Annotated in this window: 48 protein-coding genes (1 of these 48 only partly in view); 16 read left to right on the forward strand and 32 right to left on the reverse strand. The window is 71.6% G+C overall.

Annotation, left to right across the window (positions count from 1 at the left end; genetic code table 11):
- The 4 genes from ACGFU6_RS00005 to ACGFU6_RS00020 all read right to left on the reverse strand — a co-directional run.
- Positions 1-1,841: condensation domain-containing protein (locus ACGFU6_RS00005; RefSeq protein ID WP_393607007.1), on the reverse strand; the 1,841-nt coding region annotated here is incomplete at its 3' end.
- Between the two features lie 90 nt (positions 1,842-1,931).
- The gene (locus tag ACGFU6_RS00010) at positions 1,932-8,666 is read right to left on the reverse strand and encodes an amino acid adenylation domain-containing protein (RefSeq protein WP_393607009.1); all 6,735 of its coding nucleotides are present in this window, start codon (positions 8,664-8,666) and stop codon (positions 1,932-1,934) included.
- A gap of 201 nt (positions 8,667-8,867) precedes the next feature.
- The gene (locus ACGFU6_RS00015) at positions 8,868-10,172 is read right to left on the reverse strand and encodes an MFS transporter (RefSeq protein WP_393607011.1); all 1,305 of its coding nucleotides are present in this window, start codon (positions 10,170-10,172) and stop codon (positions 8,868-8,870) included.
- Between the two features lie 103 nt (positions 10,173-10,275).
- Positions 10,276-10,890 carry a helix-turn-helix domain-containing protein gene (locus ACGFU6_RS00020; protein ID WP_393607013.1) on the reverse strand — a complete coding sequence of 205 codons (615 nt, stop codon included), beginning with the start codon at positions 10,888-10,890 and terminating at the stop codon, positions 10,276-10,278.
- A 152-nt stretch (positions 10,891-11,042) separates the two neighbouring features.
- Between ACGFU6_RS00020 and ACGFU6_RS00025 the strand changes: the two genes are divergently transcribed.
- Entirely contained in the window at positions 11,043-11,327 is a 285-nt protein-coding gene (locus ACGFU6_RS00025; protein ID WP_123528567.1) for a type II toxin-antitoxin system Phd/YefM family antitoxin, read from the forward strand.
- A 63-nt stretch (positions 11,328-11,390) separates the two neighbouring features.
- Here the strand turns inward: ACGFU6_RS00025 and ACGFU6_RS00030 are convergent, their stop codons facing one another.
- A complete protein-coding gene (locus tag ACGFU6_RS00030) occupies positions 11,391-12,380 on the reverse strand; it encodes an ABC transporter permease (protein WP_393607015.1) in 990 nt (329 codons plus the stop codon).
- Positions 12,381-12,494: 114 nt separating this feature from the next.
- Between ACGFU6_RS00030 and ACGFU6_RS00035 the strand changes: the two genes are divergently transcribed.
- From ACGFU6_RS00035 to ACGFU6_RS00065, 7 genes are all read left to right on the forward strand, one after another.
- Entirely contained in the window at positions 12,495-13,124 is a 630-nt protein-coding gene (locus ACGFU6_RS00035) for a TetR/AcrR family transcriptional regulator (RefSeq protein WP_393607017.1), read from the forward strand.
- Positions 13,125-13,262: 138 nt separating this feature from the next.
- Positions 13,263-13,565 (forward strand): urease subunit gamma, encoded by a 303-nt coding sequence (locus tag ACGFU6_RS00040; RefSeq protein ID WP_123467820.1) that lies wholly within the window; start codon positions 13,263-13,265, stop codon positions 13,563-13,565.
- Positions 13,566-13,575: 10 nt separating this feature from the next.
- Positions 13,576-13,887: an urease subunit beta gene (locus ACGFU6_RS00045; RefSeq protein WP_073736202.1), complete on the forward strand. Its 312-nt coding sequence runs from the start codon at positions 13,576-13,578 to the stop codon at positions 13,885-13,887.
- Complete coding sequence (locus ACGFU6_RS00050; RefSeq protein WP_393607018.1) at positions 13,880-15,601, forward strand: urease subunit alpha; 1,722 nt, start codon at positions 13,880-13,882, stop codon at positions 15,599-15,601. The genes ACGFU6_RS00045 and ACGFU6_RS00050 overlap by 8 nt, the downstream gene beginning before the upstream one ends.
- Positions 15,602-15,623: 22 nt before the next feature.
- A complete protein-coding gene (locus ACGFU6_RS00055; protein WP_393607019.1) occupies positions 15,624-16,286 on the forward strand; it encodes an urease accessory protein UreF in 663 nt (220 codons plus the stop codon).
- A gap of 50 nt (positions 16,287-16,336) precedes the next feature.
- A complete protein-coding gene (ureG, locus tag ACGFU6_RS00060; protein ID WP_393607021.1) occupies positions 16,337-17,014 on the forward strand; it encodes an urease accessory protein UreG in 678 nt (225 codons plus the stop codon).
- Positions 17,011-17,784, forward strand: coding sequence for an urease accessory protein UreD (locus ACGFU6_RS00065; RefSeq protein WP_393607023.1), 774 nt, complete (start codon positions 17,011-17,013; stop codon positions 17,782-17,784). The genes ureG and ACGFU6_RS00065 overlap by 4 nt, the downstream gene beginning before the upstream one ends.
- Positions 17,785-17,796: 12 nt before the next feature.
- On the opposite strand, the gene ACGFU6_RS00070 is transcribed toward ACGFU6_RS00065, so the two are convergent.
- From ACGFU6_RS00070 to ACGFU6_RS00080, 3 genes are all read right to left on the reverse strand, one after another.
- The gene (locus ACGFU6_RS00070; RefSeq protein ID WP_393607025.1) at positions 17,797-18,846 is read right to left on the reverse strand and encodes an NAD-dependent epimerase/dehydratase family protein; all 1,050 of its coding nucleotides are present in this window, start codon (positions 18,844-18,846) and stop codon (positions 17,797-17,799) included.
- A 64-nt stretch (positions 18,847-18,910) separates the two neighbouring features.
- The gene (locus ACGFU6_RS00075; protein ID WP_393607027.1) at positions 18,911-19,624 is read right to left on the reverse strand and encodes a lysophospholipid acyltransferase family protein; all 714 of its coding nucleotides are present in this window, start codon (positions 19,622-19,624) and stop codon (positions 18,911-18,913) included.
- A 205-nt stretch (positions 19,625-19,829) separates the two neighbouring features.
- Positions 19,830-21,956: a glycoside hydrolase family 6 protein gene (locus ACGFU6_RS00080; protein WP_393607029.1), complete on the reverse strand. Its 2,127-nt coding sequence runs from the start codon at positions 21,954-21,956 to the stop codon at positions 19,830-19,832.
- A 1,038-nt stretch (positions 21,957-22,994) separates the two neighbouring features.
- On the opposite strand from ACGFU6_RS00080, the gene ACGFU6_RS00085 reads away from it, so the two are divergent.
- Positions 22,995-23,405 carry an SSI family serine proteinase inhibitor gene (locus ACGFU6_RS00085; protein WP_393607031.1) on the forward strand — a complete coding sequence of 137 codons (411 nt, stop codon included), beginning with the start codon at positions 22,995-22,997 and terminating at the stop codon, positions 23,403-23,405.
- Positions 23,406-23,439: 34 nt separating this feature from the next.
- Here the strand turns inward: ACGFU6_RS00085 and ACGFU6_RS00090 are convergent, their stop codons facing one another.
- From ACGFU6_RS00090 to ACGFU6_RS00135, 10 genes are all read right to left on the reverse strand, one after another.
- Positions 23,440-23,598 (reverse strand): hypothetical protein, encoded by a 159-nt coding sequence (locus ACGFU6_RS00090; protein ID WP_037778359.1) that lies wholly within the window; start codon positions 23,596-23,598, stop codon positions 23,440-23,442.
- A 66-nt stretch (positions 23,599-23,664) separates the two neighbouring features.
- A complete protein-coding gene (locus ACGFU6_RS00095; RefSeq protein WP_393607033.1) occupies positions 23,665-24,615 on the reverse strand; it encodes a cytochrome c oxidase assembly protein in 951 nt (316 codons plus the stop codon).
- A gap of 119 nt (positions 24,616-24,734) precedes the next feature.
- A complete protein-coding gene (locus tag ACGFU6_RS00100) occupies positions 24,735-25,760 on the reverse strand; it encodes a 6-phosphofructokinase (protein ID WP_123528581.1) in 1,026 nt (341 codons plus the stop codon).
- 143 nt (positions 25,761-25,903) lie between these two features.
- Positions 25,904-26,632, reverse strand: coding sequence for a type 1 glutamine amidotransferase (locus ACGFU6_RS00105; RefSeq protein WP_024493336.1), 729 nt, complete (start codon positions 26,630-26,632; stop codon positions 25,904-25,906).
- A gap of 34 nt (positions 26,633-26,666) precedes the next feature.
- Entirely contained in the window at positions 26,667-27,905 is a 1,239-nt protein-coding gene (locus ACGFU6_RS00110) for a MurT ligase domain-containing protein (RefSeq protein ID WP_024493337.1), read from the reverse strand.
- 366 nt (positions 27,906-28,271) lie between these two features.
- On the reverse strand, positions 28,272-29,267 hold the full coding sequence (gene sbnA, locus ACGFU6_RS00115) for a 2,3-diaminopropionate biosynthesis protein SbnA (RefSeq protein WP_393607036.1): 996 nt from the start codon (positions 29,265-29,267) through the stop codon (positions 28,272-28,274).
- A gap of 52 nt (positions 29,268-29,319) precedes the next feature.
- Complete coding sequence (sbnB, locus tag ACGFU6_RS00120; protein WP_393607038.1) at positions 29,320-30,390, reverse strand: 2,3-diaminopropionate biosynthesis protein SbnB; 1,071 nt, start codon at positions 30,388-30,390, stop codon at positions 29,320-29,322.
- A complete protein-coding gene (locus ACGFU6_RS00125; protein WP_393607040.1) occupies positions 30,387-31,421 on the reverse strand; it encodes a TauD/TfdA family dioxygenase in 1,035 nt (344 codons plus the stop codon). The genes sbnB and ACGFU6_RS00125 overlap by 4 nt, the downstream gene beginning before the upstream one ends.
- Before the next feature lie 27 nt (positions 31,422-31,448).
- Positions 31,449-33,968, reverse strand: a complete 2,520-nt coding sequence (locus ACGFU6_RS00130) for an amino acid adenylation domain-containing protein (protein ID WP_393607042.1) — start codon at positions 33,966-33,968, stop codon at positions 31,449-31,451.
- A complete protein-coding gene (locus ACGFU6_RS00135) occupies positions 33,965-36,538 on the reverse strand; it encodes a Pls/PosA family non-ribosomal peptide synthetase (protein WP_393607044.1) in 2,574 nt (857 codons plus the stop codon). The genes ACGFU6_RS00130 and ACGFU6_RS00135 overlap by 4 nt, the downstream gene beginning before the upstream one ends.
- 246 nt (positions 36,539-36,784) lie before the next feature.
- Between ACGFU6_RS00135 and def the strand changes: the two genes are divergently transcribed.
- Positions 36,785-37,339 carry a peptide deformylase gene (gene def / locus ACGFU6_RS00140; RefSeq protein WP_393607046.1) on the forward strand — a complete coding sequence of 185 codons (555 nt, stop codon included), beginning with the start codon at positions 36,785-36,787 and terminating at the stop codon, positions 37,337-37,339.
- A 22-nt stretch (positions 37,340-37,361) separates the two neighbouring features.
- Here the strand turns inward: def and ACGFU6_RS00145 are convergent, their stop codons facing one another.
- On the reverse strand, positions 37,362-38,012 hold the full coding sequence (locus ACGFU6_RS00145; protein WP_393607048.1) for a TetR family transcriptional regulator: 651 nt from the start codon (positions 38,010-38,012) through the stop codon (positions 37,362-37,364).
- 172 nt (positions 38,013-38,184) lie between these two features.
- Here ACGFU6_RS00145 and ACGFU6_RS00150 point away from each other — a divergent pair, with 172 nt between their 5' ends.
- Together ACGFU6_RS00150 and ACGFU6_RS00155 are read left to right on the forward strand one after the other, a co-directional pair.
- Complete coding sequence (locus ACGFU6_RS00150; protein WP_393607050.1) at positions 38,185-39,414, forward strand: acyl-CoA dehydrogenase family protein; 1,230 nt, start codon at positions 38,185-38,187, stop codon at positions 39,412-39,414.
- A 154-nt stretch (positions 39,415-39,568) separates the two neighbouring features.
- The gene (locus tag ACGFU6_RS00155; RefSeq protein WP_393607052.1) at positions 39,569-39,967 is read left to right on the forward strand and encodes a hypothetical protein; all 399 of its coding nucleotides are present in this window, start codon (positions 39,569-39,571) and stop codon (positions 39,965-39,967) included.
- A gap of 119 nt (positions 39,968-40,086) precedes the next feature.
- Here ACGFU6_RS00155 and ACGFU6_RS00160 read toward each other — a convergent pair whose 3' ends face one another.
- Both ACGFU6_RS00160 and ACGFU6_RS00165 read right to left on the reverse strand, forming a co-directional pair.
- On the reverse strand, positions 40,087-40,575 hold the full coding sequence (locus ACGFU6_RS00160; protein WP_393607054.1) for a glutathione peroxidase: 489 nt from the start codon (positions 40,573-40,575) through the stop codon (positions 40,087-40,089).
- A gap of 69 nt (positions 40,576-40,644) precedes the next feature.
- Complete coding sequence (locus ACGFU6_RS00165) at positions 40,645-41,658, reverse strand: Lrp/AsnC family transcriptional regulator (RefSeq protein ID WP_393607056.1); 1,014 nt, start codon at positions 41,656-41,658, stop codon at positions 40,645-40,647.
- A 151-nt stretch (positions 41,659-41,809) separates the two neighbouring features.
- On the opposite strand from ACGFU6_RS00165, the gene ACGFU6_RS00170 reads away from it, so the two are divergent.
- The 3 genes from ACGFU6_RS00170 to ACGFU6_RS00180 all read left to right on the forward strand — a co-directional run bounded on the left by ACGFU6_RS00170 (position 41,810) and on the right by ACGFU6_RS00180 (position 46,223).
- Positions 41,810-43,369: an amidase gene (locus ACGFU6_RS00170; RefSeq protein ID WP_393607058.1), complete on the forward strand. Its 1,560-nt coding sequence runs from the start codon at positions 41,810-41,812 to the stop codon at positions 43,367-43,369.
- Positions 43,370-43,499: 130 nt separating this feature from the next.
- Positions 43,500-44,930: an MFS transporter gene (locus tag ACGFU6_RS00175; RefSeq protein WP_393607060.1), complete on the forward strand. Its 1,431-nt coding sequence runs from the start codon at positions 43,500-43,502 to the stop codon at positions 44,928-44,930.
- A 45-nt stretch (positions 44,931-44,975) separates the two neighbouring features.
- Positions 44,976-46,223 carry an amidohydrolase family protein gene (locus tag ACGFU6_RS00180; RefSeq protein WP_393607062.1) on the forward strand — a complete coding sequence of 416 codons (1,248 nt, stop codon included), beginning with the start codon at positions 44,976-44,978 and terminating at the stop codon, positions 46,221-46,223.
- On the opposite strand, the gene ACGFU6_RS00185 is transcribed toward ACGFU6_RS00180, so the two are convergent.
- The 4 genes from ACGFU6_RS00185 to ACGFU6_RS00200 all read right to left on the reverse strand — a co-directional run bounded on the left by ACGFU6_RS00185 (position 46,193) and on the right by ACGFU6_RS00200 (position 50,038).
- Entirely contained in the window at positions 46,193-46,771 is a 579-nt protein-coding gene (locus ACGFU6_RS00185; RefSeq protein WP_393607064.1) for a GNAT family N-acetyltransferase, read from the reverse strand. The genes ACGFU6_RS00180 and ACGFU6_RS00185 overlap by 31 nt on opposite strands.
- Before the next feature lie 13 nt (positions 46,772-46,784).
- On the reverse strand, positions 46,785-47,366 hold the full coding sequence (locus ACGFU6_RS00190) for a helix-turn-helix domain-containing protein (protein ID WP_393607066.1): 582 nt from the start codon (positions 47,364-47,366) through the stop codon (positions 46,785-46,787).
- Between the two features lie 34 nt (positions 47,367-47,400).
- The gene (locus ACGFU6_RS00195) at positions 47,401-49,161 is read right to left on the reverse strand and encodes a cation:proton antiporter (RefSeq protein ID WP_393607068.1); all 1,761 of its coding nucleotides are present in this window, start codon (positions 49,159-49,161) and stop codon (positions 47,401-47,403) included.
- Between the two features lie 178 nt (positions 49,162-49,339).
- Positions 49,340-50,038, reverse strand: a complete 699-nt coding sequence (locus ACGFU6_RS00200; protein WP_393607070.1) for a hypothetical protein — start codon at positions 50,036-50,038, stop codon at positions 49,340-49,342.
- 67 nt (positions 50,039-50,105) lie between these two features.
- Here ACGFU6_RS00200 and ACGFU6_RS00205 point away from each other — a divergent pair, with 67 nt between their 5' ends.
- Positions 50,106-50,336, forward strand: a complete 231-nt coding sequence (locus ACGFU6_RS00205) for a DUF6011 domain-containing protein (protein ID WP_393607072.1) — start codon at positions 50,106-50,108, stop codon at positions 50,334-50,336.
- A 34-nt stretch (positions 50,337-50,370) separates the two neighbouring features.
- Here ACGFU6_RS00205 and ACGFU6_RS00210 read toward each other — a convergent pair whose 3' ends face one another.
- The 7 genes from ACGFU6_RS00210 to ACGFU6_RS00240 all read right to left on the reverse strand — a co-directional run.
- Entirely contained in the window at positions 50,371-51,192 is an 822-nt protein-coding gene (locus ACGFU6_RS00210) for an APH(3'') family aminoglycoside O-phosphotransferase (RefSeq protein ID WP_393607074.1), read from the reverse strand.
- A gap of 82 nt (positions 51,193-51,274) precedes the next feature.
- Positions 51,275-51,889 (reverse strand): NPCBM/NEW2 domain-containing protein, encoded by a 615-nt coding sequence (locus ACGFU6_RS00215; protein WP_393607076.1) that lies wholly within the window; start codon positions 51,887-51,889, stop codon positions 51,275-51,277.
- Positions 51,890-52,349: 460 nt separating this feature from the next.
- Positions 52,350-52,799, reverse strand: a complete 450-nt coding sequence (locus ACGFU6_RS00220) for a PPOX class F420-dependent oxidoreductase (RefSeq protein ID WP_393607078.1) — start codon at positions 52,797-52,799, stop codon at positions 52,350-52,352.
- Positions 52,796-53,434 carry a VC0807 family protein gene (locus tag ACGFU6_RS00225; protein WP_393607080.1) on the reverse strand — a complete coding sequence of 213 codons (639 nt, stop codon included), beginning with the start codon at positions 53,432-53,434 and terminating at the stop codon, positions 52,796-52,798. The genes ACGFU6_RS00220 and ACGFU6_RS00225 overlap by 4 nt, the downstream gene beginning before the upstream one ends.
- Before the next feature lie 47 nt (positions 53,435-53,481).
- Positions 53,482-54,027 (reverse strand): TetR/AcrR family transcriptional regulator, encoded by a 546-nt coding sequence (locus tag ACGFU6_RS00230; RefSeq protein WP_393607082.1) that lies wholly within the window; start codon positions 54,025-54,027, stop codon positions 53,482-53,484.
- Between the two features lie 344 nt (positions 54,028-54,371).
- Positions 54,372-55,238 carry an acyl-CoA thioesterase gene (locus ACGFU6_RS00235; RefSeq protein WP_393607084.1) on the reverse strand — a complete coding sequence of 289 codons (867 nt, stop codon included), beginning with the start codon at positions 55,236-55,238 and terminating at the stop codon, positions 54,372-54,374.
- 46 nt (positions 55,239-55,284) lie between these two features.
- Positions 55,285-57,201, reverse strand: partial view of a DEAD/DEAH box helicase gene (locus ACGFU6_RS00240; protein ID WP_393607086.1) — the 3' portion only. The gene runs 597 nt beyond the window's last position; only the last 1,917 of its 2,514 coding nucleotides appear in the window; its start codon lies off the right edge, out of view; the stop codon is at positions 55,285-55,287.

A 57,201-nucleotide genomic window follows, 5' to 3' on the forward strand; every position in this document is an offset into this window, starting at 1 on the left:
AGGAGGATCGGGATGTCCGCAGGCAGCCGGTCGGTGTGGTTCGTGCTGGTGATGATGAGTGGTGCTTGGGCGTCTTCGACCATGTAGGTGATGCGGTCGGTGGGGTATTCGGGGTCCAGTGGTACGAAGGCGGCGCCGGCTTTGAGGATGCCGAGGAGTGTGGCGATGAGTTCCGGTGAGCGGTCGAGGCAGACGGCGATCAGGGTGTCGGGGGTGATGCCCGTATCGCGTAGGTGGTGGGCGAGCTGGTTGGCGTGCGCGTTGAGCTGCGCGTACGTCCACTGCTCGGCCCCATGCGTCAGCGCGATGGAATTCGGATCCGTTGCGACGCGGTCTTCGATGAGCTGGTGGATGGTCGCGGTGTCCGGGTAGGGGCCGGTGGTTCCGTTCCAGTCGACCAGGATCTGCCGGCGCTCGGCCTCCGTCAGCATGTTCAGCTCGGACAGGCGGGCGTCAGGCGTGGCGGCGACGGAGGCGGCGAGGGTGGCCAGGTGGCCGGCCATCCGCTCGATCCGCGCCCGGTCGAACAGATCCGTCCGGTACTCCAACACGGCCCGGAGACCGTCCGACGACTCGACCGCGGTCAGCGTCAGGTCGAACTTGGCCACACCCCGTTCGATATCGACCGGCTCGACGTCCGCGCCCGCCAGGTCCCACGCCTCACCGTCCGCGCTGCCCGGCGCCTGAAGGACGAACATGGTCTGGAACAGCGGGTTGCGCGACAGATCCCGTTCCGGCGCCAGCTCCTCCACCAGCCGCTCGAACGGCAGGTCCTGGTGGTCGTACGCGCCCAGGGCCGTGTCCTTGACCCGGTCGATCAGCTCGCCGAAGGTCGGGTCCCCGGACAGGTCGGTCCGCATCACCAGTGTGTTGACGAAGAAGCCGACGACATTCTCGATCTCGGCCCGGTTGCGGCCCGCGATCGGCGTCCCCACCGCGATGTCGTCCTGGCGGCCGTAGCGGGCCAGCACGACCTGGAACAACGACAGCAGCGCCATGAACAGGCTGCCGCCTCGCCGCCCCGCCGCCTCCCGCAGCCGCTCCGCCACCTCGGCCGGTATCTCGAAGGTGACCACGTCGCCGGCGCCGCTCGCGTGCGCCGGACGCTGACGGTCCGTCGGGAGCTCCAGCGGGGTGGCGCGGGCCAGGCGTTCGCGCCAGTACCCGAGCTGCCGCTCCAGTGCCGCCCCCGTGAGCCGGTCGCGCTGCCAGACCGCGAAGTCCGCGTACCGTAGCGGCAGTTCGGGGAGCGATGTCTCGCGCCCGGACAGGGCCGCCGCGTACAGCTCGCGGAGTTCGCGCGCCAGGATGCCGGAGGACCAGCCGTCCGACACGATGTGATGTGCCGTCAGGAGTAGGTAGTGGTCGTCGTCGGCGAGGCGTACGACGTCGGCCCGCAGCGGCCGGCCCGCCGTGAGGTCGAAGGGTCGCTTCGCCTCGGTGCGCAGCACCTCGCGGCCTCGCGCCTCGGCGTCCGCGCCGTCCCCGCTCCGCAGGTCGTGCACCGAAACGGCCACCGGCCAGGGCGCGTTGATCTCCTGCTGCGGCGTACCGTCGTCACCCGCCGCGAATGTCGTCCGCAGCACCTCGTGCCGGGCCACCAGGCCGGACAGCGCCTTCTCCAGCGCTGTGACGTCGAGGGAACCCCGTACCCGCAGTGCCGTGGGCACCAGGTAGTCGGCGCTGTCCGGGGTCAGACGGTCCAGGAACCAGAGCCGCTGCTGTGCGAACGACAGCGGCAGCGGTCCGGTGGCGCCTGCGTCGGCACGTACGATCCGGTCCGCGTCCGCACGGCGGCGCATCCGGGACAGTAGCCGTGCCTCGATCGAGTTCTCGCCCATGATGGTGTCTGTCCTCTGCTATTCGGGTGGGCAACGGGTCTCTGCGCGGGGACAACGGGTCCCTGTGTGAGGGGCATGGGGCCGCTGGAGTCAGGACGCCTGTTCCTGTGCGTCGAACAATTCGATGAGCTGGTCCTTGACGCCGCTGACCGTCGGCGCCTGGAAGAGTCGGCGCAGACCGATTCGGACCCCGGTCACCGCCTCGACGCGATTGACGAGCTGGATGGCGAGGAGGGAATGCCCGCCGATGTCGAAGAAGCGGTCGTGGATTCCGACCCTCTCGCGGCCGAGCACCCCGGCCATGATGTCGGCGAGCTCCGCCTCGATGTCGTCGCGGGGCGCCACGAACTCCGCCTTGGTGTCGGCCTCCTCCGGGGCCGGCAGAGCGGCGTGGTCGACCTTGCCGTTCCGGTTGAGGGGGAGCTCCGGCAGTTCCACGAACGCGGACGGCATCATGGCCCGGGGCAGTCGCTCGGCCGCCCACGCGCGCAGCGTCCCGGCGTCCGTGTCCGCCGTGCCGGAGCCCGGCGGGGGTACGTGATAGGCGACGAGGCGTTTGTCGCCCGGGGTGTCCTCGCGGACGGTCACCGCGCACACCCCGACCGCGTCATGGGCGAGCAGGGCCGCCTCGATCTCGCCCAGCTCGACCCGCACACCGCGCAGTTTCACCTGCCGGTCGAGGCGGCCGAGCAGGTCCAGTTCGCCGTCGGGGGTGAAGCGGCCGACGTCACCGGTGCGGTACATGCGGCCGCCGGTGAACGGGTCCGGTACGAAGCGTTGCGCGGTGAGTCCGGGTCGCTCGTGGTAGCCGCGCCCCACGCTGTCGCCGCCGAGGTACACCTCGCCCAGTACCCCGGCCGGTACGGGCCGGCGGTCCGGGTCGAGCACGTACACGCTCTGGTTCACCATGGGCCGGCCCGCGAGCACCTGGCCCCGGGGGTCGGTGCGCGAGGCCCGCCAGTACGTGGTGTCGACGGAGACCTCCGTCGCCCCGTACAGGTTGATCAGGTCGCCGCCGGGGAAGCGGTCGAGGAAGCGGGCCACCAAGGTCGGCTGGAGGGGTTCGCCGCTCGCGAAGGCGTAACGCAACTGCGCGCAGTCCTCCGGCGCCGCCTGTGCGACGAACATGTCCAGCAGGCTCGGCACGAAGTGCAGGCCGACCACCCGGTGGGTGCGCATCAGGCGGGACACCTCGGCCATGTCCAGCCGGTCGGAGCCGGGTACCAGGACGACCTTCGCGCCCTGCCACAGCGGCCAGAAGATCTCGTACGCCGACACGTCGAAGGACAGGGGCGTCGCCTGGAGGAAACCCTCGCCCGGCGAGATCGGGAACGCGTCCTGCATCCCGGCCAGGTAGTTGACGACCCCCCGGTGCTCGATGCGGACCCCCTTCGGCCGCCCGGTCGAGCCGCTGGTGTAGATCAGGTAGGACAGATCGCCCGGTCCCGCGACGGGTTCGGGCGCGGTGACCGGGAGCGAGTCCGGCAGGTCCGGGGCGCGGTCGACGGCCAGCAGGACCGGGCCCCCGGACAGCAGGCCGGCATGCGCGGTGTCGGTCACGACCAGGGGCGCGCCGGAGTCCTCCACCAGGTAGGCCAGCCGCTCCGCCGGATGCTCCGGGTCGAGCGGAACGTAGGCGGCGCCGGCCTTCAGGATGCCGAGCAGCGTCCACACCAGGGCGGGTGAGCGCTCCAGGCAGACGCCGACCGGGACGTCCGGTCCGATCCCCGGCTCGGCGCGCAGCCGGTGCGCCAACTGGTTGGCGCGTTCGTCGAGTTCGCGGTACGTCAGCTCATCGGCGCCGCATACGACGGCGACGGCGTCCGGGGTGAGCGCCGCGCGGGTCTCGAACAGTCCGTGCAGGGTGGCCTCGGCCGGGACGGGCGCCGAGGTGGCGTTCCACTCGGACAGGATCCGGTGGCGCTCGTCCGTACCGAGCATCTCCAGTTCGGAGAGCGCGCTGCGCGGAGTCGCCGTCGCCGCTTCCAACAGGTGGGTGAAGTGGTCCACGAGACCTCGCGCCGTGGCCTCGGTGAAGAGGTCACCGGCGTAGACGACGGCGCCGTCCAGGGTGCCGTCGGCCGCCTCGGCGAGGTACATAGACAGGTCGAACTTCGCGTCGCGGACCGGTGATTCCATGGGCTCCGCCGTCAGACCGGGCAGGCTCCACGCGTCCGCTCCGGGAGTGTTCTGGAGCGCGAACAGCGTCTGGAACAACGGATTGCGGGACAGGTCACGGTCGGGGGCCAGCTCCTCGACGAGGCGCTCGAAGGGCAGGTCCTGGTGGTCGTACGCGCCCAGCGCCGTGTCCTTGACGCGGGCCAGCAGCTCGGTGAACGCCGGATCGCCGGAGAGGTCGGTCCGCAGGACGAGCGTGTTGACGAAGAAGCCGATCAGGTCCTCGGTCTCGGCCCTGTTGCGGCCGGCGATGGGGGTACCCACCGCGATGTCCCGCTGTCCGCTGTAGCGGGCCAGCAGCAGTTGGAACACCGACAGCAGGGTCATGAACAGGCTCGCGCCGCCGTCGGCGGCCACCGCCCTGGCCCGTGCGGCGACATCGGCGGGCACCGAGAACCGGACGACCTCGCCCTTGCCCGTCCGCTGCGCGGGACGCGCGTAGTCCGTCGGCAGCTCCAGCGGCTCCAGGCCCGCCAGGCTGTCCCGCCAGTAACCGAGCTGGCGTTCCAGCGGTGCGCCGGTCAGCCAGCCACGCTGCCACAGCGCGTAGTCGGCGTACTGCACCGGCTGCGGCGGCGGGACCGGACCCTCACCCAGGGCCGCGGCGTACAGCGCCGACAGGTCACGCACCAGCACGCCCACCGACCAGCCGTCGAAGGCGATGTGGTGCACGGTGATCGCCAGGACCGACTCCTCGTCGGCCAGCCGGACCAGCACCGCGCGCAGCATCGGGCTGGCGGTGAGGTCCACCGGGCGCAGCGCTTCCTCGGCCAGGACAGCCGCGCAGGCGTCCTCCCGGGCCCGGTCGCCGGTGACGGCGCGCAGATCCCGTAGCAGCACGGTCACCGGCCCCTCGGGGGAGATCGACTGGACCGGGGAGCCCGCATCGTCCGTGCCGAACCGGGTGCGCAGGATCTCGTGGCGGGCAACCAGCGCGGTCAAGGCGGTGTCGAGGGCGGCCACATCGATCGGACCGTGGACGCGGAAGGCGAACGGCAGCAGGTACTCGGCCCGGTCCGGCTCCAACTGGTCCAGGAACCAGAGGCGTTGCTGAGCGAAGCTCAGCGGTAGCGGGGCGCCGTCGCGCGGCACTGCGGGGATGCGGGAGACCCCGACGTCATCGAGGTCCGCCACCGCGGCGGCCAGCAGCGCCGGGGTCGGCGCGCTGAACAGGGCCCGTACGGGGACGTCCACACCCAGCCGCCGGCGCAGCCGCGACACGACCCGCGTCGCCAGCAGCGAGTGGCCGCCCAGCGCGAAGAAGTCGTCGTCCATGCCGACGGTGTCGATGCCCAGCACCTCCGCCCACACCTCGGCCACCGTCCGCTCGGTCCCGGTGCGCGGGGCGGTGTACGCGGCGCCGAGCTCGGGACGGTCGGAGGCGGGCGCGGGCAGCGCGCGGCGGTCCGTCTTGCCGTTCGGGGTGAGCGGGATGCGGTCCAGGGGCACGAACGCGGCGGGGATCATGTAGTCCGGCAGGTCGCGACGGAGGTGGGCGCGCAGCGCGTCCGTCCCGACGGGCGGGTCCGCGACGACGTACGCCACCAGGCGCGGGTCGCCCGGCAGGTCCTCGCGCAGCACAACGGTGGCGAGCGCGACCGACGGGTGGGTGAGCAGCGCCGCCTCGATCTCACCGGGCTCGATGCGGTAGCCGCGCAGCTTGACCTGGTTGTCGCCCCGGCCGACGAACTCCAGGTGCCCGTCCGGATGCCACTTCGCCAGGTCACCGGTGCGGTACACGCGTCGCGGTGTGCCGTCCAGCGTGACGACCGTGAACTTCTCGGCGGTCAGCTCGGGCCTGCCCAGATACCCCCGGGCCAGGCCGGGGCAGCTGATCCACATCTCGCCCGGGACGCCCACCGGGACGGGCCGGCCGTGGCGGTCCACCACGAAGACCTTCGCGTTGGCGACCGGGCGCCCGATCGGCACATGGTCGCCGGGGCCGGTGATCCGCGCCGTCGCCGCCTCCTGCGCCGCCTCCGTCGGCCCGTAACCGTTGACCAGCGGCACCGAGGTGTGGCGGAACCACTGGCGTACCTGCTCGCGCGGGAGTGCCTCGCCGCCGAGCCGCACCAGCCGCAGCTCCGGTCCGAGGGAGGCGGGCCCGTCGAGCTGGGCGGCGAGCGCACCGAACGCCGACGGGGTCAGCCAGGCCACCGTCACCTCGTTGGTGCGCAGCGCCTGCCCCAGCATCCCCGGGTCCCACGCGTCGTCGCGCAGTACCAGGGAGGCGCCCGCGGTGAGCGGCGCGAACAACTGCCCCACCGAGGAGTCGAAGGAGATCGACGCGAACTGCAGCACCCGGTCCTCACAGGTGAGGTCGAGCCGGCGCCGGGTCTCCCGCATCCGTGCGCGCAGGGCGCCGTGGGTGATCTGGACGCCCTTCGGGCGGCCCGTCGAGCCGCTGGTGTAGATGACGTACGCGAGATCGTCCGGCCCTGCCCCGGGGGCGGTGGCGTCACCGGGGCGGGCGGGTTCCGGCGGCCAGGAGTCCTCCAGCAGCAGGAGCGGTGTGGCGGTGGGGAGCCGCTCGGCGTGCGAGGACCGGGTGACGATCAGCGGGGCCCCGCTGTCCTCGACCATGTAGGCGAGCCGCTCGCTCGGATACGTCGGGTCCAACGGCACATACGCGGCACCCGATTTGAGGATGCCGAGCAGCGCGCTCACCATGTCGGTGCCCCGGTCGAGGCAGACGGCGACCAGCGTCCCGGGACCGGCACCGCGCTCACGCAGCAGGGCGGCGATCCACTCGGCCCGCTCGTCCAGCTCGCGGTAGGTCAGATGCTCCGAACCGCAGCTGACCGCGGGGGAGTCCGGGCGTTCGGCGGCCCGGTCCTCGAAGAGCCGGTGCACGGTGACGGCGTCGGGGGCGTCGATGTCCGCCCCGTTCCACGCGGTGAGGATCTGCCGCCGCTCCGGGGCCGTGAGCATCTCCAGGGCGGACAGCCGGGCGGAGGGATCGTGGGCGGCCGCACCGAGCAGGGTCTCGAAGTGGCCGGCGAGCCGCACCATCGTGGCCTCGTCGAAGAGGTCGGTGGAGTAGACGATGGTGCCGTCAAGACCGCCGTCCTCGGCCTCCGCCGCGTAGAACGTGAAGTCGAACTTGGATTCCTGCGCGGACACGTCCAGCTGGCGGATGCTGAGGCCGGGCAACTCCCAGGAGCGGTTGGCGGGGGTGTTCTGGAGGACGAACATGGTCTGGAACAGCGGGTTCCTGGAGAGGTCCCGCTGTGGCGCCAGCTCCTCCACCAGCCGCTCGAAGGGCAGGTCCTGGTGGTCGTAGGCGCCGAGTGCGGTGTCCTTGACGCGGTCGACGAGTTCGGTGAACGTCGGGTCGCCCGACAGGTCGGTGCGCATGACCAGCGTGTTGACGAAGAAGCCGACCATGTCCTCGATCTCGGCCCGGTTGCGGCCCGCGATCGGCGTTCCCACCGCGATGTCCTCCTGGCCGCTGTAGCGGGACAGGACGGCCTGGAACACCGAGAGCAGTGTCATGAACAGGCTCGCGCCCGTGTCGTGCGCCAGTCGGCGCGCCCCGTCGGCGGTCGCGGCGGGGATGCTGAAGGTGAGCATCGCCCCGTTGCCGCTGCGCCGCGCCGGGCGCCTGCGGTCGGTGGGCAGCTCCAGCGGTGCACTGCCCGCCAACGCATCACGCCAGTAGCCGAGTTGCGAGGACAGCTCGTCGCCGGTGAGCCATTGGCGCTGCCAGACCGCGAAATCGGCGTACTGCAGCGGAGGTTCGGGAAGGCCGGCGGCGATGCCCGTGACCCGCGCCGTGTACAGGGTGGTGAGCTCTCGCGAGACGACCCCCACCGACCAGCCGTCGAAAGCTATGTGGTGGATAGTCAGGTTGAGTAGGTGTTCCTCCTCGTCCAGCCGGATCAGCAGGGCGCGGACCATCGGACCGGTGGCGAGATCCACCGGACGGAAGCCCTCGGTGTCCACGAGCGCGACGGCGGCCTCTTCCCGGGCCCCGGCACCCGCGACGGAGCGCAGGTCGTGTACGTCCAGCGGCAGCGCCCGGGGTGCGTCGATGATCTGGCCGGGGGTGCCGTCCCCGTCGGTGACGAAGCGGGTCCGTAACACCTCGTGCCGCGCCACCAGTTCCGACAGCGACGCCTCCAGAGCCGGCACGTCCAGCGGGCCGCTGATGCGCAGCCCCATCGGGATGAGGTATTCGGCCCGGCCCGGCTCCAGCTGATCCAGGAACCAGAGGCGGCGTTGCGCGAACGACAGCGGCAGCGGCCGGCCGTCACGGGCGGCGGCGGGGATCGCGGCGGCGTCCTCGGGGTCGGACGGTGCGGCCAGGGCGCCCTCGGCCGTGCCCTCGTCGATGGATTCGAACAGCCGAAGGGCCCGCTGCATGGCCTCATCGGCGAGGAACGATGCCACGCTCCCTACGGTCAGGAGAGCCGGAGCCGAAGGGGCCCGGAACTCCGAGCCGAACTCCACCGCCACCCGGCGGGCCATCTCCGCAGCCTGTTCCCCGGTGCCGCCCAGCAGGAAGAAATCGGACTCCGCCGTCTCCACCTCGGTGCCGAGAACGGACCGCCACACGGCGGCGACACGGGACTCGGCGGGCGAGAACGCACGCCCCGCGTCCCGGCCGGGGGCCGACATCGGCGGCACCATCGGATTCGTAGTCATGCGTCCACCAGTTCCTCGTCGTCGACCCGTAACGGAAGGCCCTCGGATGCTCAGCCGAATTCGATGCTCGCAGAGCGATCTTGACGAGATAACTGGTTACTTCTGCCCGCAGTACGTGGCCACTTCTGCCCGTACGCGCTGTGGCCGCCGGGGCGCAGTGCTCCGGCGGCCGCGCTCGTGCCCTGCCGTTTCCGGGCCGGTTCAGGCCCTGGCCGGGACCGGGGTCTCCTCCTGCGGCACGGTCTGCGCGGGCGCGCTCGCGGGGGCCGCCCCGATGACGTCTTCCGGGGCATCGGCGCCGGCGTGTTCGGCCTCCGTCCGCTTGCGCATTCCGTTCCATTCCCGGCTCATGCCGGGCACGGCGATGGCGACCAGGTACAGCCCGCCCACGATCCACAGCGCCGTCGACGTGCCGGTCAGGGTCACGAGACCCGCCCCCAGCAGTCCGCCGAAGGGGATGCCCGCCCAGGTGACCGCCTGTGCCAGCGTCTTGACCCGGCCCAGCAGCGGGGTCGGGATCAGTTCGTACGTCACCGCGCCCACGATCGGGTTGACGAAGCCCGAGCCCAGGCCGCCCACCGCGAGCACCGCCAGCACCAGCCACAGCGGAGCCCCCGTCGCCATCGCGGCGAACCTGGGCAGGCCGCCAAGCGAGAAGCCGATCAGGTAGACGGTGCGGCGCGGCAGTCGCTCGGCCACCCCGGCGGCCACCAGTGCGGCGATGATCGAGGTCGCGGCGAAGACGCTCACCACCAGGCCGATGGCCTCCGCGCCGTTCCCCGACTCCTTCGCCCACACCGGCAGCAGCACCGACATGAACGCCTGGTCCAGGAGGTTCGTCACCGCCAGCATGCCCACGATGGACCGCAGCAGCTTCGCGTCCCGCAGGAAGGTGGCGCCCTGGCGCAGTTGCGAGAGGTAGCCGCCGTCCTCCTCGACCGGGGTCTCGTGGGGCTCGGGCACCGGGTCGGTGAGGGTCGTCGAGACGACCAGCGCCGAGACCGCGAACAGTGCGGCGGTGATCCACAGCGCGTACAGGCTGCCGAACGCGGTGACGACCACGCCCGCGAGGGCCGGTCCGACGGTGGTCGCGGTCCGTTCGACGGCCGCCGAGAGGCCGGTGCCCCGCTCGATGGGCACGCGGGCGGCGCGGGTGGCCGAGGGCACGAAGAGCCCCTTGGCGCCGTTGGCCGGCCCGTCGGCCGCGCCGACGACAGCGAGCAGGCCCAGCAGCAGGCCGAAGGGCAGGCTGCCCGTCAGGTAGAGCAACGGGGCGGTGGCCATCGCGACAGTGGACAGGAGGTCGCCCGCCACACTGATCCGCTTGGGGCCGATGCGGTCGATGAGCGGGCCCGCCAGTGCCTGCGAGATCACGTACGGGACGATCTGGCAGAAGGCCACCAGACCGGTCTTGCCCACGCTGCCCGTGGTCGTCAGGACGAACCAGGGCAGGGCGATCGACAGCACGCGGTTCGCCGACAGCGCCGCCGCGTTGGCCGACAGCATGCCGACCAGGCCGCGCAGGACCCTGGGGCCCGGGTCCGGCGCCGGTATGCATAAGCCGTTGTCCGCCGCCGTCCCGGCGGCTGTGTGCTGAGTGGACATCGCTCTACTCCATGTCTGTGCGCTGGGTGACGTGCCGGTCCTCGCTGGTCGGGAACAACTGGAACTGGAAGGTGACCCGCGCCGCGTCCTGCGGCGCGTCCGCCTCGGCGGCCGCTGCGGCCGCCGTACGCCGGCGGAGCAGGGCGTGGATCTCCGCCGTCAGCTCCTTGGCGTCGGCGGGGGTGAGGGCAAGCGCGTAGTCACCGAAGTCCTGCGCGTCGTGCCACTCGGGCGTGAGGGAAGGGGTCGCCTCGATCGCGGCCGTCAGGGCGTCCGACCAGACCCGGCCGAGGGCCTGGAGGTAGGCGATGCCGAGCCCCTCGCTGCCGTCCAGCGCCTCGCTGTCGGGCGCGACGGTGTTCGCGTGCGCCGCCTGCCACCAGCGCTCACGCCGCCCGCCCTGTGACGGTGCCTCCGTGATGAAGCCGTACTCCGCGAGCTGGCGCAGGTGGTAGCTGGTCGCCCCGGTGTTCAGATTGAGCCGGCGGGCCACCGTGGTGGCCGTGGCCGGGCCCTCTGTCCGCAGGCTGGTGAGGATCTGGACCCGTAGCGGGTGGGCGATGCCACGCAGGTTACGGGCGGTCAGATGTACCTGGGAGGGCTGCTGCGGAAGTTCCATGCACTCAAGGTAGACCACACAGGAGTCTGTGCATAGAAAGTTGTGCACAGGAGTCTGTGCAATCCGGATCGGACCTGGGGGCCGCCGGGTCCGAACAATCACTGCCGCCACGGACCGTCACGGAGGGATGGACCTTGCATAGGCTGGGGAACATGGCCTACGAGATTCCGGTGACTCAAGCCCGAGCTGAGCTCGCCGAACTGATCAACCGCGTCGTCTACGGCGGTGAGCGAGTGGTCGTGACGCGGCACGGCAAGCCGCTCGTGGCGTTCGTGTCGGCCGCTGATCTGGAGAGACTCGAGGGCGAGGAGGCGGCGGAGCGTGAGCAGGTGATCAGCTCGGTCTCCTCGATCGGCTCCTCCCCGTCAGCTCCCGCGGAACGGCACCGCTTCGGGATCGCGGCGGAACACCGGGGGCAGCAGGGCCCCGGGAACTGATACGGGCATGCCGTGCACCCCTGCCCGCGGGGGCATGGGACGCACGGCATCGCGCGGGACGTGTCAGCCGACCGGTGCGGGCTCGCGCTCGGGTGCGGCGGCGGACTCGGCGGTTCCGGCCCCGCGGCGGCTGCCGGCCAGTACCGCGATCAGTCCCAGTACGGCCCACAGGCTGAGGGCCAGGAGCGGTCCGGCCGCCGCGTTGCCGTCGAAGAACGCGACGGACCGCAGCAGCGATCCGCCTGCGCCCGGCGCCAGCCACTGACCGATCGCGCCGACCGGCCGGGGCAGCAGTTCCGGTGCGCTGGTGACACCCGAGAAGGGGTTGCCCACCAGCACCATCACCAGGGATCCGAGGCCGATGCCCGCCGTGCCGATCAGCGCGGCGAGTCCGGCCACCGTCGCGCCGATCGCGAGCACGGTGAGCCCGAACGCGCCCGCCTCGCTCCACCAGTCGCCGGTCAGGACCCCGAGCCAGCTGTCCGTGAGCGCGGCGGCCACGATCCCCACCAGGGCGGCGACCCCGAGCAGCGCCCCGGCCGCCCGGCGGCCGCGCAGCCCCAGCAGGGTCACCACGGCGCCCGTGGCCACGCCCGCGATGGCCAGGGGCAGGATGCTCGACCCGAGGACGCTGCCGCGCGGATCCGCGGCCGGGGCCGCCACCACGTCCGTGACCCGGACCTCGGCGCCGTCCGGGGCCTGGGCGGCGACCGCGTCGTGCAGCAGCTGGGCCACCACCGGGCCCGCCGCGGTCGCGGTCAGCAGCTCGGGGCCCTTCGCGGTGACCGTGATCGCCCCGTATACGGTCCGGTGCTCGATGGCGGTGCGGGCGGCGGTCCCGGAGTTGTAGCGGTGGATCTCGAAGGCGCCGTCGCGTGCCTCCAGCTGTTCCTGGAGCCGGTCGGCGGCGGGCCCCGTGCCGACGACGCCGACGGGCAGGTCGCGCGGGGCCATCCGGGCGGCCGGCCAGGCGAAGGCCCACAGGACCAGGGCCACCACGAAGGGGATCAGGAGAACGACCGCCACCAGGCGGCGGTTGGGGGCAGCGGACATGACGCGCACCTCGATTCACATCAAAGAGAATGATCGTTCGTTTTATCTGGTGGGGTCACTGTCCCGCCGTCGCCGGACCTTGTCAAGAAGGAACGTTCGTTTTAAAGTGGGGGCATGGCTCGTGTATCCCAGGAACACCTCGATGCCCGCCGCCGGCAGATCCTCGACGGCGCCGCGCGCTGCTTCGCCCGCGACGGCTTCCACGGCACCTCGATGCAGGACGTGCTCAAGGAGGTCGGGCTGTCGGCCGGAGCCGTCTACCGCTACTTCACCGGCAAGGACGATCTGATCGCGGCCATCGCGGGGGAGGCGGTCGGTGGCGTCGTGCAGGCGTTCGAGCGGGCATCCCAGGTCGAGCCCCCGCCCACGCCCGACGTCCTGATCGGCCGCGTGGTGCGCACCCTGTTCGCGGAAGGGGTGGACGGAGGGCGCGGGCTGGAACGGCGGGCGTACGCCGGGCTGATCGTGCAGGTGTGGTCCGAGGCCCTGCGCAGCGACCGGCTGGCGGCCACGCTCGTCGAGGCCTACGAGGGGCTGCGGACGTCCTGGTCCGAGTTGGTCAGGGTGTACCGGGAGCGGGGCGTGCTCACCGCGGACGTGCCGGACGAGCGGGTTGCCCGCACGCTGATCGCCGCCGCCCAGGGATTCATCATCCAGATGGCCATGTTCGGCGACCCCGGGCCGGAGACCATGGAGGACGGCCTTCGCGGGCTCATGTCCATGGATGTGCAAAAGATCAGTTAACGCGCTGGAAAAACTTGGGCTCTAACGTGCAATACCTCGCCGCGCGGCACCGGTTCGGCATTCAACAGTCTGTTGATGAGGGCTAGTGTCACGCTGCGCCCAGGGCCGGTACTGGGCGGACGACTGTGAGGTGGACACGTGCAGCTGACCCCGCACGAGCAGGAACGTCTGCTCATTCACGTAGCCGCGGATGTGGCGGAGAAGCGCCGCGCCCGCGGACTGCGGCTCAACCACCCCGAGGCGGTGGCCCTCATCACCTCCCACCTGATGGAGGGCGCCCGCGACGGCCGTACGGTCACCGAACTGATGGCGTCCGGGCGCAAGGTGCTCAGCCGCGACGACGTCATGGACGGCATCGCCGAGATGATCCACGACGTGCAGGTCGAGGCGACCTTCCCGGACGGCACCAAGCTCGTCACCGTCCACGATCCGATCGTCTGACGGGCCGCCGATGATTCCGGGCGAGATTCTCTACGCCGACGGACCCGTGCCGCTCAACGCGGGCCGGACCGTCACCCGTCTCACTGTCCTCAACGCCGCCGACCGGCCGGTCCAGGTCGGCTCGCACTACCACTTCTCCGAGGCCAACCCAGGTCTGGAGTTCGACCGGGCGGCAGCCCGCGGTCTGCGGCTGAACATCGCCGCCGGAACCGCTGTCCGCTTCGAGCCCGGCATACCCGTCGACATCGAACTCGTCCCCCTGGCCGGACGGCGGATCGTCCCCGGCCTGCGCGGCGAGACCGGAGGTGCTCTCGATGGCTGAACTCCATCGCGCCGTGTACGCGGACCTGTTCGGTCCCACCACCGGCGACCGGATCCGCCTCGCGGACACCGATCTGCTCGTCGAGATCGAGGAGGACCGCTGCGGCGGACCCGGACTCGCCGGCGACGAGGCGGTGTTCGGCGGCGGCAAGGTGATCCGCGAGTCCATGGGGCAGGCGCGCACCACCCGCGCCGAGGGCGCCCCCGACACGGTCGTCACCGGCGCCGTCATCATCGACCACTGGGGCATCGTCAAGGCGGACATCGGCATCCGCGACGGCCGGATCACCGGTATCGGCAAGGCCGGCAACCCGGACACCATGGACGGCGTCCATCCCGAGCTGGTCATCGGCCCGGAGACCGAGATCATCGCGGGCAACGGGAAGTTCATCACGGCCGGCGCCATCGACGCGCACGTGCACTTCATCTCGCCCACCCTCATGGACCAGGCGCTCTCCAGCGGCATCACGACGCTCGTGGGCGGCGGCACCGGACCGGCCGAGGGCAGCAAGGCCACCACCATCACCCCCGGCCCCTGGCACCTCGCCCGGATGTTCGCGGCGCTGGAGGCCTACCCCGTCAACATCGGGCTGCTCGGCAAGGGCAACACGATGTCCCGCGACGCCATGCACTCACAGCTGCGGGCCGGAGCACTCGGGTTCAAGATCCACGAGGACTGGGGGGCGACCCCGGCCGTCATCGACGCCTGCCTGGGAGTCTGCGAGGAGACCGGCGCCCAGCTGGCCATCCACACGGACACCCTCAACGAGGCCGGGTTCGTCGCCGACACCCTGGCCGCCATCGCCGGGCGCTCCATCCACGCCTACCACACCGAGGGGGCGGGCGGCGGGCACGCACCCGACATCATCAGCGTCGTCTCGGAGCCGTACGTCCTGCCCAGCTCCACCAACCCGACCCGGCCGCACACCGTCAACACCATCGACGAACACCTCGACATGCTGATGGTCTGCCACCACCTCAACCCGACGGTGCCGGAGGACCTGGCCTTCGCGGAATCGCGGATCCGGCCCTCCACCATCGCGGCGGAGGACATCCTCCACGACCTCGGCGCCATCTCGATCATCTCCTCCGACTCCCAGGCCATGGGCCGCATCGGCGAGGTCGTCCTGCGCACCTGGCAGACCGCGCACGTGATGAAGAGGCGCCGCGGCGCGCTGCCGGGCGACGGGCGCGCCGACAACCGCCGAGTCCGTCGCTATGTCGCCAAATACACCATCAACCCGGCGGTCGCCCAGGGCCTCGCCCAGGAGATCGGCTCCGTCGAGAGCGGCAAACTCGCCGATCTGGTGCTCTGGGAACCGGCGTTCTTCGGAGTGAAACCGCAGACCGTCATCAAGGGCGGCCAGATCGCGTACGCGCAGATGGGGGACGCCAACGCCTCCATCCCCACCCCGCAGCCCGTGCTGCCCCGGCCCATGTTCGGCGCCGTCGGCCGGGCCCCGTCCGCCAACTCCTTCAACTTCGTGGCCCAGGCAGCGATCGAGGACGGGCTCCCCGAGCGGCTCGCACTCGGGAAGCGGTTCGTCCCGATCACCAGCACCCGGGGGGTCGGCAAGGCCGACATGCGGGAGAACGACGCGATGCCACGGGTCGACGTCGACCCGGACAGCTTCGCCGTCACCATCGACGGCGAACCGGTCGAACCGGCACCCGCCGCCGAACTCCCCATGGCACAGCGCTACTTCCTCTTCTGACTCTTCTGAGAGCGGTCCATCGATGAGCCGTGCAGCCCTGCTCGTACTGGCCGACGGACGGTTCCCCGCCGGCGGCCACGCCCACTCCGGCGGCGCCGAGCCGGCCGTCGAGGCAGGGCGCATCCGCGACGCGGCGGACCTCGCGGCGTTCTGCCGAGGCCGCCTCCACACCACCGGGCTGACCGCCGCGGCACTCGCCGCGGCGGCCGCCCACGGGCACGACCCGCTCGCCCTCGACGAGGCCGCCGACGCGCGCACCCCCTCGCCCGCGCTGCGCGCGGTTGCCCGCAGGCTCGGCCGCCAGCTGATGCGGGCGGCGCGCGCCACCTGGCCCGGCGACGAACTCGAAGCGCTCGCACGGGCCAGGCCGCGCGGCGCCCATCAGCCCGTCGTACTGGGGCTCACCGCCCGCGCGGCAGGGCTGGGGCCCGAGGACGCCGCGTACTGCGTCGCCTACGAAGCGGTGAGCGGACCGGCCACGGCAGTGGTCCGGCTGCTCTCCCTCAACCCCTTCGACGCCACCGCCGTCCTCGCCCGGCTCGCCCCCGAACTCGACCACGTCGCCGGGCTGGCGGCCGCCGCCGCTCGCGGGAGCATCGACGAGCTGCCCGCCACGTCGGCCCCGCTGCTCGACATCGCCGCCGAGGCCCACGCCGCCCGGCCGGTCCGGCTGTTCGCCTCGTAACCCCGCCCGCACACCCGCTCGCCGCACCGAAACAGCACAGGAGCCGCACCATGCACCTCGACCACTCCCACTCCGGACCGGCCGCCGTCGGCGCCGACGCCGCACGCCCCGACGGCACCCGGCGGGCCCTGCGCATCGGTCTCGGCGGACCCGTCGGCTCCGGCAAGACGGCGACCGTGGCCGCGCTCTGCCGTACGCTGCGCGACCAGCTGTCCCTCGCGGTCGTCACCAACGACATCTACACCCGCGAGGACGCCGCGTTCCTGCTGCGCAACGCGGTACTGCCGCCCGAGCGGATCCAGGCCGTCGAGACCGGCGCCTGCCCGCACACCGCGATCCGCGACGACATCTCCGCCAACCTCGAAGCCGTCGAGGACCTGGAGGACGCGGTGGGACCGCTCGACCTGATCCTCGTCGAATCCGGTGGCGACAACCTCACCGCCACCTTCTCCAAGGGGCTCGTCGACGCCCAGATCTTCATCATCGACGTGGCGGGCGGCGACGACATCCCGCGCAAGGGCGGACCCGGCGTCACCACCTCCGACCTGCTCGTGATCAACAAGACCGACCTGGCACCCTACGTCGGCTCCGACCTCGACCGGATGGCCCGCGACGCCGCCGAGCAGCGGGGCGAACTCCCCGTCCTGCTCACCTCGCTCACCTCCGGCGAAGGCGTCGGGCCGGTGGCCGACTGGGTGCGGGGGCTGCTCGCCTCCTGGAACGCATGAGCGTCCGGGCCACCGCCCGCGTCACCGCCGTACGCGACGGACGCGGCGGCACCTCGCTGCCCGTCCTGGAGAGCGAGGGGCCCCTCGCCCCGCGGCGGACCAGGTCCCTGACGCCCGGATCGGCCCGCGTCACCGTCGTCGGCGCGATGAGCGGGCCGCTCGGCGGTGACCGGCTCGCCATCGAGGTCAGGGCCGAGCCGGGAGCCCGGCTCACCGTCGACTCGGCCGCGGCCACCGTCGCCCTGCCCGGTCCGGGGCCCGGCGACGTACCCGCCCACTACGAGGTACGGCTCACGGCGGGGGAGGAGGCCGCCATCGACTGGCTGCCGGAACAGCTCATCTGCGCCTACGGCAGCGAACTGGTCATGCGTACCACCGCCGAACTCGCCCCCACCGCGCGCCTGGTGCTGCGTGAGGAACAGATACTCGGCCGCCACGGCGAGACCACCGGCACCCTGTTCAGCAGGCTCACCGTGCGCCGCGCCGGGCGACCGCTCCTCGACCAGCAGACGGCCCACGGCCCCGGGGCCCCCGGCGGCTGGGACGGTCCGGCCGTGCTCGGCGGCCACCGCGCCGTCGGACAACTGCTCGTCGTGGATCCGTCGTTCGAGGACCGGGGACCGGGGAGCAGACTGCTGGGACCGACCGCCGTGCTCACCCGGCTCGCCGGCCCAGCCGTGCTGGTGACCGCGGTGGCCGCCGACGCGAGGGCACTGCGTGCCGTGCTGGACCGGGCGCGGGAGGAGCTGAAGACCGGCGAACCCGCCTGACTCACGGACCGTTCACCGCGTACGGTCGTACCGCTCCAGCCAGGCGTCCTCCGCCGCGTAGTCGAAGAGCCCCGTCCCGTAGGACCGAACCATGGCGGGGTAGGCCTCCGTCCAGTCGCGCCCGTCCAGCTGAGCGGTGATCCACTCGACGGTCTCCGGAAGCGACTCGGCATAGCCCGTCACCGGCCGGTAGCCGAGCTCCTGTTCGGCGGCCGTCATGTCGTACACGACGGGGTGCGGGGCGCCCCAGGGCGAATCGCCGACACCGTCGGGCGGGGCGGCGCCCGCAATCAGCACGGTCTCGGTCTCCCGCCCCAGCACCGCGTCGACCGCCTCGCCGATCTCCGCGACCGTCGGCGCCTGCGGGTCGGCGGCGTTGAGCACCCGGGAACCGGGCCGCAGGGCGGCCAGCCGGATCAGCTCGGCGGCGTTGGATGCGTGCAACGGGTGGAAGCGCGAGCTTCCGCCGTACGCCAGCACGCGCCGGGCGCGTCCGTCCAGAGCGCGCTTCACGAAGTAGAGCTCGCGCGGCGAGCGGCAGTACGGACCGTGCACCGCGCCCGCCCGCAGGAGTGTGACGGGCAGCGCGTCCCCCGCCGCGAGGAGATCCCGCTCCAGCCGGATCTTGCGGGTCCCGTACGTGGTCTTGCCCGGTGCGACGGTGGGCTGCGACTCGGGGATCGGCACCGGGTAGCACGGCGATCCGTCGGGTTCGCCCTGGGTGTCGAAACTGCGGCCGCGCTCGTCCTCGTACACCGCGCCGCTGGAGACGACGACGGCCGAACCGATCCGGCCCGCGAGGTCCGTCAGCTGCCGGGCGTGCTGCCCGCCGTACGCGACCATGTCGACCAGTACGTCGCAGCCGTCACCGAGCGCCGCGGCGAGCGCGCCCTCCTCCTCGCGGTCGAGCGCGACCGTGCGCACCCCCGCGTCCCAGCGGTCGTCACGGCCGCCGCCGCGCGAGGCCGCCGTCACCGTCCAGCCGTCCTCGACGAGCGAGCGCACCGCCGCCCGCCCGATCTGGCCCGTCGCTCCAAGCACCCATGCGTGTCCGTTGGTCATGCACCGCACGCTACGAGGGGTGCGCGGCCCTGACCAGCGGGGTTCACCGACCGCGAATCCGCCGTCAGCGTCGGATTTTCGGGAACTTTCCCGGGCGTTCCGCCTGCTCGGCGGCCTTCACCTTGGCCGCGTACTCGTCGACGTACTCCTGCCCCGAGAGGCCGAGGATCGCGTACATGATCTCGTCGGTGACCGCCCGGATCGCCGCCTTCTCGTCCTCGAGGCCGGCGTAACGGGAGAAGTCCAGCGGCTCGCCGAAGCGGATGGTGACCTGCTTGAGGCGCGGCACGACCTTGCCGGGAGGCTGGATCTCGAACGTGCCGACCATGGCGCAGGGCACCACCGGCACCTGCCCCCTGATGGCCATCACCGCGACCCCGACCTTGCCCTTGTAGAGCCGGCCGTCGTGCGAACGGGTGCCTTCCGGATAGATGCCCAGCAGCTCACCCCTGCTCAGCACGCCGAGCCCCTCACGGATCGCGGCCTGCCCCGCCTCCTTCCCCGACCGGTCCACCGGGATCTGACCGGCGCTCCGGAAGAACGCGGCGGTCAGCCGGCCCTTCACACCGGGGCCGGTGAAGTACTCGGCCTTCGCGAGGAAGGTGATGCGGCGCTTGATGATCGCGGGCATCAGGAAGTGGTCGGAGAACGACAGGTGATTGCCGGCGACGATCGCCGCCCCGTCCGCCGGGATGTGCTCCGTGCCCTCGATGACGGGGCGGAAGAACAGCCGCAGCAGCGGCCCCAGGACGACGTACTTGAGCAGGTAATAGAACACGGGGCGGCTCCCAGTTCGACTCCGCAGCTGCGTTTCGGCAGGTCAGTGGAGTTCTCGGCAGAGGACACCATATGCGCAGCTGTCGTCGCGTCTACCCGCCCCCGGGCGAGTCGATGCCGGCCCCTCGGCACCGGCTCCGGCACGCCGGACACGGCACCGCCCCCCGCCGGACATCCGACGGGGGGCGGTGGAGCGGACGTAGGGGTCAGGGCGCGGTGCCCCAGGAGAGCGTGCCGGTCACGTACACGCCGATCTTCGGTGCGTCGGCGTAGCCCGTGGCCGTCGAACGGCTGTAGTCGTCCGCCTCGTTGAAGTTGGACCAGTCGCTCTTGTTCAGCCGGAGCTGCATCTCACCCGTGGAGGCACCCGCGGCGAGCGTTCCGCTGCCGAAGCCGACCTCCAGGTAGTGGCTGGCACCGGCCGCCGTGCTGCCGGAGGACTTCACACCGTGGGTCAGGTTTCCGCAGCCGGTCACCGCGTAGTCGCACGCGGTGCCGAAGGTGGAGGCCCCGGCCTCGGGGGTGAACCAGTACCGCACCTTCACCGTGGAGAGGTCCACCGCCGTGCTGCCGGTGTTGACCAGTTGCAGGCCCATCCGGATCTGGTTGTCGGTGGCGGAGGAGTCGGTGTTCTTGTACTGGACCTTGAGCGCACCCGTTCCGGTGCCGCCGCCCGCCGAGGTGGTGGCGGACAGCGCGCCGGAGGCCGCCGACACGTTGCCGGCCGCGTCCTTGGCCTTGACGGTGTAGCTGTAGGCGGTCGAGGCCGTCAGGCCGGTGTCCGTGTACGAGGTGGTCGTGGTGGAGCCCACCTTCGCTCCGCCGCGGAACACGTCGTACCCGGTCACCCCGGTGTCATCGGTCGACGCGGTCCAGGACAGCGAGACGCTGCCGCTGGTCTTCGCCGTGACGGTCACTCCGGTGGGCGCGGTCGGCGCCTGGGTGTCGTCGTCATCGCCGCCACCGCCGGGCGTGCCGTCGAGCGCGGGGTAGGCGTTGCGGACGAGCTCCTGGAACTGCGCGGAGAACCAGTGGCCCGCCAGCGGGGAGTTCGGCAGCGCGCCGGTCAGGTTGTTGCCGTTGCGTCCGTTACCGGTGTACGTGGGGTCGCACATCCGGTCGAAGCCCTTGCCCTCGTCATTGTCGATGGGGGCGCTGTTGCCGTCCGACTCGCCCGGCGGCTTGGCCCAGACGTACGCGTCGATGCCGGGCTCCGGGGCGGTGGTGGGACGCTCACCGATGCCGGCGCCGCTCTGGTTGCACCAGTTGCCCGCGTGGATGCGCCGGTCGACCCGGCCGCCGTCGATGTAGGCGTCCACACTGGTCTGCGGCCCGGGGCCGACGGGCCGGCCGCTGCCGCCCCAGCCGTTGCGGGCCGTGTCGATCAGCATGCCGATGTTCGAGGCGAAGCCCTGGCTCACCAGCTCGGTGCGCAGCGCCTGGGCGAACGACAGCTCATCGGTGTAGTAGTTCCAGTCGATCCACTTGGACTGACGGACCTGAGCGCCGTTGACCGTGTCGGTGATCTTGAAGTTGGGCTCCTTGAGAGCCGAGTAGTTCGCCGTGTTCACGATGAAGCCCGTGACGTCGGAGACCGTGGCCCCCTCCGAGGTGGCGGCCTTCTTGAACTCCTGGGCGGCCGGGACGAAGTTGGAGTCCCAGCCCAGCCAGCCGTGGTGCGCGGCGTCGATGTAGTTGTACACGTTGGGAATGGCGCCGAGGGTGTGCAGCGCGTAGCCGACACCCTTCTCGTAGTTGCCGTTCGCCTTCATCGTCGCGCAGGCCTCGGTGGAACCGGCCGAACCGCCCGCGTTGGTGACGATGTTGGGCAGCGAGTCGGGCTCGATGATCGTGACGATGCGCAGGTTCGCGTACGCCGGGTCGGCGAGGATCTCGGAGATCGGGTCGATGTACTCGTCCTTGTACCGGTCGAGTTCGGTCGGTCCGAGCTCGCCGTTGGACGCCAGCGCGGCACAGTCCCGTCCCGGCAGGTCGTAGATGACGACCTGGAACAGGTTGGCCCCCTGGTCCAGAGCCGTGTCGAGGTGCTCGCGCAGGCTCTTCGCCTGGGCCGAACCCTCGATGGCCGCGATGCGGTCCATCCAGACGAATCCCGGCTCGTCGGCGATGGCACTGCCACCCGGCTCGGCCGCCGCCTTGGCGGACCAGTCGGGGTTCACGTATGCCGTGGCGCCCACATAGGGGTTGTCGACCCGGGCCGCCGCCGAGGCGGGGGCGGGGACGGCGACCGCCAGTGCCGCGCCCATGGCCAGGGCGGAGAGCGCGGCCAGTCTTCGGCGTAGCCCGTGCGTGATGGTGCCTCTGGTTCTCATTGCGGCTCCGTGCTCCTCTCGTACGTCCGGGGAGGTTCCCCGCAGACGGTTCGTGGGGGTGTTGCAGGGGGCGGGCCCGGTGGTCGGGGCGCGGCATCCCGTCGGTGGTGAGCGGTGGTGCCCCGATGGCGGGTACGGCGGGGCGGATGGGCGACCCGCCATCGGGAGTCGGGGAGTGGCGGGGCTCGGTCGGCGGCGCATTACTCTGCCGGGCAGCGCGGAACGGGCCGGGGGCGCGGCTGCGCCCCGGAGCGCCCGTCTCGTCGCCCGGTATCGGGGGAGAAGGGAGGGGGTGGAGTGTGCAAGTCTTGATTGTGGGAGCGCTCCCAAAGTGGCGTGGTGATACGCACCTGTCAAGACTTAAATCGCAACTGCCTTACGGGTGCGTAAACTCGGCCACACGTTGAACGAGCCCTGTGCGAAGCCCTGTTGGCGATCATCGGGCAGGTGCGCCGGAGCCGGCGGGAGGTATTCGCAATCGCGTCGAGGCAGCTTCGCGGAGCCTCCGGGGCGGGTGCGGCAAGGCTCGGGGCGGATGCGTTCCGTGACGGAGCGGGCACTGGCGTGGGATGCGCGCCGGCGCCGGGGCACCCCGGATCGCGCCGCCGGACGCCTGCGTGCCGGGCGCGGGGCGGCGCCGCACGGTCATCGGGCGGCAGGGGGAGTAACGCCAGCCCGGGGGCCTGGAGTGGCGGGGTGGCGGTGACGGGTCGCGCGGCGGTCGGATCCCGGATCGCGCGGTACGCGAGGGCTCGGGTGCCGCCGGTTGAGGCCCGCGTACGCGTCGGCCCAGTGCGCACAGCGCGCCACGCAGAGTGACGGAAGCCGGTCCGGTGCCCGCGGGGGGCGCGCCGGCGAGGCGTCCTCGCGCGGGCCGATCCGCGTGCGCGATGGCGTACACGGCGCGGCTGCTTGTCATGGTGGCGGCGCCGGGATGGGCTGGCCCCCGCAGCCACGAGTCACTGATCCGCCCCGCAGCCACAGGTGGGCTGATCCGCCCCCACCGCAGCCACGAGCCACTCATCCCCGGAGCCCGACATGCGCGTGCGCGCCGCCCTTGCCACCGCCGTCCCCGCCGCCCTTGCTACGGCCCTGCTGTCCCTCGGTGCGGTCGTGCCCGCCGCGGCCGCACATTCCCCGGCGCAGGACCCGGGGATCCTCCTCACCGTCTCCGGCAGCGAGAACACCTGGATCCGGGGGGTCGTCCTGCACTGTCCGCCCGCCCCCGAGGACCGGCACCCCGACGCGGCCGGCGCCTGCGCGGCCCTCGACGCGGCCGGAGGGGACTTCGACGCGCTCGCCGGCGAGCCGCGCCCGTGCACCTACGAGTACGACCCGGTGACCGTCACCGCCGAGGGCACCGGGCAGAGCGGGGCCGTCGACTGGCGGCACACGTACCCCAACGCATGCGGGATGGACGCGGCCACCGGCCCGGTGTTCCGCTTCTGAGCCTCTCGGCGGGGGCCGGGCTGCCCCGCCCGCCTCAGGTCTCGCGGGTGGCGACCATTCCGATCGTGATCAGCCCCAGCACCACCCAGCCGAACCAGAGCCAGCCGTTGCTCCCCAGCGCCACCGTGTACCCGGTCACCGTCACCAGGGCCCCTACGGTGAGCACTCCCATGGTCTTCGTCGATCCGGACATGCGCGCACGCTCCTCGTCGGCCGCGCGGCCGTTGCCCCCATCGTCCCCCGGAAGGCGGGTCCGCCGCTACTGTCCGCGCGCCTGCAACGAGGCGAGATACGCGTTGTAGGCGTGGAGCTCCTGGTCACCGTCGCGGTCCGCCGCCCGGTCCGAACGCTTCGCCGTCCGCTGATCCGAGCGGTACCACTGGAAGACCAGGGCGAGCAGCACCAGCACCGACGGGATCTCGCTGAACGCCCAGGCGATGCCGCCCGCCGCGTTCTGGTCGGACAGGGCGTCGATGCCCAGGGAGGCCGCCGGGTTCTTGTACACCTCGACCATGGGCTGGGAGGCCATCATCAGCGCGATGCCGAAGAACGCGTGGAACGGCATCCCGGCGAACAGCTCCAGCATCCGCAGCAGATAGCCGGGGCGGTGCGGGCCCGGGTCGATGCCCATGATCGGCCAGAAGAAGACCAGGCCGACACCGAGGAAGTGGACCATCATCGCGAGGTGCCCGGCCGTCGAACCCATCAGGAAGTCGAACAGCGGCGAGAAGTACAGGCCGTACAGGCTGGCGATGAACAGCGGGATGGTGAACACCGGATGCGTGATGACCTTCATGTACCGGCTGTGCAGCAGCATCAGGAGCAGCTCGCGCGGCCCCTTCCTGCCACGCGCCGCGACCGGCAGCGCACGCAGCGCGAGCGTCACGGGCGCACCCAGCAGCAGCAGGATCGGCGACAGCATGCTGATCACCATGTGCTGCACCATGTGCACGCTGAACATGGCCATGCCGTAGTCGTTGAGCTTGGTGCACATCACCAGGGCGATGCTCAGCACGCCGATGACGAAGAAGACGGTCCGGTTGACCGGCCACCCGTCCCCGCGTCTGCGCAGCCGTGCCACCGCGTATCCGTACAGCAGCACGGCGAGCACGCAGCCGATCAGGAAGATCGGGTCCGCGGAGAACTGGAGCCCGCGTCCCAGCGTGAACGGCGGCAGATCCATGTTCATGCCGTGCCCGCTGTGATCCATCTGTTCACTCCTGATGGGGGCGCCGGGACGTCCCCGTTTCGTGCCGGTTGTCCCGACCAGAGTAGAACTGCCCCCGGCCGCGGTTGCGGCCGGGGGCAGTCCTCAGACGGTGGTGTCGCTCAGAGCACGCACTCGGCCTCGGCGTACCGCTCGGCCGGGACCGTCTTCAGGGTCTCCACGGCTTCCGCGAGCGGGACCATGGTGATGTCCGTGCCGCGCAGCGCCGTCATCATGCCGAACTCGCCGCGGTGCGCCGCCTCCACCGCGTGCCAGCCGAAGCGGGTCGCCAGGACCCGGTCGTACGCGGTCGGCGTCCCGCCGCGCTGGACGTGGCCGAGGATGACGGGGCGGGCCTCCTTGCCCAGACGCTGCTCCAGCTCGATGGAGAGCTGGGTCGCCACGCCCGCGAAGCGCTCGTGCCCGTAGATGTCCTTGACGCCGGACTGGAACTCCATGGAGCCCTCGCGCGGCTTCGCGCCCTCGGCGACCACGACGATCGCGAACTTCTTGCCGGCCGAGAAGCGCCGGCCGACCAGCTCGGTCAGCTCGTCGATGTCGAAGGGGCGCTCGGGGACCACGACGGCGTGCGCACCGGCGGCCATGCCCGAGTGCAGGGCGATCCAGCCGGTGTGACGGCCCATGACCTCGACGATCATGACCCGCTGGTGGGACTCGGCGGTGGTCTTCAGCCGGTCGAGGGCCTCGGTGGCCACGCCGACGGCGGTGTCGAAACCGAAGGTCACGTCGGTGGAGGCGATGTCGTTGTCGATCGTCTTCGGTACGCCGACGATCGGCAGCCCCGCCTCGGACAGCAGGTTCGCCGCCTTCAGCGTGCCCTCGCCGCCGATCGGGATGATCGCGTCGAGACCGAGGTCCCTGACGTGGCCCCTGGCCTGCTCCACGCCTCCGCGCAGGTGCGCGGGCTGGACCCGGGAGGAGCCGAGGATCGTGCCGCCGCGGGCGAGGATGCCGCCGACCGCGTCGAGGTCGAGCTTGCGGTAGTCGCACTCCAGGAGGCCCCGCCACCCGTCGTGGAAGCCGATGACCTCGTCACCGTGGTCGACCACCGCACGGTGGACGACGGAACGGATGACCGCATTGAGGCCGGGGCAGTCGCCGCCGGAGGTGAGCACACCAATTCGCATTGCCCGGGAAACCTTTGCAACGTGGACCGACGACCGGACCACGTCGTCCGGCTGGAATCCCGCCACCCTACCGGCGCAGGGTGGCGGGACCGAACCGGGCGTCCGCCTGCTGGACTCCGCTCAGCTGAGCGAATTTCGCCTCATCAGACGGGCTGTGTCGCGGACGCGATCCGTTCGGCGCGCAGCGCCTCGTACCAGCGGTCGTCGGTCGGCGGCAGTGCGTTCACATCGAGCGCCAGCTTCAGCAGCAGGTCCGCGATCAGCGGGTTGCGCGCCATCACGGGCCCGTGCATGTACGTACCGAACACGGTGTCGTTGTACGCGCCCTCGGTGCCGTCCCCGGTGCCGTTGCCCCGGCCGAACTGCACCCGGGCGAACGGGCGTGCCGTCGGGCCGAGATGGGTGACGCCCTGGTGGTTCTCGAAGCCGGTCAGCGGCGGCAGCCCGAGGTGCGGGTCGATGTCCCCGAGCACGTCGCCCACGCACCGGTCGCCCTCGCCGCGGGTGGAGACCACGTCGAGGAGCCCGAGACCCTGCTCGCGCTCACCGAGGTCGTTGACGAACTCGTGGCCGAGGATCTGGTAGCCGGCGCAGACCGAGAAGATGATCGCGCCGTTGGACGCGGCCCGGCTGAGACCGCCGTCACGGCGCAGCCGCTCCGCGGCGAGCCGCTGCGGACGGTCCTCACCGCCGCCGATCAGATAGATGTCGCCGGACGTGGGAACCGGCTGGTCGCTGCGCACGTCGACGCGCGACACGTCGAGGCCGCGCTGGCGGGCCCGGCGCTCCACCACCAGGGCGTTGCCCTGGTCGCCGTAGGTGCTCAGCAGGTCCGGGTAGACCCACACCAGCCGCAGGCTGTTGTTGCTCATGCTTCGTCCTCTCCGGAGGGGGCCGGGGCCGGGGTCAGTTGCCGACACGACGGCGCAGATCCTGGAAGGCGGTGTAGTTGGCGATGACCTCGATGCGGCCGGGCGGTGCCTGGTGCACGGCCTCGTCGAGGTTCTCGCAGACCCGGAAGTCGAGACCGGCCACTTCGAGCCGGACCGCGAGGTCGAGCTTGCGGTCGCCGAGCACGAAGATCGGGTGACCCGCGAGCTGGGTGTAGTCCACGTCCCACAGCCAGGAGGTGTCCGTGCCGTCGGCGCCGCGCGCGTTGACGGAGAGGATCACGGGGGTGGGCGGCGGGTCGATCAGCGAGAACGTCTCCAGCCAGCCGGCCGGGTTCTTCGCCAGCAGGAGCCGCAGCTCGCGGTTGAGGAAGGTGACGACGTCGTAGCGGCCCGCGACGGCCTGTACGTGGTACATCCGCTCCAGGGCGACCTGGGGCGGCACCCCGAAGACGGCGGCCACGGCGGCCGAGCTGGTGGCGTTGGCCTTGTTGGCGCGGCCGGGCAGCTGGAGGTGGATCGGCCAGGCCGAACCGTGCGGGTCCAGGACGTAGTCGCCGTGCAGCACCCAGCTGGGGGGCGGCCGGCGGAAACCGCACTCGCCGCAGAACCAGTCGTCGCCGGGGCGCTGCATCACACCGCCGCAGGACGGGCAGGACCAGGCATCGTCCTTCCACGCCTGCCCGGCCGCGACCCACACCACGTTGGGGGAGGAGGAGGCCGCCCAGACGATCAGCGGGTCGTCGGCGTTGGCGATGATCACGGCCTTCGAGCCGGACAGCCCCTCGCGCCACTTCTCGGCGAGCATCCGGGTCTCCGCCGCCCGGTCCAGCTGGTCGCGGGAGAGGTTCAGCAGCGCGATCACCTTGGGTGTGGTGTCGCGCGCGACGCCTGCGAGGTACTTCTCGTCCACCTCGATCACGCCGTACTGCGCGTCCGAGCCGCCGGCCAGGGCCGAGGTGATGCCCGCGGGCATGTTGGCGCCGAGCGCGTTCGACACGACCGGGCCCGCGGCCCGCAGTGCCTCGGCGATCAGCCGGGTCGTGGTCGTCTTGCCGTTGGTCGCCGACACCAGGATCACGTCCAGGTGCTGTGCCAGCCGCCCGAGCAGGTCGGGGTCGAGCTTGAGCGCCACCCGGCCGCCGATCACCGATCCGCTGCCCCGCCCGGCTGCCCGCGACACCGCCGCAGCGGCCTTGCCCGCCGTCACGGCCAGCTTGGCCCGCGGCGACAACGGCTCCGTGTTGCCTGCCATCGTCCTAGATCCTCCTTGCATCGGTCCGCGCCCAGCCTATCGATGTCCGGCGCGGCGGAGGCACGGCGGCACCGCTCGGGGCGTGGAGTTCCGGTGGAATGTGGGGCGCGTGGCGTACCACCGGCGCGAAATTCCCGTATACGGGCGGCTCGGGAGGGGGCCGGCGTCTCGCGGCCGGGGCCTTCGTCCGGTCCGGTGGCGTCGTGCTGCCGCACGGAGCGGGGCGACGCGGGCCGGTGCCGGACCGTGCGATCCGGACAGTGCCGCACCGAGCGGGCAGGAACTGACTTCGCGTCATGCCGCGCCGCCCGCGCCCGCTCTCCGTGGCACGGGGGCGACGTCACGCGTGACCGAGGTCACTCCGTTTCAGGCGGCGGGCGTCCCCGGGGACGCCGGGACGGGCCCGGCTGCGTCGAGCGGGCCCCGGCCGTAGAGGTCCCGCACCCAGGTGTCCTGGTAGACGGTGTCGAGATAGCGCTCGCCCAGGTCGGGTGCCACGGCCACCGCTGTGAGCTCCCGTGCCCCCTGCCGGTCCAGCCAGTCGACCGCGCCGCTCACCACCGTGCCCGTCGAGCCGCCGAAGAGGAAGCCCCGTCCGGCCAGCCGGCGGCAGGCACGGATCGTGTCCGCCTCCTCGACCCGGACCACCTCGTCCACGTACGACTCGTCCAGCAGCGGCGGACGCATGCTCATGCCCAGCCCCGGGATCATCCTGCGGCCGGGTGCGCCGCCGAACGCCATCGAGCCGACGGTGTCCACCGCGACGATCCGCACCGGCAGGCGCAGGTCCCGGAAGTAGCGTGCGCAGCCCATCAGGGTTCCGGTCGTCCCCGCGCCGACGAACAGGACGTCCAGTTCGGGGAACGAACGGGCGATCTCCGGCGCCGTCGTCAGGTAGTGCGCCCGCCAGTTGGCCGGGTTGGAGTACTGGCTCAGCCACACGCACCGTTCGTCGGCGGCGCAGAGGCTCCGGACGTAGTCGAGGCGGGCGCCGAGGAAGCCGCCGTTGGCCTCCTCACCGGCCACGCTGCGCACCTCGCTGCCCAGTGCCTCCATCAGCAGCCGCGTCGTGAGGTTGCAGCGTGAGTCCGTCACGCAGATGAACCGGTATCCCTTGCTCGCCGCGATCATGCTCAGCGCGACGCCGAGGTTCCCGGACGAGGACTCGACCAGTACGGAATCGGCCTTCAGCGAGCCGCCGCGCTCGGCGGCCGCCACCATCTCGGCGGCCGCCTTGAGCTTGATCGAGCCGGCGAAGTTGAAACCCTCGCACTTGAGGAGCAGCGAGCGTCCGAAGACAGGCTCCACATCGACGTAGAGATCCTCCTCGTTGAAGTCCTGGGGAACGGATATGACCGACACGACTAACTCCTCCTCCGGGCGGTGTGCTGTCCGTGCTGCGGGGGTGCTCCCGTCACCCGTACCGGCGGCGTTCGTGGAAGAAGTCGTCCACGGTCCGAAGCTCGCCCGAGCGGTCCACCTCGTCGTAGACATAGGCGCCGACCGCGAGGTCGAGCACGCCGAGACCGAAGGGCGAGAACACCGCGGGCCGGTCCGCCGGGACGTCCACCCGCCCCGCCATGACGTCGTCGAGCGTGCCGTCCACGAACTTCCGGTTGCCCGTGAGCTGTTCGGTCAGATGGGGGGAGGTGTTGGCCCTGAGGCAGTGCTCGATGTCGTCCACGACGTTGGTGGAGGCCAGCAGGACGGACGGGGCGAGGTCCCGCAGCGACACGTGGAGCACCACGGGGTTGTGGTCGAACCACGCCGGGTCGCTGACGTGCGGGGATCCGGCCACGGTCGCGAAGACCACGAGATCGCTCGTGCGGATGAGCTCTTGCGGATCCTGGTGCACGGTGACGGCCGCGGCGCTGCCGGACTGTTCCACGTACACGCGGAATCCGGCCGCGCTGTCCGCGGACACGTCGTACACCCCGATGTCGTCGAACGACCAGCCGGAGCCTTCGAGGTAGGTGTGGATGTACCGGGCGATCAGGCCGGTTCCGAAGAACCCGACGCGGGTCGGCCGGGGCCGGCCGCGGCTGAGCCGGTCGGCGGCCGACGCCGCCGATGCCGCCGTCCTCGTCGCGCTGATGATCGAGCTCTCCAGGCAGGCGAACGGGTATCCGGTGTCCGGGTCGTTGAGGATCAGCACGGCCGAGGCCCGGGGCACGCCCGCATCCACGTTGCCGGGGAAGCTGGCGATCCACTTCAGTCCGTCCACCCTCGATTCCCCTCCCAGCGAGGCGGGCAGCGCGATCATCCTGGCGGTCGGGCGGTCCGGGAAGCGCAGGAACGAGGAGGGCGGGTTCACCGTCCGGCCCGCGCCGTGCAGCCGGTAGGCCGCCTCGACCACGTCCACGATGTCCTTCTCGCGCCCCTCCAGGGCGCGCCGGACCTGGCCGCCGGGGATCACCGCGAACGAGGGCACGGTGATGTCGCCGGGTGCGGTGCAACCGTTCGTGCGGTCTCGGGCGGTGTTCATCGCTGCACCGTCCCGGCCGTCGGCGAGCAGGTGTCCAGCCGGCTGGGCGAGGCCATCGCGACGACCACGTCGCGCGGTCCCTCGTAGGCCTCCCGGCTGTGCGCGGTGCGGATGTTGTCGACGAGCAGCAGATCGCCCGCCTGCCACGGCAGGCGTACGGAGTGGTCCGCGTAGACGGATTCGATGAGCCGGACGGCCTCCTCGTCGAGTGGCTCGCCGTCGCCGTAGCGGGTGTTGAACGGCAGTCCCGCGGGCCCGTACTCGTCGATCAGGTACTCCCGCACCTCGGGCGCGAGCGTCCATTCGTTGAGGAAGGCGATCTGGTTGAACCAGCAGCGCCGTCCGTCGGCCGGGTGGCGCACCACCGCGCTGCGGCGCTGCGTGGTGCGCAGTCCGCCTTCTGGCTGCCAGTCCCAGTCGATGGCGTGGGCGCGGCAGTAGCTCTCCACGGCGTCGCGGTCGGCGGTGCCGAACGCCTCGGACACGGTGGCCCCGATCTCGTCGTTGTAGCTGCGGTCCAGCAGCCAGCCCTCCCGCTCGAACCGCTCGACGAGGTCGCGGGGCAGGGCGTCGAGTACGGCCGCCGCGTCGGCCAGGCAGATGGCTCCGCCGCTGGTGGGCCCGGTGAGACAGGCGAAGAGCAGCAGTCCGGGGAAGCCGAGCGTGTAGCTCAGCTCGTGGTGCATGCACATCGGCTGGTTCGGGGGCCAGGGAGACGCGGAGTGCACTCCGGGGGCGTAGGTCTCCCTGGGTGCGAAGGCCTCCCGCTCCGTCACCGGTTCGACGGCCAGGTGCGCCAGGACCGCCGCGACGTCGGCCGTGTCGAGGAGCCCCAGGCCGCGGATCAGGACCGCGCCGTGCGCGAGGAGTTCGGCGCGCAGCCGTTCGCGCGCACCGGCGGCCCAGCGGGCCGGGTCCTGGGTGTCCGGGACCCGCAGCACCGGGGGCCGGCCGGGGTGGTCGGACTCCGTTTCCGGGGCGAGCGGTGAGGTTGTCGTTTCGGGTGTGGTGGTTGTTTCGATGGAGGTCATGTCACTCTCCTCGAGGTGGTGATCGGTTCACCGGGCAGCGCGTTCGTCCACGAGCGCGGCCAGATCGGTCAGTACGGGGTGGCGGACGAGGTCCTTGAGCGAGACCTCCCGGTCCAGGGAGATCACGACGCCGACCGCCGACAGCGAGGTGCCGCCCCGGTCGAAGAAGTTGTCCCGCCGTCCCAGCCGGTCCTGCGGGACGCCGAGCGCCCGGGACCAGGCCGCTGCCAGCCGCCGCTCGGTGCGGGTGCGGGGGAGGGCCTCGCTCCCGGGGTCGCCGGGTGGTCCGGACTCCGCCGCGATGCGGGTCAGTTCGGCCCGGTCGATCTTTCCGTTCGCGGTCAGTGGCAGGGCCTCCCGCCAGTGGACGGCGGCCGGAACCATGTACGCGGGCAGGGTCTCGGCGAGGCGTTCGGCGACGGAGCCGGCCGGCAACGGCTGTGTGCCGCTGCAGAAGGCGATCAGCCGCCTCGCCCGGCCTGCCGCCTCTCCGGTGACCACGACGGCGCCGTCGCGCACGCCGGGGACCGCCAGCAGCGCGTTCTCTATCTCGCCGGTCTCGATGCGGAAGCCGCGTATCTTCACCTGGTTGTCCCGGCGGCCGAGGAATTCCAGCTGTCCGTCGGGGAGCCAGCGGCCGTAGTCCCCGCTCAGGTGCAGCCGCTCCCCGGGGCGGTACGGATCGGGCAGGAAGGCGGCCCGGGTCCGCTCCGGGTCGTTGATGTATCCGCGGCCCACGCAGATCCCGGAGAACGCGATCGCGCCGGTGGCGCCCAGCGGCACCGGGCTCCGGTGCTCGTCGAGCAGATACATGCGCACGTTGCCGACCGGGCGCCCGATCGGCACCCCGTCGGATTCCGGGACCCGGTGCATGACCGCGTGGGTGGTGTCGTCGGACGTCTCGGTCAGCCCGTAGGCGTTGACGAGCCCTGTTGCGGGGCGGGCCCTGAACCAGCGCCGGACGAGGTCCTTCTTCAGGGCCTCGCCGGTGACCGACAGGCAGCGCAGGTCGGGCAGTTCGCGCGGGCGCCGTTCCAGGAGGGCCAGGACGGCGTCGAGGTAGGACGGCACCACCTGGACCACGCCCGCCCGGCCGTCGGCCAGCGTGTCGAGGAAGCGCGGGACGTCCAGGACGTCCTCCTGGCCGACCAGCAGGGTGGTTCCGCCGGTGAGCAGGGGGCAGAGCAGCTGCCACAGCGAGATGTCGAAGCACTGGGGGGCGGTCTGGGCGACCACGTCCGACTCGCCGATCCCCAGGTCGTCGATCTTCGCGAGGAGATGGTTGAGCAGGCCGCCGTGCTCCACCATCGCGCCCTTCGGCTCGCCGGTGGAGCCGGAGGTGAAGAAGACGTAGGCCAGATCGCCGGCGCCGACCGGGACTCCGCAATCGGCGTCGGAGCCGGTGTGGGTGCCGGTGCCGGACTCGGTGCCTCCGGGACGGGGCTCGCAGAGCGGGCCGATGAGCAACGTCCGTACGTCCGGCAGGGAGTTCAGGGCGTGGTCGAGAGTCGTGGTGCTGCCGGACTCGGTGAGCACGAGGCGGCAGCCGGCGCGGGTGAGCACGGCGCCGATGCGCCCGGCGGGGAAGTGGGGGTCGACGGGGAGGTAGACGCCGCCGGACTTGAGGATCGCGAGGACGGCGGCCATCCATTCCAGGCTCCGCTCGGCCACCAGGGCGACGACCCCTTCCCTGGTCAGCCCCGCGTCCAGCAGGGCGTGTGCCAGCCGGTTGGCACGGGTGTTGAGCTCGCGGTACGTCCACCGCCGGTCGCCGTGGACCGCCGCGACGCTGTCCGGATGAGTGCGTACCCGCTGTTCGAACAGCTCGTGGAAGCGGAGGCCGGGCAGCTCCCGGTACGGCCCCGCGAGCCCGTCGAGCTGCAGGCGGAGTTCGCCGGGCGACAGGAGGCTCTGCCGGCCGTGCTCCGCCTCGGGGTCGGCGGCGATCAGCCGCAGCGCGGTGAGGTGGTAGCCGGCGATCCGGGTGGCGGCCTCCTCGTCGAGCGCCTCGGTCCGGTAGCGCAGCCGCAGTACGGTCCGGCCGTCGCGGCGCGGGAACCCGACGCTGAAGACGGTGTCCGGCGCCATTTCGCCGCCGCCGGCCGGATCGAAGACCGCCTCCGGCACCGCGGTGGGCAGCCGCAGTTCCCGGCCGAGGGCCTCCGCCGGGAACTGCCGGTGGGCCAGCAGCTCCGCCTCGGTGCGATCCGCGTGGCGCAGGAGGGCCCGCCAGGACGCGGAACCGGTCGTCAGCCGGCAGAGCAACGGCCCGGCGCCCGCGGCGGGGACGTACCCCGTCGTGACACCGGCTTCGCCGGACAGCGCCGCGAGGACCCTCGCATGGGCGGCCAGCAGCGGCGCGGTGGGCGAGAGACCCAGCGACCGAGCCAGCGCGTTCAACTCCGTGACCAGGGCGTCCGGGACGGCTTCCTCGACCATCGCGGTGCCCGCCGCCGGGCTGCGCGTCCACCTCGGGACGGCGGTGGACCCGCCGGCGGTCAGCACCTCGCGCCAGTACTCGGCAGCGGTCCGTGCGGGCGTGTTCATCGTGTCGCCTCCTCGCTCCGGGCGCTGCCCGGCCGGATCTGGTGTGCGGGGTTTCCGCCCCACAGCGCGTCCTGGGGGACCGACTCGCCCTTCATCAGGAAGGAGTCCGGAGCGAGGGCGGCCCCGTCGTCGATCGTCACGCCGTAGTGCACGAAGGCGCCGACGCCGAGCGTGCAGTGCGAGCCGATCGTGGTGGTGGCGGACTTGAAGGTGCCGTCCTCCTGCGAGTGGCACTGGACGACGCTGCCGGCGTTGAGCGTGGCGTGGTCCCCGATGGTGACCATCGTGCGTTCCGTCAGATAGCAGCCGTCGTCGAAGACCTCGCGCCCGATCCGGACGCCGAGCGAACGCCAGATGAGACTCTTGAACGGTGTCCCGTCGAAGATCCGGAGGTACGTCTCGGACGGCACCTTCCAGAAGCGTTCGCGCCGCCAGAAGCGCAGGTCGTAGATCGAGCAGAACAGCGGGCCCGGCGCGTGGAACACCGTGACGAGGCGTTCGACGAGGACGAAGTACCCGGCGCTGACGACGACGAGGAGCACATTGCCCAGCGCGACGGCCGAGGCGCCCACCGAGGTGTAGAGCTCCGCGGCACCCGACATCACCAGGGTGACCACGAAGGCGTAGAACCACCGCACCAGCAGGTACAGCCCCATGGAGGCGGCATTGTGCCTGTTCTTGGCCGCCAGGCCGCTGCTCAGGGTCTCGCCGCTCTTCATACGGTCGAAGCTGCTGTCGCGCCGGACCGACCGGGGGATCTCGAAGCTGGGCGAGCCGAGGAGACCGACGCCCTCCCGCGTCCGCCCGTCGACCGGGACCATGACCTTGGTCGCCAGCAGACAGTTGTCCCCGACCCTGCTCCGCGCCGGGAAGGCGATCCTGTTGCCGAGGAAGCTGTGTGCCCCGATGGCGGCCCGGGACACGCGGAACGAGGTGCTGGAGAACTCGGCGTTGTTGATCGACAGCCCGTCGGCCACCATCGTGCCCGTCCCGACCGAGCTCAGGTACGGCGTCTCGTGCTTGACCTCGGTACCGAAGTTCGAACCGGTCTGCTTGACCCGGGAGAGGTCGTAACCGAGCAGGCGCAGGTAGGGGACGATGCCGGAGCTGTCACCGAACAGGCGGGTGAGGAAGCGCCGGTTGGTCAGCAGGGTGATCGCGCGGTGCACCCCGTAGTGGAAGCCGTAGAGCGGATAGACCTTGTCCGGTTCGATGGTGCGGCTGAGCAGCCGGGGCACGGTGGCGAGCAGCAGGAAGGCGAGCGGCACGATCACGAAGAGCAGCACGAACGAGGCAGCGAGGGTGTCGCGGTAGAAGGCCCAGGTGGTGAGGACGGTGGGCCCCGGGTCCAGCACCGCCGAGAGCTGCGGCGCCCCGGCGAGCAGCATGCCGAGGCCGCCGACGGCCAGCGGGAGGTACACCAGGAGCGCGCTCAGCAACTGGGTGCCGCTGTGGATTGCCCGGCGCAGGGTGCCGCAGGCCGCAGGTCCCACCACCTGGTACTCCGCTCCGGCGGGCTGGGCCGGCGAACCGTGCCAGTGCTCGCCTGCCGGTACGGACTGGCCCCGGTGCAGGGCGGACGCGTGGGCCAGGCGGGCGCCGTCGCCCATGGACGTCCCGATGTCGAGCACCGAGGCCTCGGCGACGACGACGTCCCTGCCGAGGGTCACGGTGCCGGTCTGGATCAGCCCGTCATGGGCGCGGTAGCAGGAGAGGAACGAGTCCTTGCGGATGACGGAGGAGTCCCCGACGGTGAGCAGGTCGGTGCAGAGGGGCACGTTGCGGGAGAAGATCACCACGCCCTTCCCGATCCTCGCGCCCAGCGCCCTGAGGTAGAGCGTGTACAGCGGCGATCCGGCGAACAGGACGAGCGGGTCGGCGCGGACGAGTGTCCGCACGATCCAGAACCGGACGTACGCCAGGCTCCAGATGCGGATCTCCTGGGGCCTCCAGCGCCCGACGAGCACCCATTTCGCGGCGATCGGCAGCACCGAGAGCCCCAGCAGGGCCCCGGCGCCGAACACGACCGAGCGGAGGTAGCCCGAGAGCACGCCGGACCCGGCGGATATCCACTCGTAGCCCCGGACGGTGATGAAGGCGATGAGGCACGAGTAGGCGACGAAGGACAGCAGCTGGAGCGCCCCGCACAGGCGGTACCGCGCCCGGCCCGCGGGGGCCGGCGGCGCGGGAGCGGAGCCCCTGCCCGCCGAAGGCGCGGCGGCGGGCAGGGGCTCCGCGGGCGAAGGGGCCGCGGCGGGGGAGGGGGGCGCGGCGGGGGCCAGGGCGGACGCCAGTCCGCCGGCCGTGGGGTGCGCGTAGACGTCCCGCATCGAGACCGCCGGCAGGTCCGCGCGCTTCCTCACCCGTGCGCAGAAATGGGCCATCATCAGGGAGTCGGCGCCCAGGTCGTCGAAGAAGTGACTGTCCGCCGTCACCCGGTCGAGGTGCAGGACATCCGCGAGAACGTCCGCGAACTCCGCTTCGGTACTCCGGGGGACGACAGCGGCGCCGTCGTGGGGCGCGTCCTCCCGGAGGTCCGGTGGCAGTGTGGCGACTCGCTTTCCTGGCATGGGGGCTCCCTGCGCGGCGATGGGTCACTGGTGACGCACGGTGACGCGACCCGTGGCGGGCTGCTCGCGGTGCCGAATGGGCCCGATGCGAGCGGCGCTCGGTGGCTCTATGAGGAATTCGAGGCCGAAGAAGGGGCGGATTGCCCTATATGGAAGAAATCTCATAATTTCGCCCATGGATACGCAAGCATGGTCGTTTCCGCACCGGGAATCGGCTGTGCGTTCGATGCCGCTCCGGACCGTACGATGGCCGCCATGCGAAACCGCCCGATCCCCGGCAGTTCCGGACTCGTCCGGCCCATGGGCCTGCTCGGTGACCCCGTGCTGCACGGGGCCTGCGAGGCCGTCACGGACTTCGGGCCCTCACTGGCCCGCCTGGTCGAGGACATGTACGCCACGATGTACGCGGCGAACGGCGTCGGGCTCGCGGCCAACCAGGTCGGCGTTGCGCTGAGGGTGTTCGTCTACGACTGCCCCGACGACGAGGACGTCCGGCACCTGGGGCACCTCGTCAACCCCGTGCTCGTCGAGGCCGACGGGATCACCGTGCGGGGCCCGGAGGGCTGCCTCTCGCTGCCGGGCATCGAGGCCGGCACGCCCCGCTTCGACCACGCGGTCGTCGAGGGGGTCACGCTCGGGGGCGAGCCGGTGCGGGTCGGCGGCACCGGCTTCTTCGCCCGCTGCCTCCAGCACGAGTGCGACCACCTCGACGGCACCGTCTACACCGACCGGCTGACCGGCTTGCGGCGGACGCGGGCGCTGCGCGCGGCCCGCCGGGCGCCCTGGGGGCGGACCGGCTGACCGCGCGGCGTCGTTCGCGGCCTCAGAACCCGGGGCCGCCGGGGCGGTCGCCCGCCGCGGCGAGCCGGCCCCACAGCAGATCGGCCAGGCTGCTCACCAACTGGGCGCGCGAGCAGGGGCGTTCGCCCAGCCACCAGTCACCCGCCGCGTGCATCATGCCGACGATGCCGTGGCCCCAGATCCGGGCCATGACCTGGCTGTCCGGGCCGAGGTCCACCCGCTCGGCGATGACCGCGGCGAGCTCCTCGCCGAGCCGGCGCAGCAGCGGGGCCGAGTGGCGTCCCACGTCGAAGCCCTGCTCGGACGGGGGCGCCGCGTCGTCGGACGGATGCATCAGGAAGCGGTAGACCTGAGGGCGGGCCTCGATGGCGGCCAGATAGGTGTCGAGCGTCGCCTCGACCCGGGCGCGCCGGTCGGCGGGGGCGTCGAGTGCCGCACGCAGGGCGCTGAGCAGTGCGTCGGTGTGCCGTTTCGCGAGGGCGCGGTAGAGGCCGCCCTTGTCGCCGAAGTGCCGGTAGAGGATGGGCTTGGTGATGCCGGCCTCGGCCGCGATGGCGTTCATCGAGGCCCCGGGGCCGTCCCTGAGCACCACGCGGTCGGCGGCCTCGAGCAACTCGCGGCGGCGGCGCTCGGCCGCGGTCCGCTGTCGCTCGGCCTGTCGTGTGGTCTCCATGCTGTTTCTCCCACCCCTGGCCGTGCTTTTCCGTCCTGCCTGCGCAACGTAACACCCTGCCCAGCGGCGCGCGGATCTGCGGCTGACCGGTTGACAGAGGCTACTTGCCGGTAACAGACTGTTGTTACCGCAAGTAACGAATGGTTTTTGACAGCAGTACGTGGAGGGGAAAATGGCCGAGTTCACGCTCGAGCTCAACGACGACCAGAAGCAGGTCCGTGACTGGCTTCACGGCTTCGCCGCGGATGTTATCCGTCCGGCCGCTTCGGAGTGGGACGAGCGTGAGGAAACGCCCTGGCCCGTCATTCAGGAGGCGGCCAAGGTCGGCATCTACTCCCTGGACTTCTACGCCCAGCAGTTCTTCGACCCGACCGGCCTCGGCATCCCGATGGCGATGGAGGAGCTGTTCTGGGGGGACGCGGGCATCGCCCTGTCCATCGTCGGTACGGGCCTGGCGGCCGTCGGCGTCCTCGCCAACGGCACCGAGGAGCAGATAGGCACCTGGATCCCGCAGATGTACGGCGACGCGAACGATGTGAAGGTCGCCGCCTTCTGCTCCTCCGAGCCCGACGCAGGCTCCGACGTCGCCTCGATGCGCACCCGTGCGGTGTACGACCGGGCGAAGGACGAGTGGGTGCTCAACGGCACCAAGACCTGGGCGACCAACGGCGGCATCGCCAACGTCCATGTCGTGGTCGCGGTCGTGGACGCGGAGCTGGGTTCCAAGGGGCACGCCTCCTTCATCGTGCCGCCGGGTACTCCCGGGCTCTCCCAGGGCCAGAAGTTCAAGAAGCACGGCATCAGGGCCTCGCACACCGCCGAGGTCGTCCTGGAGGACGTCCGCGTGCCGGGGCACTGCCTGCTCGGCGGCAAGGAGAAGCTCGACCAGCGCATCGCGCGGGCCCGCGAGCGCGCCGCCTCCGGCGGCGGCGAGCGGGTGAAGAACGCGGCGATGGCCACGTTCGAGGCCTCCCGCCCGGCCGTCGGCGCGATGGCCGTCGGCACCGCCCGTGCCGCGTACGAGGTCGCGCTCGACTACGCGAAGACCCGGACCCAGTTCGGCCGCCCGATCATCGACAACCAGGGCATCGCCTTCCAGCTCGCCGACATGCGCACGCGGATCGACGCGGCCCGGCTGCTGGTCTGGCGCGCGTCCTGGATGGCGGCCGCCGGCAAGCCGTTCGAGTCGGCCGAGGGCTCCATGTCCAAGCTGTACGCGAGCGAGACCGCCAAGGAGGTCACCGCCCAGGCCGTCCAGATCCTCGGCGGCAACGGCTTCACCCGTGAGTACCCGGTGGAGCGGATGCACCGGGACGCCGCGATCTACACGATCTTCGAGGGCACCAGCGAGATCCAGCGCCTCGTGATCGCCCGCACGCTGTCGGGGATGCCCATCCGCTGACACCCGGACCGGCCCCGCGCGTCCCGGCCCCCGTCTCCCGCCGCACCGGCGGGAGACGGGGGCCGGTCGTCTGTGCTGGGCGGATGGTGTGCACCTGCCATGCCCCTGTAGATTCCCGGTGAAGATCGTGACTGGCCGATGGAGGGGAACGCACATGCTGAAGTCCACCGGAGGGCGGGTCCTGGCCGCCGCCGTCGCGGCGTTCGGCCTCGTCGTAGCCGCGCAGGGCACGGCCGCGGCTGCGCCGAAGTCGGTCGCGGCGAGTTTCGGCGGGTACGGCGAGTGGAACCCCGACCCCTCCGGCGGCATCCCCGGCGACTCGATCCGTGCCTGCGACACGAGCGCGGACGGCTGGGGCATCGAGGTGAAGCTCGACATCGGCCGCAACGGGACCTGGGACCGGGTCGCGAGCACCCGCGGTCACAACTCCCCCTACTGCAGCCCGTGGAAGAGCGGCGACATCAAGGAGGGCACGCCCGTGAGCGTCCAGGTGACGAACGTGGACGGCGGCGTCACCTACCCCAAGGGCTCGCTTCTGCTCAGCCACGCCTGAGCCGTCTTCGAACTGCTTCGGGACTCCGTCGGGGCGAGCGGCGAACCCCAACGGAGCCACGCCCGGTGCCGCCGGGCGGCCGGCGGCGATCCGGCCGCGGGCCACCCGGTGGCTTCGGCTCAGGCGGGCAGCTGGGCCTCGATGGCCGCGACGAGCTCCGGGGCCTCCGGCTCGGTGGCGGGACGGAGCCGGGCGACCGGCTCGCCCGCAGGGGAGAGCAGGAACTTCTCGAAGTTCCACTTCACGTCACCGGCTTCGCCGTCGGCGTCCGCGAGCTTCGTCAGTTCCGTGTAGAGCGGGTGCCGGCCCTCGCCGTTGACGTCCGTCTTGGCCAGCAGCGGGAAGCTCACCCCGTACGTGGCGGAGCAGAACGCCTGGATCTCCTCGGAGCTGCCGGGCTCCTGGCCGGCGAACTGGTTGCACGGCACGCCGAGCACGGTGAAACCCCGGTCCCCGTAAGTCTTCTGCAGCCGCTCCAGACCGGCGTACTGCGGGGTCAGCCCGCACTTGGAGGCGACGTTCACCAGCAGGACGGCCTGGCCCCGGTAGGCGCCGAGGGTGGTCGGCTCGCCGGTCAGGGTGTGGAGGGGAATGTCGTACAGCGTCATGAGGGTCTCCTAGTAAATGGCTTTCACAGCCATTCTTACGCCGACAGGTCCCCACTCATACCCACAGGGTCATCGGGCTTGTGCCCACAGGTTCATCGGGACGAAGCCGATCGCACGGCCGTCCGGATCGAGCAGCCTGCCCATGAGCTTGACGGCGCGCAGCGCGACCGCCCGGTCGGCGATCCGCAGATGGGGCAGGGTCGCGGCCAGCCGTACCTCCAGGTCCTGGGCGTCCACCAGGGACGACACCCAGACCGTTGCGATCAGGTTCTGCGGACCGGCCAGGCCCAGGCACTGCCGGATCTCCGGGAGCTTCGCCAACTCCCTTGCTGTGGAGTCGAGATGCTCCGGTGACACGGTGCCGAAGAAGGTCACGGCGACCGGTGAGCCGGACAGTGAGCGGGTCAGGTCGCAGCGCAGGACCAGCCGGCCGGACTCCAGCAGCCGGTTCAGCCGGCGGCTCGCGGTGTTCACCGAGACGCCCAGCGTCTCGGCGAGTTCGCTCAGCGACATCCGCCCGTTCTCGCCGATCGCCGTGACCAGCTCGGCGTACTCGGGCAGGTGCTGGGAGCCGCCCAGCGCGGAGCGCCGGGACGCCGCCAGCGCCTCCTGCTGGGAGCGGTTCAGGCTCGTCAGCCGCCAGACGCTGCCCTCCGTGTAACTGCGGGTGACCAGATGGGCCCGGGTCGCCGTGATGCCGGGGATCGTGCCGAGCCGGTCCACGATGTAGCGCGAGAGCGCGCCGAAGCCGGTGGCCATGGCCGTGATCAGCAGGTCGCGGCCGCCTGCGGTGTGCTCCACGGTCACCGCGTGCGGGTCCGCCGAGAGCAGCTCGGCCACCGCCCCCGCCTGTCCCGGCGCGCAGTCGATCTCGATCAGCGCACCCGCGCCCGAGCCGCCGAACGGATAGGCGGTCACCCAGGCGTGGCCCGCCGCCCGCAGCCGCTCCCAGCGCCGGGCGACGGTCGCGGCGTCGATGTCCAGCGCCTTCGCCAGCTCCGTCCAGGGTGCCCGGGGGTTGATCTGCAAGGCGTTGACCAGGGCCAGGTCGAGCTCGCTGAGCGAGGGCAGGTTTTCAGTCATCCGATTTCCGAATCAGGAAACGTCATGGGAAAAAACTGCATTGGATCGTGATCCATGACAGAGATAAGCAATTCAAGGCCACTTACTGATCGGAGATTAGCATCGCCCTACCTCATCAGATCCAGCCAGTTCCCCACTCCGGAGGCGCCTCGTGCAGCAGCCCTTCGCCACCCTCACCGAGGCCGCCTCGGCCCTCCGGTCGGGCGCCGTCGGCAGCCGTGAACTCGTCACCGCCGCGCTCGCCGATGCCGATGTGCTCGATCCGCTGCTCGGCGTGTACGTGACCCGCTTCCCGGAACAGGCACTCGCCGCCGCCCGTGCGGCCGACTCCCGCCCGGCCGCCGAGCGCGGCACGCTGCACGGGCTGCCGCTCGCCGTGAAGGACAACCTCGCCACCGTCGAGGGCCCGGCCACCGCGCAGAGCCCAGCCCACGACCCGCACTGGTGGCGCGGGCTCGACGCGCCCGCCGTCGCCCGGCTGCGACGGGCCGGGGCCGTCGTCCTCGGCAAGACCACCATGGCCGAGTACGCCATGGGCCGCCCCGACCCCGCCCACGTCTTCCCGGTGCCGCGCAACCCCTGGGACCCCGAGCGGTGGACCGGCGGGTCGAGCACCGGCAACGGCGCCGGCATCGCCTCCGGCCTCTTCCTCGGCGCCCTCGGCAGCGACACCTCCGGCAGCGTCCGGCTGCCCGCCGCCCTGTGCGGCACCACCGGGCTCAAGACCACCTTCGGACTGCTGCCCACCGACGGCTGCCTGCCGCTCAGCCCCTCGCAGGACGTCCTCGGGCCGATGGCCGTCAGCGCCCGCGACTGCGGGCTCCTGCTCGACGCGCTGACCGGGCAGCCGGGCCGCGAGCCCGGGCCCGGCGGCGTACGCGGACTGCGCATCGGCGTGCCCTGCACACTCCTCGACACACCGGGCGTCACCGGGCCGTGCCGGGCGGCCTTTCACGACGCGCTGCGGACTCTGCGTGACCTCGGCTGCGAAATAAGGGAGTTCGAACTCCCGGAGTTCGGGTCCCTGCTCGCCGCCAACGCCGTGACCATGCTCGCCGAGGCCTTCTCCGAGCACGGCGAACGGCTCGCGGCCGACTGGGCCGGGCACGGGCGGGGCTTTCGCCGGCTGGCCGCAGCGGGCGGCCTGATTCCCGCGCACCTCTACCTCCGCGTCCAGCGCACCCGCGAACGGCTCACCGCCGCGCTGCTGGAGCGGATGGACGGCCCCGCCGGGGCCGACCTGATCGCCACTCCGACCTGGCCCGCACCCGCACGCCCGTACGCCCAGGAAGTCGCCCCCGGCGACGAACTCAACCTCACCGCCGTCTGGAACCCCACCGGCTTCCCGGCCCTCGCGCTGCCCATGGGCGCCGATCCGGCCGAGCTGCCGCTCTCCCTCCAACTGGCCGGCCGGCCCCGCGACGAGCGCACCCTGCTCCGCGCGGGCGAGGCCTTCCAGTCCGTCACCACCTGGCATCTGCGCCGGGCCGCGCCCGACCCCCGGCACCGGCCCGCCCCGCTCCGCGACCCGGACCGCGGCGAACCGGCGCCCGCCTCACCGGCTCCCTCCGTACCCGCCACCGGCCACGCCCCGGCCGACGTCGAGGAGGTCCTGGCGGCCGTCGGCATCACCCCGGGCCCGGCCGATCTGGCCGTCGTCCGGGCGGTGGCCCGCGCGCTCCTCGCAGCCGGCCGGCAACCGGCCGCCTGATCGGCCGGGCCCGCACAGCCGTACCCGTACCCGCACCTGCTCGCGTTCCCGAAGTGCCTCTGCCACGAACCCTTCCTGCCCCACCACCCGCCGCGCCCGTGTGCGCGGCCGTGCCCAAGTGGAGTTCCCCATGTCGCGTATCCAGCCCACCGCGGGCGCCGGCGCGCCTGGCCCCGGCGGCGCCCGTGTCGCCGCGGTCGTCGGATTCCTGGTCTTCGTCGAACTGACCAGCGGCATCATCCAGGGGATGATGCCGACCCTGCTGCCCGAACTCGGCACCGTGCTCCACGTCGGAGCGGGCGACCTCAACTGGGTCAACGCCGCACAGCTCCTCGCCGCCGCCGTCTCCGTACCGCTGTTCGGCCGGCTCGGGGACATGTACGGGCACCGGCGGCTGCTGCGGATCGCGGTCCTCTGCCTGGCCGCCGGCTCCGTCCTGGTCGCCTGGTCGCCCTCCTTCGAGGTGCTGCTGGTCGGGCGCGTCCTGCAGGGGCCGCTCGCCGCGCTCCTGCCCCTGGAGATCGGCCTGGTCCGCGACCGCCTGGACGCCGCGGGTGCCCGCAGCGCCATCGCCCTGCTCGTCGGCGCCCTCACCTTCGGTGCCAGCGCCGGAATGGTCATCGCCGGCCTGCTCCGCGAAGTCATCTCCTCGGTGCACGGCGTGCTCTGGATCCCCGCCGCCACGACCGTCCTGTGCGCCGGAGTCGTCTTCTTCCTGGTGCCCGAATCGAAGACCCGCGCCCCGGGCCGGGTCGACTGGGCCGGGGCCGGGCTGCTCAGCGTCGGGCTCGCCACGCTGCTGCTCGGCATTTCCCAGGGGCCCAAGTGGGGCTGGAGCGACGGCCGGACGCTGACCCTCCTCGCGGTCGCCGTCTGTACGCTCGTCATCTGGGTCCTGGTCGAACTCCGCGTCGCCGAGCCCATCGTCGACATCCGCCTCACCGTGCGGCGCACCCTGCTCCCCGTGTACGCGGCCAGCTTCCTTCTCGGCACCGCACTCTTCGGCGCCCAGACCGCCGCCGTCCTCTTCGTCTCCTCGCCCGCCGACAAGCTCGGCTACGGATTCGGCTACGACGCCCTGGGGATCGCGTGGCTGATGCTCCCGTCCGGCGTCATGGCGTTCGCCGCCTCACTCGTCGCCTCCCGGCTCTTCCGGCTGATCGGCGGACGCGGCGCACTCGCACTCAGCGGGCTCCTCATGGCGGCCGGCTATGTCTTCCTGATCGTGGCGCACGACGAGCCCTGGCAGTTCGTCGTCGTCAACGCCGTCGTCGGCTCCGGTGTCGGCCTGGCGCTGAGCGCCATGCCCGTCCTCGTCGTCGACGCCAGCCCGCAGGAGCGCACCGCGATCGCCACCGGCATCTACAACACCGCCAAGACGGTGGGTGGTTCGGTCGCCGGGGCCGTCTTCGCGGCGATCCTCACCGCGATCACCTTCAAGGGCACGAAGATCCCCACGATCGACGCCTACACCACCGTGTGGTGGTGCTGCGCGGGCGTGTCCGTCCTGGTCGCCGTCGCGGCCGCCGTCGTGGCCCGGCCCCGTACCGCCGTCCGCTGACCAGCCACCCGACCCAGTCCACACCTTCAGGGAAGGAACAGCGCCATGCCCGCGCACATCACCCCCGTACTCCTGCACAACGGCCTGCTCATCGACGGCACGGGGGCCGAACCGGTCCGCGACGGCGCCGTGCTCATCGAGGACGGACTCGTCCGCTGGGCCGGCCCGTCCGCCGACTGCCCCGTGCCCGCCGAGGGGACCCGCCGCATCGATGTCCGAGGCGGCACGATCCTGCCGGGCTTCATCGACTGCCACGTCCACATGGCGGCTCCCGGCACCGCACTGAGCCATGCCGAGATCGCCACCATGCCGCGCAGCCTGCTCACGTTCCTGGCCGCACCCCGGATGCGGCAGACGCTCGAAGCCGGCGTCACCACGGCCCGCGACCTGGGCGGGGCGGATGCCGGACACCGGCGGGCCGTCGAGTCAGGACTGCTGACCGGCCCCCGGCTGCTGGTGGCCGTCGCCATGCTCAGCCCGACCGGCGGGCACGGCGACTTCCGGGCCGGGAACGACGACCGCGCGAACGACAACACCATGGGGCGGCTGGCCGACGGCGACGCCGAATGCCGCCGGGCGGTGCGCGGCGTGCTGCGCCAGGGCGCCGACTGCGTCAAGATCGCCGCGACCGGCGGCGTGTGGAGCCCCACCGACCAGCCCGACGACGACGGATTCCTGGAGGACGAGATCCGCGCGATCACGGAGATCGCCGCCGGTCACCGCGGCAAGAAGGTCGCCGCCCACGCCCAGGGCAGGGGCGGCATTCTCAACGCGGTACGGGGCGGGGTCGCCAGCGTCGAGCACGGCTACGAGATCGACGACGAGGCCATCGACCTGATGCTGGAGCGCGGCACGTTCCTCGTCCCGACGCTCACCACCGCCAACACCGACCCCGACCCGAACAAGGCGGCGCCCTGGGCGTACGCGAAGAAGAGGCACTGGCAGGAGGTCGCCCGCAAGCACATCCCGCACGCCATCGAGCGCGGTGTGCGGGTCGCCATGGGAACCGACTGCGGCATCGCCGAGCACGGCACCAACCTGCGGGAGCTGGGCCACCTCGTGGACTGCGGCATGACGCCGATGGGCGCGCTGCGCGCCGGAACCTCGGAGGCCGCCGAACTCCTCGGCATCGCCCACGAGACCGGCACCCTGGAGCCCGGCAAGCGCGCCGACGTCGTCATAGCCCGAGGCAACCCGCTCGACGACATCCGCGCCCTCGGCGACCCCGGGAACATCCTGGTGGTGATGAAGGACGGCGTCGTCTACAAGGACGTCGACGGGTTCGCCGCCTGAACCTGAGCCCGGGCCTGAGCGGCGCCGGCCGGGCCGACCGCCTTGTAGTAGTAGGTGGTGGCCCTGAGGACGCCCGCCGGGTCGGCGGCGTAGCCGGGGACGGAGCCGCACGCGGTCCAGCCCGCCGAGCGGTAGAGCCGCTCGGCGGCGCTGCCGCTCTCGGTGTCCAGGACGAGCAGTGCCACGCCGTCCCCGGCCGAGGTCCGTTCGACCGCGTCCAGCAGCCGTCGGCCCAGACCCCGGCCCTGCGCGGACGGACGGACCATCAGCTTGGCGACCTCCGCGCGATGGCGGGCGTTGGGCAGTGGCGCCCGGACCAGGCCGATGGTCCCGGCGATCCGCTCACCGTCCCGGGCGATCCAGACCTGAAGGCGCCCCGCCGACACGGACGCGGCCTGCTCCCGCCACCAGCCGGCCGACGCGCCCCGGTCCAGTGGCGTGAGGAATCCCACGGAGGACCCGCCGTCAACGATCTCCACCAGGAGTGCGGCCAGCTCATCGGCGTACGTGACCAGTTCGGGTCCGGACACCTGGACGATCTCGGTCATGCGACAGGTCCTTTCAGGGCAGAACGATCATCAGTGCGTAACGGACCCCCGCCGGGCCCGGACAGTGGAAACGTGAAGGGCCGCGGAGCCGGAAGCGCAGACAGTCGCCGGTGCGCACGGTGTGCACGGTCTCGTCCACGGTGATCTCGACCGTCCCCTCCAGGACCCAGATGTGCTGCTCCAGGCCGGGGACGGGCGGGTTCTCGTACGCGATCGACGCCCCCGCGCCGAGCACTCCCTCGACGAGCTCGGCGCGCAGCCCCGGGTGCGGAGGTGAGACGGACCGGCGTACGAAGCCGGACTCCTCGTCGCGCCAGACCGTCTGGCGCCCGGCGGGCACCAGCTGCGCAGGCTCCGCCTCCACCTCCAGCAGCAGCCGGGACATGGTCCGCCCGTGGACCGTGCACAGCCGCCCGAGCAGGGCCGCGGTCGGGCTCAGCTCGCCGCGCTCCAGCCGCGAGAGCGTCGAACGGCTCACCCCCGTACGGTGCGCCAGCTCCTCCAGGGACCAGCCGCGCTCGGTGCGGAGCTCGGCCAGCCGTGCCGCGAGCCGGGCGTCCACCGTGCCCGGTTCGGCTCTCTCCGTTTCTCTCACAGCAGAGATTATATCTCTGTTCCGGGATGGGCTTTCAGGCCCGCGACGGCGGGCTCAGCAGGACGAGGGTGTCGCCCCGGACCGGTGCGGCCGAGCCTGGTCCGGTCACTGGTGTGAGCCGGCCGGCCGCACTCACCACGAAGAGCAGCTCGTGCCCGGCCGGCACCTCGCCGTCGAAGGGCCGGTTCACCACCCGCGCCCCGGCCTCGTACCTGCGGGTCAGTTCGTGGCCGGTGAGCTCCGGTCCGAACAGCGCCTCACCACCCGTGTACGGGGCCACGACGCCGTGGCTCGCCGACGGCGGACGGAGCCGGTGGACCGGGCCCTCCACGGTCTCGCGGAGCGTCATCGACGCGAGCGCGTTGAAATCGTCCTCGACGGTCAGCAGCAGTACGCCGCTGATCCCCTCGAGCTCCGCTCCGGCGCCGGTGGCCGACGCGAGCAGTTCACCGGGTGCCAGTTTCAGTCCAGCCTCCTGGATCCGTGCCCGCTCGGGGGCGGCGCCGGCCCACATCAGGACGTCCGGCCCCGCCGAGCGCAGCGCACACGCCAGGTCGACCGTCCACGGAGCGCCGCCCACCAGCAGCGGCCTGGACCTCGCGGGGCGCAGCACCCCCAGCCTCCGGGCCACCGGGAACGCCGTCAGGCCGTAGAGCGTGACCGTGGCGACGATCACCACGAAGGTGGCCGGGAGGATGCGCTCGGCGCCGCCGACGCCCTTCTCGACCAGGGTGGCGGAGAACGTGGAGGCGGTGGCCGCGGCGACGATGCCCCGGGGGGCCATCCAGCCGATGAACCACCGTTCCCCGCGCGGCACATCGGTCCCGAGCGTCGCGAGGTGCGCCACGGCGGGCCTGGTCACCAGGACGAGCAGCGCGGCCAGCGCCAGCGAGGGCAGCACCACGTGCCGCAGCGAGGCGGGAGTGACCGTGGCCGAGATGGAGATGAAGAGCAGACCGATGGTGAGCGAGACCAGGGTGTCGAAGAAGGGCCGCCGCGCCGGGATGTCCGGGCCGGGCAGATTGGCGACGGCCATCCCCATGACGACCGCGGAGATCAGCCCCGTGTCGTCGCGCAGCGCGTCGCACGCCGCCGCCACGCCGATCACGGCGGCGAACTGCACCGACGTACCCAGCTCCTCGCTCAGCCGCACCCGGCTCAGCAGCACCCACAGCAGACACGCCCCGACCGCACCACCGGCCACGCCCACCGCCGCACTGGCCGCGAACCCCGCCACCTGATGCCCGAACCCCGGCCGGCCGCCCGCGAGCACCCCGTGGAAGACCAGCGCCCCCAGGATCCCGCCGACCGGGTCGATCAGGGAGCCCTCCCAGATCAGGATGCGCCGCAACCGCTCGCTGGGGCGGACGAAGTTGAGCAGCGGCCCGACGACCGTCGGGCCGGAGACGACCAGGATCGACGCGAGCATCACGGCCGCGGGCCTCGACATGTCCAGTACCGGGATGGCGAACAGTGCGGCGGACACCACCGTGAGCAGGGTCCCGATCCAGAGCAGCCTGATCACGACGCGGCGGTTGTGCCCCTTGAGCCTGCTGATGTCCAGCCCCAGCCCGGCGTCGTAGAGGATCACCGCCACCGCCAGCGACACCAGCGGGGAGAACGCGGAGCCCAGCAGCCTCGCCGGATCGACGTCGTCCGTCAGCGCGCCGGCGGCGAAACCCGCCGGCAGCAGGACGAGCAGCGCCGGCACCCGCAGCCGGCCGGCCAGCAGCTGTGAACCGACCGCCAGTACCACAATCAGTCCCAGGCCCAGGAACACCTGATCGTCCGTCATGACCGCGCCTCCTGCGGCGGGAGCGCCGGGCCGGCGCTTCCGCCCCGTGGATCACCCCGCACGACCACCCTCCGTGGCGGCGAACGGCAGAGGGGGAAGGGCTCGCACCGGGGACCGGCCGAGTCCGCCGCTGTCCGCCGGACGGGCTAACGGGGTGCTGCCGCCGCCTCCGCGACGGTCACGACCGGCTGTCGTCCCAGGGCGTGCCCATCCAGCTGTCGAAGGAGCGGATCAACGCCGCCAGAACGGCCGCCAGCCGCCAGTCGACCCACGGAGCGTGCACATGGATCTCGTCGTCGTCCGACCGGAACTCCAGCGGGACGTCCTCGCCCGCCCGCCAGATGACGCGCCGGGGCCCGCGGGCCACATCGCCGCCGCCGGACAGGACGCTGCCCACACCGATGGCCACCTGGACGGGGAACAGCAGCCACCACACGTACCACCAGAAGATCCGGCCCTTGTAGCCGACGGCCTCGGGGCAGCCGGTCTGGGTGACCGTCCAGCGGGTCCGCAGCCCCCGGCCGTACAGCGCCTTCTCACGGAGGACCGTCCCGATGAGCGCGCCCTGTCCGTCCAGCACCTGATACACGGACACGCCCTCGGCCGTGGAGGCGGTGACCAGTGAGGCGAGCCGGGAGCCGCGTTCCGGATCGGCCCACAGGACGAAGGAGCGGACACCCTCCTTCCGGGCCGCGAGGTACGCCGGTATCCCGCCCGGCGGCAGTTCGCGCTCCACGTGCGCGACCGGCCGTGCGACGCCTTCCGGCGTGTCGGCGAGGGCGACGAAATGCCCGACGGGGCGGACCGTTCCCGGCGCGGCCGCCTTCTCCGCCTTCTTGTCCCGGGGGACGGACTGCAAAGTCAGGACGCTGGTCACCTGCGGACTCCTCCGGATACGGGGCGGGAAGTCGCAGAGTAGTCCGGGGGCTTGAGAAGATCGACGGGTGGAGTCTCCCGAACCCTTCCCCGGATCCGGTCCCGAGCCGCTGCCCGAGGCCGAGCGGGCGGCGGTCCGTCGCACCGTGCGCTGCCGGCTGTGCGGACGCCCCCTCACCGGCACGGCCTCACGCCGCACCGGCCTCGGACCCGCCTGCGACGCCAAACTCCATCCGGCGCCGCCCGACATCCGTACCCGCCGCCACGAGGTCGAACAGGACCCGCTGCCGGGCATCTGAGCCCGGGTTGTCAGGAGGTCCTGCACCGTATCGATCAGCCCCAGGTGAGCGGATCGAGATGGAGGTAGAAGCGCAGGCGGTCGTGGTCGAGGGCGATGCCGTACCTCTCGGCGAAGGCCATGTCCGCAGCCCGGGCCCGCTCCTCGTCCGTCCATGTCTCCCGCGCGTTCGCGAGCAGCAGTGCCAAGTCGGCGTAGCGGTCGGCCAGTCCGAGGCGGCCCAGGTCAATGAAGCCTGCCACGTCCAGGGTCTGCGGATCGAGGACGATGTTGGGCAGGCACAGATCCCCGTGGCAGACGACCGTGTCGCCCGCTTCCTGCTCCCGTCGCCGTGAGACCTGCCCGGTGAGGCGGTCCAGCAGTTCCGCGGCGGGCGTCTGCTGCTGGTCGACGGGGAGGAACTCGGGGTTGACGGCGTCACGGGCCACGACGTCGCGCGCCACGGTGACCACAGCGTCCAGACCCCGGCGGAAGGGGCACCGGGACACGGGCACCTCATGCAGTCGGCGGACCGCGTCCGCGATGTGTTCCCAGGCACCCCGCAGGTCCACAGCCGGCACCTGATCAGCAGGTATGCCGGAGACGGCACTCGTCACCAGACAGGCGCCGACGTCACCGGACTGCCAGTCGAGCACTCGGGGGCCGGGTACACCCTGACCGCTCAGCCAGGCGACCCGGTCGCGTTCGGCTTGCAGGTCGGCTGCGTCCACGGCGGGCACGCACTTGGCATACCGAGTGGCGTCCGCGCTGCGGAAGACGGTGGCTCCCGACTCGCCCGCCGTGACGGGCGACCAGCCGCCGTCATCCACGCCGAGCGGTACCGGCGATACGGTCCGAATCCCGCGGCGATCGCTCATGACGGACACTCTAGCCAGCCCGGCACAAGGGATCGGGACCGCAGGGATCCCCGCCCTTACGACGCGCCCGACGAGCGGCGTTCTATTTGGTCACGGTGGGGTTGATCCAGGCTCCGTAGCCCTCCCTGGTGTAGGACTCGTGTGCGGCGAGCGTGAGGCGGAAGGCCCCGCGGATGTCGATGGAGAGCTCCTTCACCTTGTCGCCCGGCCCCATCGTGAACTCCTTGACGGTGTTGCCGTCGACCTGCACGGTGAAGACGACGCTGTAGCCGCTGGGCGTGCTGTCGGAGACGCCGATGGCGGTGACGAGTGTGTTGTACTTCCGGCCGAGTTGCCAGGTGCGGTCGGCGTCGAACCCGTACAAGGTCTTGGGGTAGTCGCGGGTGTCGACGGTCAGGGCACCGGCGGTGAACGAGCGTTTGGTGTCGTCGGCGTCCGATTCCATCGGCAGCACGTCCTCGATCAGCGACCCGCGCTCCTGCTGTGGCGTGGGGACCGGCGTGGTCGTCGGTGACTGGGTTTCTGTCGGCTCGGCGGCCGGCCCACGGCTGTCGGGCTCAGGCGTCGCGGTGACGGTGACGGTCTCCTGGACAGTTCTGGCGGTGGGCGAGTTCACCACCGTGGGTAACCCGAAGAATCCCAGCAGGAGTCCGAGAACCGCGGTCACTGCGGAGATCAGCGCCGCCCATTCGGCCATACGGCGATTTGATGGTGCGGGTCGAGGATCCCCGTCGGGTCTGCTGGGATCGGGAGGCGGCGTTGGCGGTCGCCCCGGCGGAATGGAAGGGGGGACGGGGGGTGGCGCTCCGGGGCCGGACGGGGGTGACGGCGCTCCGCTCATTGGCTGCTCTCCCATGCTCCGGTGACGCATACGCGTACAACACCGAACTCGGCTTGCCCGCAAAGGTGTTCATGATATTCAACCCCACGGATGCTGGAGGTAAAGGGTGCCTCGGCAGTGGGCGGCCCGTGGCTCTTGGAGCAAGACGCCGCTGGAGGCGCTCGCCTCGCGGACGCACCTGCCCGGCCATGAAGCTGCGGCCGATTTCGGCATCGCGAACCTTTGTTGACGGCCAGGTGTCGGAGTGCCCGCGGTCTTGGGGTCCGGGCCCGGGGCGGGACTGTGCCATTGGCCGAGCGGACCGGGTGTCCGTCGTTCAAGTGGGTGGCGAGCGCTGCTGCCTCGGGAGGCTCGGGCCGGCATCCAGCGTGATCTCCAGGCCGACAGGCCGTCCGCCGCGACGGCGCGGCCGGGAAACGAGGAGGACCGCCCTGAAGAACCGGAACCGCCGCCCGTACTTAGCGGTCAGAGCCCGCTTGGCCGCCCGCGACTCGCCCCGTCCCAGGATCCGGGCCAGCCCCGGACACCACGCACCGAACGGCACGCCGTGGACATCGGATGCCGCAACCTCGACCCTGGAGTTCCGGGAGATCCGGCGGACCTTCCAGGAACGGGACGGGGTGTAGCCGAAAAGCCGCCCCCCGGCCGGGGCCAGCCAGATCGGGACCGTCACCGTCGACCCGTCGCGGCAGAACGTACGCAGCGCGAAGTACTCGTTCGACGCCCACTGCGCGGCGTCCCGCCGGCCGCGGTCCCGCCGCCTCACGGCTGCGCCGTCCAGCGGGCACCGAGCAGCCGGAAGAGCCCGGCCCGCAGGTAGTAGAGATTGGTGACCACGTTGATCGCGACGAAGGTGACCGGCCACAGCAGGCCCCCGAGCCAGACCACCTCGTCAACCGGCATCCAGTAGGCCATGAGCACGCGGATCACCGCGTCGGCGAGCAACGCCCCGCCCCAGATCAGACTGGAGACCCGCCAAATGCGCCGGAAAGCTGGCTCATCCGCCCACAGGGTGTCCCAGGAGGCCGGGGCGAACGCGCGCCGCCCCTCCATCAGCGGGCGGGCGACGGAGAACGCGATCGGACGCCTGAAGGCAACACTGGCCACGAACACGACGCCCCAGAGACCGGTCAGCAGTCCTTCCTTGGCCAGCAGGAAACGGGAGCTGTGAGTCCACATGGCCAACAGGACCGACAGCGCCATGGTGGCGAACACCAGGACCGCGACCGGGTCCACCCGCCGTGTCCTGGCGAGTCGCCAGGCCGCGGCGAATGCGAGCAGGACGGCACCGGAGGCCAGAGCCACCAGCGAGGAGAACCCCAGACTCCGCATCAAGTAGTAGCAGCCGATCGGCGCGCCGATGTCGAAGGCGAAGATCCCTAACTGACGGCCCAAACCCACCGAGTCCGATGACGCGTCAGAAGTCGGCGGCGTCCGGCTCTTCCCCGTCATGCTCGCGTCGCCCTGTCGAACGTCGCGGCGACTTCATCGGCGAACGAGCCGGTGTCAAGGTCTGGATCCGCGGCCAGCATGAACGGCAGCCCGTCGACGGCCCGCTGGATCAGCGTGGCCATCACCCTGGTGTCGAAGGGGCGGAATGCCCCCTCCTGCTGGCCCTGTTGCAGGATTCCCTCCAGCGGCGAGACCACCTGGGCCTCGTTCTCCGCGTCGTAGCGGAACCCTCCGGCAAGGAAGATCTCCAGCAGCGCCTTCATCTCCTGCCGGTGCCCGGCGATGAACGCGACAGTGGCACGAATGTAGAGGCCCAGCGCATCGGCGGGGCCGGACGCCGCAGCCATCCGCTCACCGACGAACCCTCCGATCATCGACAGCACCTCGCCGACGACCTCGCGGATCAAGTCGTCCCGCCCGGCGAAGTGGTAGGAGATCCGGCTCGTGCTGGACAGGCCGGCCCGCTCGGCGATCTTGGCGAAGCTGGCCTTGTGGCAACCGACATCGGCGATGGTGGTGATCGCCGCCTCGACGATCTGCACCCGCCTCGCGGTCTCGGTGAACGTCCGGTCCTTGGATGTCGCAGTCCGAACATTAGCTCGCATGAACTGAGAGTAGCTCAGTTAAGCCATTCTGTACGGAGCATGCTCGACCCGGTTACCACGCACTGAGGAGGGCCAGGCGCGGTGTCAGGTGACCTGCCGGGGCCGTCTCTTGGGCGTGGTGTCTCACCGGCATCGGCTTCTTCGCGGGTGCTTTGACCGGTCACACCCGAGTGCTGTCCGTAACGGTGGGCCGGGCACCCCGCTCGCGGACTGGGTCCGATGTCATCACTGTTCACCGTCATCTTCATCCGGTCGGCCTGCGAAGATCCGCCGGACAGGCCTTAGTGCCGCCGGAACAGCCCCTCCTGCACCACCGACACCAGCAGATTCCCGCCTCGGTCGTAGATCCGGCCGCGCGCCAGACCGCGCCCGCCCGTCGCCACCGGTGACTCCTGGTCGTACAGGAACCACTCGTCCGCCCGGAACGGACGGTGGAACCACATGGCGTGGTCCAGGCTCGCCATGTCGAAGCCCCGCGGCCCCCACAGCGGTTCGACCGGGATGCGCACCGCGTCCAGCAGCGTCATGTCACTCGCGTACGTCAGCGCGCAGGTGTGGACGAGCGGGTCGTCGCCGAGCGGGCCGACCGCACGCATCCAGACCGCGCTGCGCGGCTCCGCGTCCGTGATCTCCTCCCGCGTCCAGCGCAGCCGGTCGACGTAGCGGATGTCGAAGGGCTGGCGCCGCGCCATCCGCTCCAGTGCCTCGGGCAGCGCGCCCAGGTGGTCGCGCACCTCCTCGGCGACCGTCGGCAGCTCCTCCGGATCCGGGACCACCCGCGCCGGGGGCAGCTGGTGCTCGATGCCCGCCTCCTCGGGGCGGTGGAAGGACGCCGTCAGGTTGAAGATGGTCCGCCCCTGCTGGACGGCCGTCACCCGGCGGGTGGTGAAGGACCGGCCGTCCCTGACCCGCTCGACGTCGTAGACGATCGGGATCCCCGGACGGCCCGGACGAAGGAAGTAGGCGTGCAGCGAATGGACCGGCCGGTCGCCGTCGGTGGTGCGGCCGGCCGCCACCAGGGCCTGCCCGGCCACCTGCCCGCCGAAGACCCGTTGCAGGGACTCGTGCGGGCTGCGGCCTCGGAAGATGTTGACCTCGATCCGCTCCAGGTCGAGCAGGTCCACCAGGCGTTCGGCGGGGTTCGTCATGCTGTTCGTCTCCACTCTCGCTGCTGCGCCGCCACTGCGGACGTGCTCACAACTGGCCCACGGAGGTGACCCGGAGCACCGCCCGGCCCTCCTCGTCGGACGCGGCCAGATCGACCTCGGCGCTGATGCCCCAGTCGTGGTCGCCGCTCGGGTCGGCGAACGTCTGCCGGACCCGCCACAGACCGTGCTCGGCGTCCTCGTCGATCTTCAGCAGCTTCGGGCCCCGGGCGTCCGGACCGGTGCCCAGCTCCTCGTGCTCGTCCCAGTACGCGTCCATCGCCTCGCCCCACGCGTCCTCGTCCCAGCCCGCGTCGCCGTCCAGCTCACCGAGATCGCGGACCCGGTCCAGCGCGGCCAGCTCGACCCGGCGGAACATCGCGTTGCGCACCAGCACCCGGAAGGCGCGGGCGTTCGCCGTGACCGGCTTGGCCTCGTCGGCCCGCTCCTGCGCCTGCTCGGCCGTCTCCACCTCGGGATTGGCGAGCTGCTCCCACTCGTCGAGCAGACTGGAGTCCACCTGGCGGACCATCTCGCCGAGCCAGGCGATCAGGTCCTCCAGGTCCTCGGACTTGATGTCGTCCGGGATGGTGTGCTCCAGCGCCTTGTACGCGCCCGCGAGATACCGCAGCACGATGCCCTCGGTCCGGGCCAGCTCGTAGTTCGAGGTGAACTCCGTGAACGTCATGGCGCGTTCGTACATGTCGCGCACCACCGTCTTGGGCGACACCGGGTGGTCACCCACCCATGGGTGGCTCTGCCGGTAGACGTCGTACGCGTGCCACAGCAGCTCGCTCAGCGGCTTCGGGTACGTGACGTCCTGGAGGAGCTCCATCCGCTCCTCGTACTCGATGCCGTCGGCCTTCATCTGCCCGACCGCCTCGCCGCGTGCCTTGTTCTGCTGGGCGGCGAGGATCTGCCGAGGGTCATCGAGCGTCGACTCCACCACCGAGACCATGTCCAGCGCGTACGAGGGGGATTCGGCGTCCAGCAGCTCGAACGCGGCGAGCGCGAACGTGGACAGCGGCTGGTTCAGCGCGAAGTTCTGCTGGAGGTCCACGGTGAGCCGCACGATGCGGCCCTCCGCGTCCGGGGTTTCGAGCCGCTCCACCACGCCGCCGTCCAGCAGCGAACGGTAGATGGCGATCGCCCGGCGGATGTGGCGCAGCTGGGCCCGGCGCGGCTCGTGGTTGTCCTCCAGCAGGTGGCGCATCGCCTCGAATGCGTTTCCGGGACGCGCGATGACCGACAGCAGCATCGTGTGCGTGACCCGGAAACGCGAGGTCAGCGGCTCGGGGTCGGACTGGATCAGCTTGTCGAACGTGCTCTCCGACCAGGACACGAAGCCCTCGGGCGCCTTCTTGCGGACGACCTTGCGCTTCTTCTTCGGGTCGTCGCCGGCCTTCTTGACCGCCTTCTCGTTCTCCACGACGTGCTCGGGGGCCTGCGCGACGACGAACCCCGCCGTGTCGAAGCCGGCCCGCCCGGCGCGGCCGGCGATCTGGTGGAACTCACGGGCGCGCAGCGTGCGCACCCGGGTGCCGTCGTACTTGGTGAGCGCGGTGAACAGCACTGTGCGAATGGGGACGTTGACACCCACACCGAGCGTGTCCGTACCGCAGATGACCTTGAGCAGACCCGCCTGCGCGAGCTTCTCCACGAGCCGGCGGTACTTCGGCAGCATGCCCGCGTGGTGCACCCCGATGCCGTGGCGTACGTAACGGGAGAGGTTCTGACCGAACTTGGTGGTGAAGCGGAAGCTGCCGATGAGATCGGCGATCTTCTCCTTCTCCTCCTTGGTGCACATGTTGATGCTCATCAGCGACTGCGCCCGCTCGACGGCCGCCGCCTGCGTGAAGTGCACGATGTAGACCGGTGACTGCCGGGTGTCCAGGAGCTCGGTGATCGTCTCGGTGATCGGCGTCAGCCGGTACTCGTAACTGAGCGGGACCGGACGCGTCGCCGA

Source organism: Streptomyces sp. NPDC048462, from assembly GCF_043200175.1.
In the GTDB taxonomy this organism is placed as follows: domain Bacteria; phylum Actinomycetota; class Actinomycetes; order Streptomycetales; family Streptomycetaceae; genus Streptomyces.

What these genes read in the sequence shown, in the direction of transcription:
- ACGFU6_RS00010 (WP_393607009.1), bottom strand. Translation starts at nt 8,666, where the DNA reads ATGACTACGAATCCGATGGTGCCGCCGATGTCGGCCCCCGGCCGGGAC.
- ACGFU6_RS00015 (WP_393607011.1), bottom strand. Translation starts at nt 10,172, where the DNA reads ATGCTGTCGGCCAACGCGGCGGCGCTGTCGGCGAACCGCGTGCTGTCG.
- ACGFU6_RS00020 (WP_393607013.1), bottom strand. Translation starts at nt 10,890, where the DNA reads ATGGAACTTCCGCAGCAGCCCTCCCAGGTACATCTGACCGCCCGTAAC.
- ACGFU6_RS00025 (WP_123528567.1), top strand. Translation starts at nt 11,043, where the DNA reads ATGGCCTACGAGATTCCGGTGACTCAAGCCCGAGCTGAGCTCGCCGAA.
- ACGFU6_RS00030 (WP_393607015.1), bottom strand. Translation starts at nt 12,380, where the DNA reads ATGTCCGCTGCCCCCAACCGCCGCCTGGTGGCGGTCGTTCTCCTGATC.
- ACGFU6_RS00035 (WP_393607017.1), top strand. Translation starts at nt 12,495, where the DNA reads ATGGCTCGTGTATCCCAGGAACACCTCGATGCCCGCCGCCGGCAGATC.
- ACGFU6_RS00045 (WP_073736202.1), top strand. Translation starts at nt 13,576, where the DNA reads ATGATTCCGGGCGAGATTCTCTACGCCGACGGACCCGTGCCGCTCAAC.
- ACGFU6_RS00050 (WP_393607018.1), top strand. Translation starts at nt 13,880, where the DNA reads ATGGCTGAACTCCATCGCGCCGTGTACGCGGACCTGTTCGGTCCCACC.
- ACGFU6_RS00055 (WP_393607019.1), top strand. Translation starts at nt 15,624, where the DNA reads ATGAGCCGTGCAGCCCTGCTCGTACTGGCCGACGGACGGTTCCCCGCC.
- ureG (WP_393607021.1), top strand. Translation starts at nt 16,337, where the DNA reads ATGCACCTCGACCACTCCCACTCCGGACCGGCCGCCGTCGGCGCCGAC.
- ACGFU6_RS00065 (WP_393607023.1), top strand. Translation starts at nt 17,011, where the DNA reads ATGAGCGTCCGGGCCACCGCCCGCGTCACCGCCGTACGCGACGGACGC.
- ACGFU6_RS00070 (WP_393607025.1), bottom strand. Translation starts at nt 18,846, where the DNA reads ATGACCAACGGACACGCATGGGTGCTTGGAGCGACGGGCCAGATCGGG.
- ACGFU6_RS00080 (WP_393607029.1), bottom strand. Translation starts at nt 21,956, where the DNA reads ATGAGAACCAGAGGCACCATCACGCACGGGCTACGCCGAAGACTGGCC.
- ACGFU6_RS00085 (WP_393607031.1), top strand. Translation starts at nt 22,995, where the DNA reads ATGCGCGTGCGCGCCGCCCTTGCCACCGCCGTCCCCGCCGCCCTTGCT.
- ACGFU6_RS00090 (WP_037778359.1), bottom strand. Translation starts at nt 23,598, where the DNA reads ATGTCCGGATCGACGAAGACCATGGGAGTGCTCACCGTAGGGGCCCTG.
- ACGFU6_RS00095 (WP_393607033.1), bottom strand. Translation starts at nt 24,615, where the DNA reads ATGGATCACAGCGGGCACGGCATGAACATGGATCTGCCGCCGTTCACG.
- ACGFU6_RS00100 (WP_123528581.1), bottom strand. Translation starts at nt 25,760, where the DNA reads ATGCGAATTGGTGTGCTCACCTCCGGCGGCGACTGCCCCGGCCTCAAT.
- ACGFU6_RS00105 (WP_024493336.1), bottom strand. Translation starts at nt 26,632, where the DNA reads ATGAGCAACAACAGCCTGCGGCTGGTGTGGGTCTACCCGGACCTGCTG.
- ACGFU6_RS00110 (WP_024493337.1), bottom strand. Translation starts at nt 27,905, where the DNA reads ATGGCAGGCAACACGGAGCCGTTGTCGCCGCGGGCCAAGCTGGCCGTG.
- sbnB (WP_393607038.1), bottom strand. Translation starts at nt 30,390, where the DNA reads ATGAACACCGCCCGAGACCGCACGAACGGTTGCACCGCACCCGGCGAC.
- ACGFU6_RS00125 (WP_393607040.1), bottom strand. Translation starts at nt 31,421, where the DNA reads ATGACCTCCATCGAAACAACCACCACACCCGAAACGACAACCTCACCG.
- ACGFU6_RS00130 (WP_393607042.1), bottom strand. Translation starts at nt 33,968, where the DNA reads ATGAACACGCCCGCACGGACCGCTGCCGAGTACTGGCGCGAGGTGCTG.
- ACGFU6_RS00135 (WP_393607044.1), bottom strand. Translation starts at nt 36,538, where the DNA reads ATGCCAGGAAAGCGAGTCGCCACACTGCCACCGGACCTCCGGGAGGAC.
- def (WP_393607046.1), top strand. Translation starts at nt 36,785, where the DNA reads ATGGCCGCCATGCGAAACCGCCCGATCCCCGGCAGTTCCGGACTCGTC.
- ACGFU6_RS00145 (WP_393607048.1), bottom strand. Translation starts at nt 38,012, where the DNA reads ATGGAGACCACACGACAGGCCGAGCGACAGCGGACCGCGGCCGAGCGC.
- ACGFU6_RS00150 (WP_393607050.1), top strand. Translation starts at nt 38,185, where the DNA reads ATGGCCGAGTTCACGCTCGAGCTCAACGACGACCAGAAGCAGGTCCGT.
- ACGFU6_RS00155 (WP_393607052.1), top strand. Translation starts at nt 39,569, where the DNA reads ATGCTGAAGTCCACCGGAGGGCGGGTCCTGGCCGCCGCCGTCGCGGCG.
- ACGFU6_RS00160 (WP_393607054.1), bottom strand. Translation starts at nt 40,575, where the DNA reads ATGACGCTGTACGACATTCCCCTCCACACCCTGACCGGCGAGCCGACC.
- ACGFU6_RS00165 (WP_393607056.1), bottom strand. Translation starts at nt 41,658, where the DNA reads ATGACTGAAAACCTGCCCTCGCTCAGCGAGCTCGACCTGGCCCTGGTC.
- ACGFU6_RS00175 (WP_393607060.1), top strand. Translation starts at nt 43,500, where the DNA reads ATGTCGCGTATCCAGCCCACCGCGGGCGCCGGCGCGCCTGGCCCCGGC.
- ACGFU6_RS00180 (WP_393607062.1), top strand. Translation starts at nt 44,976, where the DNA reads ATGCCCGCGCACATCACCCCCGTACTCCTGCACAACGGCCTGCTCATC.
- ACGFU6_RS00185 (WP_393607064.1), bottom strand. Translation starts at nt 46,771, where the DNA reads ATGACCGAGATCGTCCAGGTGTCCGGACCCGAACTGGTCACGTACGCC.
- ACGFU6_RS00195 (WP_393607068.1), bottom strand. Translation starts at nt 49,161, where the DNA reads ATGACGGACGATCAGGTGTTCCTGGGCCTGGGACTGATTGTGGTACTG.
- ACGFU6_RS00210 (WP_393607074.1), bottom strand. Translation starts at nt 51,192, where the DNA reads ATGAGCGATCGCCGCGGGATTCGGACCGTATCGCCGGTACCGCTCGGC.
- ACGFU6_RS00215 (WP_393607076.1), bottom strand. Translation starts at nt 51,889, where the DNA reads ATGGCCGAATGGGCGGCGCTGATCTCCGCAGTGACCGCGGTTCTCGGA.
- ACGFU6_RS00235 (WP_393607084.1), bottom strand. Translation starts at nt 55,238, where the DNA reads ATGACGAACCCCGCCGAACGCCTGGTGGACCTGCTCGACCTGGAGCGG.